50 protein-coding genes and 1 tRNA gene (1 of these 51 running past the window's edge) are annotated in these 57671 nt (G+C 71.1%); 37 read left to right on the top strand and 14 right to left on the bottom strand.

Translation table 11 applies throughout. From position 1 onward, the window contains the following. On the bottom strand, positions 1–62 hold the 5' end (the start) of the coding sequence (locus ACFYNL_RS11685) for an MFS transporter (RefSeq protein WP_388800392.1). Its footprint begins 1279 nt before the window's first position; 62 of the gene's 1341 nt are visible here — the first part of the coding sequence; the start codon lies at positions 60–62; the stop codon falls past the left edge of the window. A gap of 101 nt (positions 63–163) precedes the next feature. Here ACFYNL_RS11685 and ACFYNL_RS11680 point away from each other — a divergent pair, with 101 nt between their 5' ends. The 12 genes from ACFYNL_RS11680 (at position 164) to ACFYNL_RS11625 (ending at position 16152) form a co-directional block, all read left to right on the top strand. Further along, positions 164–1135, top strand: coding sequence for a LysR family transcriptional regulator (locus tag ACFYNL_RS11680; protein ID WP_388800388.1), 972 nt, complete (start codon positions 164–166; stop codon positions 1133–1135). A gap of 454 nt (positions 1136–1589) precedes the next feature. Further along, positions 1590–2396 carry a hypothetical protein gene (locus tag ACFYNL_RS11675; protein ID WP_388800649.1) on the top strand — a complete coding sequence of 269 codons (807 nt, stop codon included), beginning with the start codon at positions 1590–1592 and terminating at the stop codon, positions 2394–2396. Then, positions 2396–4600 carry a glycosyltransferase gene (locus ACFYNL_RS11670; RefSeq protein WP_388800385.1) on the top strand — a complete coding sequence of 735 codons (2205 nt, stop codon included), beginning with the start codon at positions 2396–2398 and terminating at the stop codon, positions 4598–4600. Before ACFYNL_RS11675 ends, ACFYNL_RS11670 begins: the two co-directional genes overlap by 1 nt. Beyond that, on the top strand, positions 4597–5898 hold the full coding sequence (locus ACFYNL_RS11665; protein ID WP_388800382.1) for an acyltransferase: 1302 nt from the start codon (positions 4597–4599) through the stop codon (positions 5896–5898). Before ACFYNL_RS11670 ends, ACFYNL_RS11665 begins: the two co-directional genes overlap by 4 nt. 160 nt (positions 5899–6058) lie before the next feature. Continuing rightward, the gene (locus ACFYNL_RS11660; protein WP_388800379.1) at positions 6059–7441 is read left to right on the top strand and encodes a nitrate/nitrite transporter; all 1383 of its coding nucleotides are present in this window, start codon (positions 6059–6061) and stop codon (positions 7439–7441) included. 152 nt (positions 7442–7593) lie between these two features. Further along, on the top strand, positions 7594–8745 hold the full coding sequence (locus tag ACFYNL_RS11655) for a uroporphyrinogen-III synthase (protein ID WP_388800376.1): 1152 nt from the start codon (positions 7594–7596) through the stop codon (positions 8743–8745). Between the two features lie 215 nt (positions 8746–8960). Further along, complete coding sequence (locus ACFYNL_RS11650) at positions 8961–9557, top strand: CGNR zinc finger domain-containing protein (RefSeq protein ID WP_388800373.1); 597 nt, start codon at positions 8961–8963, stop codon at positions 9555–9557. Positions 9558–9876: 319 nt separating this feature from the next. Continuing rightward, positions 9877–10398: a sigma-70 family RNA polymerase sigma factor gene (locus ACFYNL_RS11645; protein ID WP_010039908.1), complete on the top strand. Its 522-nt coding sequence runs from the start codon at positions 9877–9879 to the stop codon at positions 10396–10398. Then, entirely contained in the window at positions 10398–11234 is an 837-nt protein-coding gene (locus tag ACFYNL_RS11640) for an anti-sigma factor family protein (RefSeq protein ID WP_388800370.1), read from the top strand. The genes ACFYNL_RS11645 and ACFYNL_RS11640 overlap by 1 nt, the downstream gene beginning before the upstream one ends. 71 nt (positions 11235–11305) lie before the next feature. Further along, positions 11306–13720, top strand: coding sequence for a HelD family protein (locus ACFYNL_RS11635; protein WP_388800367.1), 2415 nt, complete (start codon positions 11306–11308; stop codon positions 13718–13720). Between the two features lie 336 nt (positions 13721–14056). Further along, positions 14057–15490 (top strand): NAD-dependent malic enzyme, encoded by a 1434-nt coding sequence (locus tag ACFYNL_RS11630; RefSeq protein ID WP_388800364.1) that lies wholly within the window; start codon positions 14057–14059, stop codon positions 15488–15490. A 380-nt stretch (positions 15491–15870) separates the two neighbouring features. Beyond that, on the top strand, positions 15871–16152 hold the full coding sequence (locus tag ACFYNL_RS11625) for an HU family DNA-binding protein (protein ID WP_007498188.1): 282 nt from the start codon (positions 15871–15873) through the stop codon (positions 16150–16152). Between the two features lie 128 nt (positions 16153–16280). Here the strand turns inward: ACFYNL_RS11625 and murA are convergent, their stop codons facing one another. Further along, complete coding sequence (gene murA / locus ACFYNL_RS11620) at positions 16281–17621, bottom strand: UDP-N-acetylglucosamine 1-carboxyvinyltransferase (protein WP_388800361.1); 1341 nt, start codon at positions 17619–17621, stop codon at positions 16281–16283. 252 nt (positions 17622–17873) lie between these two features. Here murA and ACFYNL_RS11615 point away from each other — a divergent pair, with 252 nt between their 5' ends. From ACFYNL_RS11615 to ACFYNL_RS11565, 11 genes are all read left to right on the top strand, one after another. Next, positions 17874–18446, top strand: a complete 573-nt coding sequence (locus ACFYNL_RS11615; protein WP_388800358.1) for a YqgE/AlgH family protein — start codon at positions 17874–17876, stop codon at positions 18444–18446. Positions 18447–18475: 29 nt separating this feature from the next. After that, complete coding sequence (locus tag ACFYNL_RS11610) at positions 18476–18763, top strand: DUF3039 domain-containing protein (protein ID WP_019754409.1); 288 nt, start codon at positions 18476–18478, stop codon at positions 18761–18763. Positions 18764–18987: 224 nt separating this feature from the next. Beyond that, complete coding sequence (locus ACFYNL_RS11605; RefSeq protein ID WP_388800355.1) at positions 18988–20283, top strand: extracellular solute-binding protein; 1296 nt, start codon at positions 18988–18990, stop codon at positions 20281–20283. Beyond that, complete coding sequence (locus tag ACFYNL_RS11600) at positions 20280–21239, top strand: carbohydrate ABC transporter permease (RefSeq protein WP_388800351.1); 960 nt, start codon at positions 20280–20282, stop codon at positions 21237–21239. Before ACFYNL_RS11605 ends, ACFYNL_RS11600 begins: the two co-directional genes overlap by 4 nt. Next, on the top strand, positions 21236–22078 hold the full coding sequence (locus ACFYNL_RS11595; RefSeq protein ID WP_388800348.1) for a carbohydrate ABC transporter permease: 843 nt from the start codon (positions 21236–21238) through the stop codon (positions 22076–22078). The genes ACFYNL_RS11600 and ACFYNL_RS11595 overlap by 4 nt, the downstream gene beginning before the upstream one ends. Position 22079: 1 nt before the next feature. Beyond that, the gene (locus ACFYNL_RS11590) at positions 22080–23711 is read left to right on the top strand and encodes a beta-N-acetylhexosaminidase (protein ID WP_388800345.1); all 1632 of its coding nucleotides are present in this window, start codon (positions 22080–22082) and stop codon (positions 23709–23711) included. 225 nt (positions 23712–23936) lie between these two features. Next, complete coding sequence (locus tag ACFYNL_RS11585) at positions 23937–24830, top strand: FAD binding domain-containing protein (protein WP_388800342.1); 894 nt, start codon at positions 23937–23939, stop codon at positions 24828–24830. Further along, a complete protein-coding gene (locus ACFYNL_RS11580; RefSeq protein ID WP_388800339.1) occupies positions 24827–26470 on the top strand; it encodes a 2Fe-2S iron-sulfur cluster-binding protein in 1644 nt (547 codons plus the stop codon). Before ACFYNL_RS11585 ends, ACFYNL_RS11580 begins: the two co-directional genes overlap by 4 nt. Then, positions 26467–28776 carry a xanthine dehydrogenase family protein molybdopterin-binding subunit gene (locus ACFYNL_RS11575; protein ID WP_388800336.1) on the top strand — a complete coding sequence of 770 codons (2310 nt, stop codon included), beginning with the start codon at positions 26467–26469 and terminating at the stop codon, positions 28774–28776. Before ACFYNL_RS11580 ends, ACFYNL_RS11575 begins: the two co-directional genes overlap by 4 nt. Before the next feature lie 110 nt (positions 28777–28886). Further along, entirely contained in the window at positions 28887–29273 is a 387-nt protein-coding gene (locus ACFYNL_RS11570) for a hypothetical protein (protein WP_388800333.1), read from the top strand. A 175-nt stretch (positions 29274–29448) separates the two neighbouring features. Then, complete coding sequence (locus ACFYNL_RS11565; protein WP_388800330.1) at positions 29449–30633, top strand: SUKH-4 family immunity protein; 1185 nt, start codon at positions 29449–29451, stop codon at positions 30631–30633. Between the two features lie 66 nt (positions 30634–30699). Here the strand turns inward: ACFYNL_RS11565 and ACFYNL_RS11560 are convergent, their stop codons facing one another. The 3 genes from ACFYNL_RS11560 to ACFYNL_RS11550 are packed head-to-tail and all read right to left on the bottom strand — an operon-like array spanning position 30700 to position 33527. Next, the gene (locus tag ACFYNL_RS11560; protein WP_388800646.1) at positions 30700–31884 is read right to left on the bottom strand and encodes a hypothetical protein; all 1185 of its coding nucleotides are present in this window, start codon (positions 31882–31884) and stop codon (positions 30700–30702) included. Beyond that, a complete protein-coding gene (coaD, locus tag ACFYNL_RS11555) occupies positions 31775–32494 on the bottom strand; it encodes a pantetheine-phosphate adenylyltransferase (protein WP_388800327.1) in 720 nt (239 codons plus the stop codon). Before coaD ends, ACFYNL_RS11560 begins: the two co-directional genes overlap by 110 nt. A gap of 58 nt (positions 32495–32552) precedes the next feature. Beyond that, positions 32553–33527 (bottom strand): GNAT family N-acetyltransferase, encoded by a 975-nt coding sequence (locus ACFYNL_RS11550; RefSeq protein WP_388800324.1) that lies wholly within the window; start codon positions 33525–33527, stop codon positions 32553–32555. Positions 33528–34183: 656 nt separating this feature from the next. Between ACFYNL_RS11550 and ACFYNL_RS11545 the strand changes: the two genes are divergently transcribed. Beyond that, positions 34184–34501: a hypothetical protein gene (locus tag ACFYNL_RS11545; RefSeq protein WP_388800321.1), complete on the top strand. Its 318-nt coding sequence runs from the start codon at positions 34184–34186 to the stop codon at positions 34499–34501. A 180-nt stretch (positions 34502–34681) separates the two neighbouring features. Here ACFYNL_RS11545 and ACFYNL_RS11540 read toward each other — a convergent pair. Beyond that, positions 34682–34753: transfer RNA gene (locus tag ACFYNL_RS11540), tRNA-Cys, on the bottom strand. Between the two features lie 413 nt (positions 34754–35166). On the opposite strand from ACFYNL_RS11540, the gene ACFYNL_RS11535 reads away from it, so the two are divergent. The 6 genes from ACFYNL_RS11535 (at position 35167) to ACFYNL_RS11510 (ending at position 41218) form a co-directional block, all read left to right on the top strand. Next, positions 35167–35520: a type II toxin-antitoxin system death-on-curing family toxin gene (locus tag ACFYNL_RS11535; RefSeq protein ID WP_388800318.1), complete on the top strand. Its 354-nt coding sequence runs from the start codon at positions 35167–35169 to the stop codon at positions 35518–35520. Between the two features lie 131 nt (positions 35521–35651). Next, complete coding sequence (locus ACFYNL_RS11530; protein ID WP_388800315.1) at positions 35652–37442, top strand: DEAD/DEAH box helicase; 1791 nt, start codon at positions 35652–35654, stop codon at positions 37440–37442. A gap of 301 nt (positions 37443–37743) precedes the next feature. Next, positions 37744–38385, top strand: a complete 642-nt coding sequence (locus ACFYNL_RS11525; RefSeq protein WP_388800312.1) for an IclR family transcriptional regulator — start codon at positions 37744–37746, stop codon at positions 38383–38385. 92 nt (positions 38386–38477) lie between these two features. Continuing rightward, the gene (locus ACFYNL_RS11520) at positions 38478–39254 is read left to right on the top strand and encodes a chorismate synthase (RefSeq protein WP_388800310.1); all 777 of its coding nucleotides are present in this window, start codon (positions 38478–38480) and stop codon (positions 39252–39254) included. Then, positions 39251–40360: an o-succinylbenzoate synthase gene (gene menC / locus ACFYNL_RS11515; protein WP_388800307.1), complete on the top strand. Its 1110-nt coding sequence runs from the start codon at positions 39251–39253 to the stop codon at positions 40358–40360. The genes ACFYNL_RS11520 and menC overlap by 4 nt, the downstream gene beginning before the upstream one ends. A gap of 66 nt (positions 40361–40426) precedes the next feature. Continuing rightward, complete coding sequence (locus tag ACFYNL_RS11510) at positions 40427–41218, top strand: PDZ domain-containing protein (RefSeq protein WP_388800304.1); 792 nt, start codon at positions 40427–40429, stop codon at positions 41216–41218. An 81-nt stretch (positions 41219–41299) separates the two neighbouring features. On the opposite strand, the gene ACFYNL_RS11505 is transcribed toward ACFYNL_RS11510, so the two are convergent. The 5 genes from ACFYNL_RS11505 to ACFYNL_RS11485 are packed head-to-tail and all read right to left on the bottom strand — an operon-like array spanning position 41300 to position 45493. Then, positions 41300–42262 carry a glycine betaine ABC transporter substrate-binding protein gene (locus tag ACFYNL_RS11505; protein WP_388800301.1) on the bottom strand — a complete coding sequence of 321 codons (963 nt, stop codon included), beginning with the start codon at positions 42260–42262 and terminating at the stop codon, positions 41300–41302. Beyond that, a complete protein-coding gene (locus tag ACFYNL_RS11500) occupies positions 42259–43089 on the bottom strand; it encodes an ABC transporter permease (RefSeq protein WP_388800298.1) in 831 nt (276 codons plus the stop codon). The genes ACFYNL_RS11505 and ACFYNL_RS11500 overlap by 4 nt, the downstream gene beginning before the upstream one ends. Beyond that, on the bottom strand, positions 43086–44348 hold the full coding sequence (locus ACFYNL_RS11495) for a betaine/proline/choline family ABC transporter ATP-binding protein (protein WP_388800295.1): 1263 nt from the start codon (positions 44346–44348) through the stop codon (positions 43086–43088). The genes ACFYNL_RS11500 and ACFYNL_RS11495 overlap by 4 nt, the downstream gene beginning before the upstream one ends. Beyond that, positions 44341–44988 (bottom strand): ABC transporter permease, encoded by a 648-nt coding sequence (locus tag ACFYNL_RS11490; RefSeq protein WP_388800292.1) that lies wholly within the window; start codon positions 44986–44988, stop codon positions 44341–44343. The genes ACFYNL_RS11495 and ACFYNL_RS11490 overlap by 8 nt, the downstream gene beginning before the upstream one ends. A 25-nt stretch (positions 44989–45013) precedes the next feature. Beyond that, on the bottom strand, positions 45014–45493 hold the full coding sequence (locus ACFYNL_RS11485; RefSeq protein WP_388800643.1) for an Lrp/AsnC family transcriptional regulator: 480 nt from the start codon (positions 45491–45493) through the stop codon (positions 45014–45016). Between the two features lie 138 nt (positions 45494–45631). On the opposite strand from ACFYNL_RS11485, the gene hppD reads away from it, so the two are divergent. Continuing rightward, the gene (gene hppD / locus ACFYNL_RS11480; RefSeq protein WP_388800289.1) at positions 45632–46777 is read left to right on the top strand and encodes a 4-hydroxyphenylpyruvate dioxygenase; all 1146 of its coding nucleotides are present in this window, start codon (positions 45632–45634) and stop codon (positions 46775–46777) included. Positions 46778–46929: 152 nt separating this feature from the next. Next, positions 46930–47787 (top strand): Teichoic acid biosynthesis protein C (Precursor), encoded by an 858-nt coding sequence (locus ACFYNL_RS11475; protein WP_388800286.1) that lies wholly within the window; start codon positions 46930–46932, stop codon positions 47785–47787. A gap of 138 nt (positions 47788–47925) precedes the next feature. On the opposite strand, the gene ACFYNL_RS11470 is transcribed toward ACFYNL_RS11475, so the two are convergent. After that, entirely contained in the window at positions 47926–49401 is a 1476-nt protein-coding gene (locus ACFYNL_RS11470; RefSeq protein WP_388800283.1) for a tetratricopeptide repeat protein, read from the bottom strand. 92 nt (positions 49402–49493) lie between these two features. Between ACFYNL_RS11470 and ACFYNL_RS11465 the strand changes: the two genes are divergently transcribed. Beyond that, positions 49494–50900, top strand: coding sequence for an FAD-binding oxidoreductase (locus ACFYNL_RS11465; RefSeq protein ID WP_388800280.1), 1407 nt, complete (start codon positions 49494–49496; stop codon positions 50898–50900). A gap of 19 nt (positions 50901–50919) precedes the next feature. Here ACFYNL_RS11465 and ACFYNL_RS11460 read toward each other — a convergent pair whose 3' ends face one another. Further along, entirely contained in the window at positions 50920–51333 is a 414-nt protein-coding gene (locus ACFYNL_RS11460; protein ID WP_388800277.1) for an SsgA family sporulation/cell division regulator, read from the bottom strand. Between the two features lie 260 nt (positions 51334–51593). Here ACFYNL_RS11460 and ACFYNL_RS11455 point away from each other — a divergent pair, with 260 nt between their 5' ends. Together ACFYNL_RS11455 and ACFYNL_RS11450 are read left to right on the top strand one after the other, a co-directional pair. After that, positions 51594–53147: an RDD family protein gene (locus tag ACFYNL_RS11455; RefSeq protein WP_388800274.1), complete on the top strand. Its 1554-nt coding sequence runs from the start codon at positions 51594–51596 to the stop codon at positions 53145–53147. Between the two features lie 89 nt (positions 53148–53236). Continuing rightward, positions 53237–53923 carry an RDD family protein gene (locus ACFYNL_RS11450; RefSeq protein ID WP_388800271.1) on the top strand — a complete coding sequence of 229 codons (687 nt, stop codon included), beginning with the start codon at positions 53237–53239 and terminating at the stop codon, positions 53921–53923. A gap of 9 nt (positions 53924–53932) precedes the next feature. Here the strand turns inward: ACFYNL_RS11450 and ACFYNL_RS11445 are convergent, their stop codons facing one another. Then, positions 53933–54196: a hypothetical protein gene (locus tag ACFYNL_RS11445; protein WP_388800268.1), complete on the bottom strand. Its 264-nt coding sequence runs from the start codon at positions 54194–54196 to the stop codon at positions 53933–53935. Between the two features lie 391 nt (positions 54197–54587). Between ACFYNL_RS11445 and ACFYNL_RS11440 the strand changes: the two genes are divergently transcribed. Together ACFYNL_RS11440 and ACFYNL_RS11435 are read left to right on the top strand one after the other, a co-directional pair. Next, positions 54588–56936 (top strand): immune inhibitor A domain-containing protein, encoded by a 2349-nt coding sequence (locus ACFYNL_RS11440; protein ID WP_388800265.1) that lies wholly within the window; start codon positions 54588–54590, stop codon positions 56934–56936. 158 nt (positions 56937–57094) lie between these two features. After that, a complete protein-coding gene (locus tag ACFYNL_RS11435; protein WP_388800262.1) occupies positions 57095–57445 on the top strand; it encodes a hypothetical protein in 351 nt (116 codons plus the stop codon). Positions 57446–57671: the final 226 nt, after the last annotated feature.

Below are 57671 nucleotides of genomic sequence, written 5' to 3'. Positions count from 1 at the left end.
GTGACGGTGACCAGGGGGGCGCTGCCGTCTCTCGGCGTGTTCATGGCGGGCGGTTGCGGCATGGCTCCACCCTCGCCCCGAGTGGATCACAGGGTCCAACACCTGCTCGGCGGGCATTCACCCACCTGTGTTGTGAACGCGCCCGGCGTTGTAGGTTCCCCGCATGCCCGCACCCGCTCACCTCGACCCCCGCCTCCTGCGCGCCTTCCTCGCCGTCGCGGAGGAACTGCACTTCACGCGGGCCGCGGCACGGCTGTACGTCGCCCAGCAGGCGCTCAGCCGGGACGTACGGCGGCTGGAGCGGGAGCTGGGCACCGAGCTGTTCGTGCGCACCACCCGGCAGGTCACACTGACGCCCGACGGGGAGCGGCTGGTGCCGTACGCCCGCGGCGCCCTGCAGGCCCAGGACGCCCTGCTCGCCGCCTTCGGCCAGGCCCGCCCCCTGCTGGTGGACGTGAACTCGCCGGGGTTGGTCACCGGCCACAGGGTCCTGCGGCGGGCCCGCGAACTCGCCCCCGAGCACGAACTCATGGCCCGCTACGAGAGCGGTCTGACGGGCGCGGCCGGCGAGATCGCCGCCGGGCGGCTCGACGCCTCGTTCGGGCGGTTCGCGGGACTGGACCCGGCCCTGCGCGCGGGCCTCGACCACCAGCCGGTCCGCTACGAGCCGATGGCGGTCCTGCTGCCCGAGGGCCATCCGCTGGCCGAGAAGGAGCGGGTACCGCTGGCCGCGCTGGCCGGCGAGACCGTGTACGCCGGAGCGGGCAACCCCCGTACGCCGGAGTGGACCGATCTCGCCCGCCGGCTGTTCGAGGGACGGGGGATAGCCCTCGCGCCGCCCGCGCCGCTCGCCGTCGGCCGCGAGGAGTTCCAGCGGATCATGGCCAAGACGCGCACCCCCGTCCTCGCCGTCATCGAATTTCCGGCCATGCCCGGGGCCGTACTGCGTCCCCTGGTCGATCCCGTGCCTGTGTCGCCCGTCTCACTGGTGTGGCGAAAGGGACTGGCGCATCCTGCCCTGGACGCCCTTCGGCGGGCAGCTGCCCAGGTGGCGGCCTCGGAGGAGTGGTTGACGCCACCCGTCGGAGGTTGGATTCCGGCCATCGATTCGACCGTTATGCGTGTCCGTGATTGACACGCGGCAACCATGAAACCTCCGCGTGCGCTACATTCTTCGCCTGAGCACATTGTGGTAAAGGGGGGCGCTCGGCCGGGTGGGGGCTCGGTTCGGCGACGGGTGCTCAGTGTCGTGTGCGCACCCAGAACGGTCCCGTGGGGGGATGTGCGTGCGCATGAAGAAGTGGCGAGAAGACGCCCAACCGGAGTGGCCGGAAGCCGTTCCGGGGTTCGGGGGCGGTTCCTCCCCGGCCGGTTCGAGGGGTGAGACCCAGGCGTTCCCGGTGACCGGGGAGACAGAGGTTTTCGGTCAGGGCCACCGGCCCCGTTCAGCGACGGGTGAGACGGAAGTGCTCCGCGTCGGCGGGAGCGGTCCGGGCGAGTACCCGCCGACTCCGGCGCAGGACGGGTGGTCGGCTTTCGACCGGCCCTCGGCGCGCAGGAGTGACGCGTTCCCGGAGCCCGGCGTGACGATGCCCGTCGCCTCCGTCCGCGACCCGTGGGCCGAGGCGGCCGAGGCCGAGGAGCCCGTGCGGTCGGCCGCACCCGGCGCCACCCACGATCCGCACGAGGTCACCATCCAGCTCGACGGTGTCGGTCTGCAGCTCGACAACATGCTCCGCGCCGCCAAGGACGGCCCGGGCGGCGGCGAGAGCTCCGACGGGCCCGTCTTCGTCGACGAGTCGGGCCGCCGCAGCCGCCGCTTCCGCCGGATAGGCATGGCCGTGGCCCTGGCCTGCGCGGTCTACGCCGTGGTCATCGTCGCCACGGTGCTGTCCGGCAACTCCGACGCGCCCTGGCTGCCCGTGGAGCGTCCCAAGGAGCAGCCCGCCGGGCAGGTCGACACCTCGCCGCTGCCCGCCGAGTCGGCCCCGCAGCCCTCCGGCACCGGTGACGTCTCCCCGGGCGTCGCCCCCACGGCCACCGCCGGCACCGCCCCGTCCGCGGGCGCCGACGGCCTCGCACCCGAGGCGTCGGCCGGCGCCGACCAGCCGGGCGCGTCCGTCGCCCCGGAGCCGAGCACGACCAGGAACACCCAGAACCCGGGCACGGACCCCACCCTGGACCCCGACCCGCCCACCGAGCCCGCCACGCCCGACCCCGACCCGACTCCGACGGACGGCGGCGGCCCCACCGAGGGCCCGACCGACCCCCCCACCATCGACGAGCCCGCCGGCGGGACGGTCGCGGGCGGCCCGAGCGACCCCACGCCCATCGCGCAGGAGCCGGGCGACGAATCCCCCGCGCCCGCCGCCCCGTCCCCGGAGTACACCCTCTGATGGCATCACGCACCCGCCGTCACGGGCCCGCCAAGGGAGCCCCTGACGGCTCCCGGCGCCGCCGCGTGCCCATGCGCCTGCTGCTCCCCTCGCTCGTCCTCGTCGCCCTGATGGCGATGCTGATGCTGCGCGGTTACGTCCACAACGAGATCCTGGCCGACCACCGCGTCCAGCCCTCCGCCGCCTCCGACAAGGTCCCGGAGAAGATCCTCAAGGGCGGCCCGGTCATCGACACCCGCAGCGGCCGCACCGAGAGTCTGAGGCTGCAGGACCACCGCCTGGTCCTCACCTTCGACGACGGCCCGGACCCGACCTGGACGCCCAAGGTCCTGGACGTGCTCAAGAAGCACGACGCGCACGCCGTCTTCTTCGTCACGGGCACCATGACCTCGCGCCACCCGGATCTCGTCCAGCGCATGGTCGAGGAGGGCCACGAGGTCGGCCTGCACACTTTCAACCACCCCGACCTGTCGTACCAGACGCAGAAGCGCATCGACTGGGAACTGTCCCAGAACCAGCTGGCGATCAGCGGCGCGGCCGGCATCCGCACCTCCCTCTTCCGCCCGCCGTACTCCTCCTTCGCCGACGCCATGGACAACAAGTCCTGGCCGGTGACGGAGTACATCGGCAGACGCGGTTACATCACCGTCGTCAACAACACCGACAGCGAGGACTGGCAGAAGCCGGGCGTCGACGAGATCATCCGCCGCGCCACCCCCAAGGGCGGCAAGGGCGCCATCGTCCTGATGCACGACTCCGGCGGCGACCGCCACCAGACCGTCGAGGCACTGGACCGGTTCCTGCCGGACATGAAGGCCGAGGGGTACCGATTCGCCAACCTCACCGAGGCCCTCGACGCGCCCAGCGCCCACACCCCGGTCACCGGCATCGAGAAGTGGAAGGGCAAGGCCTGGATCTTCCTGGTGCAGGCCTCGGACAACATCACCTCCGTGCTGGTGGTCGGCCTGGCGGTGATCGGCTTCCTGGTCATCAGCCGCTTCCTGCTGATGCTGCTGCTGTCGGGCATCCATGCCCGCCGGGTGCGCCGCCGCCGCTTCCGCTGGGGCCCGCCGGTCACCGAACCGGTGTCGGTGCTGGTCCCGGCGTACAACGAGGCCAAGTGCATCGAGAACACGGTCCGTTCGCTGATGGCCAGCGAGCACCCGATCGAGGTGCTCGTCGTCGATGACGGATCGAGCGACGGCACGGCACGGATCGTCGAGGCGATGGGCCTGCCCAACGTGCGGGTCGTCCGCCAGCTCAACGCGGGCAAGCCCGCGGCGCTCAACCGGGGTCTGGCGAACGCCCGGTACGACCTGATCGTGATGATGGACGGCGACACCGTCTTCGAACCGTCCACGGTCCGTGAGCTGGTCCAGCCCTTCGGTGACCCGAACGTGGGCGCGGTGGCCGGCAACGCGAAGGTGGGAAACCGGGACTCGCTGATCGGCGCCTGGCAGCACATCGAGTACGTGATGGGCTTCAACCTCGACCGCCGGATGTACGACATCCTGCGCTGCATGCCCACCATCCCGGGCGCGGTCGGCGCGTTCCGCAGGTCGGCTCTGGAACGGGTCGGCGGCATGAGCGACGACACGCTCGCCGAGGACACCGACATCACGATGGCGATGCACCGCGACGGCTGGCGGGTCGTGTACGCCGAGAAGGCCCGGGCCTGGACCGAGGCCCCGGAGACGGTTCAGCAGCTGTGGTCGCAGCGCTACCGCTGGTCGTACGGCACCATGCAGGCGATCTGGAAGCACCGCCGGGCGCTCGTGGAGAGCGGCCCGTCCGGCCGCTTCGGCCGGGTGGGCCTGCCGCTCGTGTCGCTGTTCATGGTGCTCGCGCCCCTGCTGGCCCCGCTGATCGACGTGTTCCTGCTGTACGGCCTGATCTTCGGCCCGACGCAGAAGACGATCGGCGCGTGGCTCGGCGTCCTGGCCATCCAGCTGGTCTGCGCGGCGTACGCCTTCCGTCTGGACAAGGAACGCATGACCCACCTGATCTCGCTCCCCCTGCAGCAGATCCTCTACCGCCAGCTCATGTACGTCGTGCTGCTCCAGTCCTGGATCACGGCCCTCACCGGCGGTCGCCTGCGCTGGCAGAAGCTGCGGCGCACGGGCGTCGTGGAGGCGCCCGGCGGCCCGGTGCCGCGGCAGCGAACGGCAGGTACCCGCGACGGTGATCGGAGGCCGGTGGGATGACGCACGGATATCAGCCGGCGGAGGCGGGCGCGGAGGCCCTCCGGGAGCCCGCGCGGTCGACGGCCGCGTACGGCGTCCCGCAGCAGCGCAACGCCGAGCCGGAGCCGACCGCCCCGGTGCCCGCCGCGGACCCGGCGCCGAAGAAGCCGGGCCGGGACCGCTATCTCGACCTGCTGCGCTCCATAGCCCTGGTCCGGGTCGTCGTCTACCACCTCTTCGGCTGGGCGTGGCTGACGGTGCTGTTCCCGTCCATGGGCGTGATGTTCGCGCTCGCGGGCTCGCTGATGGCCCGCTCGCTGAACCGCCCGGCGTGGGGCGTGATCCGGGGACGTGTCCGCCGGCTCCTGCCACCGCTGTGGGCGTTCAGCGCGCTGGTGCTGGCGCTGATGTTCGCGGGTGGCTGGAACCCGACGAAGGACCCGGACCACGGCGGCAGTTGGGCCCTGCTCGACCTGGTCAACTACGTCATCCCGATCGGCGCACCGCCGTTCCCGTGGCACATCGGCTCGCAGTCCGGCCTGCTGGAGGACACCTGGGCGGTGCAGGCTGCGGGGCCGCTGTGGTACCTGCGCGCGTACCTGTGGTTCGTGGTGGCCTCCCCCCTCCTGCTGTGGGCGTTCCGCCGGGCCCCCTGGCCGACGCTGCTCGCCCCGCTGGGCCTCACGGCGGTCGTGGGCACGGGCCTGGTGACGATCCCCGGTGAGACCGGCAACGCGGTCACGGACTTCGCGGTCTACGGCAGCTGTTGGGTCCTGGGCTTCGCCCACCACGAGGGCTTCCTGGCGAAGATCCCGCGCTATGTGGCCGTCTCCTGCTCGACTCTCCTCATGGCCTTCGGCCTGTGGTGGGCCTCGGGCCACCTGGGCCCGGACGGCTGGGACCTGAACGACATCCCGCTGGCCCAGGCCACGTGGTCCTTCGGTTTCGTGGTCATCCTGCTCCAGTACTCGCCGTCCTGGCAGGAACTGCCGGGCAGACTGGCGAAGTGGGACAAGCTGGTCACGTTGTCCAACAACCGGGCGGTCACGATCTACCTCTGGCACAACCTCCTGATCATGGCCACGGTTCCGATCCTCGACCAGCTGTACGAGCTGCCCTTCATGCAGAGCGAACGGGCCACGGCGGCGCTCGACTCGACGTACATGATCTGGATGTTCTTCCTGGTCTGGCCGTTGATCGGCCTGATGGTCATGGCCGTGGGCTGGGTCGAGGACCTCGCGGCGAAGCGGCGGCCCAGGCTGTGGCCGAACGGGACGAGGAAGCAGACGCGCCGCAGGGCCCGGGCCGCGCAGAGCTGAGCCATACCGGGACGATGAAGACAACCTCTCATCCGCCCGCCCCGGCGGGTGAGAGCAAAGTTCCCTTCCGGTCACCCGGTGCCACAGGGAGGAAACGCGCCCTGCCTACCTTCGGGATCAGCCACTCGTAGAGCCTGAGCCCGAAGACCGTGGAGGCGTCATGACAGCCCCTAGCACAGCCCCCGCTGCGAGCAGGGGAGGCCATTGGATCGATCACTGGGACCCCGAGGACGAGACGTTCTGGAACGAGACCGGGGAGAAGGTCGCCAAGCGCAACCTGTTCTTCTCGGTCCTCTCCGAGCACATCGGGTTCTCGATCTGGACCCTGTGGTCGGTGATGGTGCTCTTCATGGGACCGGAGTACGGGCTCACCCCCGCGGACAAGTTCACGATCGTCTCGATGGCCACGCTCGTCGGCGCCATCGTCCGCGTGCCCTACACCTTCGCCGTAGCCGTCTTCGGTGGCCGGATGTGGACGGTCATCTCGGCGAGCCTGCTGCTCCTGCCCACGGTCGCCGCGTTCCTCGTGATGGAGCCCGGGACGTCGTTCACCACGTTCCTGCTCTGCGCGATGCTGGCCGGTGTCGGCGGTGGGAACTTCGCCTCCAGCATGACCAACATCAACGCCTTCTTCCCTCTGCGCAAGAAGGGGTGGGCGCTCGGTCTGAACGCCGGCGGCGGCAACATCGGCGTGCCCGTGGTCCAGCTCGTGGGTCTCGCGGTGATCGGCGCCAGCGGCGGCCCGCGCCTGCTGCTCGGCATCTACATCCCGTTCATCGTGGTCGCCGCCGTCCTCGCCTGGCTGAAGATGAACAGCATCTCGTCCGTGAAGAACGACACCGGTGCCGCCAAGGACGCCGTGAAGGAGGCCCACACCTGGATCATGTCCTTCCTCTACATCGGCACCTTCGGTTCGTTCATCGGGTACAGCTTCGCCTTCGGGCTGGTCCTGCAGACCCAGTTCGGCCGTACGCCGCTCCAGGCCGCCTACGTCACCTTCATCGGCCCGCTGCTGGGCTCCCTGATCCGGCCCCTGGGCGGCGCGCTCGCCGACCGGTTCGGCGGCGCGAAGATCACGCTGTGGAACTACGTCGCCATGGCCGCCGCGACCGCGGTCATCGTCGTGGCCTCGATGCAGAAGTCGCTGCCGCTGTTCACCGTCGCCTTCATCGCCCTGTTCGTCCTGACCGGCATCGGCAACGGCTCGACCTTCAAGATGATCCCGGGCATCTTCCACAACAAGGCCCTGGCCAAGGGGCTCACCGGTGACGAGGCCGCCGCCTACGGCCGCCGGCTCTCGGGCGCCTCCATGGGCCTGATCGGCGCGGTGGGCGCGCTCGGCGGACTCGGCATCAACCTCGCCTTCCGCCAGTCCTTCCTCACCGTGGGCTCCGGCACCGGCGCCTTCATCGCCTTCCTCGCCTTCTACGGCGTCTGCTTCGCGGTCACCTGGGCCGTATACCTTCGCCGCCCGGCCGCCTCCGAGACCGACACCACACCGGCCGCCGACGCGAAACCGCAGCTCAGCTACGCCGAGGTGTGACGTAACACCGCCGACATCAAGCCGAACCGAGCCTGTCACGCAGCGTTGACAGGCTCGCTCGGCATGCAGGTGTGACCACCAGGGTGCGTTCAGGGCCCCCTCGGTGCGGCAACCTGGGGCAGGCACCACGACTCGAGTGCGGGACGAGAGTTATGTACGACGAACAGCAGCAACCCGAACACGGGCCCCTCGCGGGGTTCACGGTGGGCGTGACCGCCGCGCGCAGGGCCGACGAGCTCGGGGCGCTGCTCCAGCGCCGCGGCGCGGTCGTCCTGCACGCCCCCGCCCTGCGCATCGTGCCGCTCGCCGACGACAGCGAGCTGCTCGCCGCCACCAAGGAGATCATCCAGCGGACACCGGACGTCGTGGTCGCCACGACCGCGATCGGCTTCCGGGGCTGGATCGAGGCCGCCGACGGCTGGGGTCTGGGCGAGGACCTGTTGGCCCGGCTGCGCCAGGTCGAACTGCTCGCCCGCGGGCCCAAGGTGAAGGGGGCGGTCCGGGCCGCCGGGCTGACCGAGGAGTGGTCGCCGTCCAGCGAGTCCATGGCCGAGGTACTGGACCGGCTGCTGGAAGAGGGCGTCGAGGGACGCCGGGTCGCCGTGCAGCTGCACGGCGAGCCGCTGCCCGGGTTCGTGGAGGCGTTGCGGGCCGGGGGAGCGGAGGTGCTCGGAGTGCCGGTGTACCGGTGGCTGCCGCCGGAGGACCTCGGTCCGGTCGACCGCCTGCTGGACGCCACCGTCGCCCGGGGCGTGGACGCCCTCACCTTCACCAGCGCCCCGGCCGCGGTGTCCCTGCTGGACCGGGCCGAGGAGCGCGGGCTGCTGCCCGAACTGCTCGCCGCGCTCAGCCACGACGTCCTCCCGGCCTGCGTCGGACCGGTCACCGCGGTGCCCCTGCAGGCGCACGGCGTCGACACGGTCCAGCCCGAGCGCTTCCGCCTCGGCCCGCTGGTGCAGCTGCTGTGCCAGGAACTCCCGGGCCGGGCCCGGTCGCTGCCGATCGCCGGGCACCGGGTGGAGATCCGCGGGCACGCGGTCCTCGTCGACAACGTGCTGCGACCGGTCCCGCCCGCGGGCATGTCGCTGCTGCGGGCGCTGTCCCGTCGCCCGGGGTGGGTGGTCGCCCGCGCGGATCTGCTGCGGGCCCTGCCGGGGGCGGGCCGGGACGAGCACGCGGTGGAGACGGCGATGGCCAGGCTGCGTACGGCCCTGGGAGCACCGAAGTTGATCCAGACGGTGGTGAAGCGGGGCTATCGGCTGGCGCTGGATCCGGCGGCCGACGCGAAGTACGCGGACGTTTGAGCAGGTGACCGTGGGCCGCGGCCGGGCGGGGGCGTCGTAGGGCCGGCGCTCCCGCCCGGCCGCGTGCGCACGTGTTCCGTCGCCGACCGGCGGTACGGGGGGTTCCGGCTGTGCCGGTGGGCAGGCACTGTGGGAGGGAACGGTTCGCCCGGCTCTCCTCACGGCATCTCACCGACCCCTGTTGACCGGGGTGACCCCTAGGCGGTGACAGGCACATGGCACTGGGTACGGCCACCGGTACGTACGAGCCCCGGTTCGACGCCGGGCGGATCTGTCTGGATCTCCTCGCGACCACGCACCCCGACGAACGGCTCGACTCGGTGGAGGCCCTGCGCGGCTGGATCGCCCGCTCCGCACTCGTCCCACCCGGCACCCCGCTCGCCCACGCCGACGCCTCCTGGCTGGTCGCCTTCCGCGAACTGCGGGGACGGATCGGTCAGTTGGTGCGCGCAGGGATCGTCCCCGAGCCCTGGCCGTCGTACGACCTCGCGCTCGGCCATGTGAACGACGTCGCCCGCGCCGCACCCCCCGCCCCCCGGGCCAGACGGGGCGAGGACGGCACTCTCGTAAGGGAGTTGGACCGTCCGCCTCAGTGCGCGGCGCTGCTCGGCGCCATCGCGCGGGACGCCCTGGAACTGCTCACCGATCCCGTTGCGCGGGCCGGACTGAGGGAGTGCGAGGGGGACAACTGCCCGATCGTCTATCTCGATTCGTCCCGGGGGCGCAGGAGGCGCTGGTGTTCCAGCGAGGTCTGCGGGAACCGTGAAAGAGTGGCCCGGCATCGCCGTCGAGCGGCTCTCGCCCGCGCCTGACGGCCCGTTATGTCGCTTCTGTGAAACGGCCGTCGAAGTGATTTCGATTACATGTTGTTTACCTACGCACCCGTAGGGAAGCGCAGAAACGATCTTGCCGATGTGACGGATTTGTAAAGATCGCGCGGTGGGAATGTGCCGCCATGTCCCGCTCGTCACGTCACTTCGCAGAAAAGTGTCGTCCCGCTTTGAACACTCAACACACCCCTTCCGTAAGGGTGGACGAGCGACCGACTGGGGGAACCCCCGGACATCGGAGGTGGGCGTGCGCAAGGATTCCGTCGTGGCCAATGAACGTGGAACGAGGGCCCGACATCGCATGTCCCAGCCCTCGGAACCTGATGAGGAGCTGATGCGTGCGCTGTACAGAGAGCACGCCGGACCCCTCCTCGCGTATGTCCTTCGACTGGTCGCCGGTGATCGGCAACGAGCAGAGGACGTCGTGCAGGAGACGCTCATCCGTGCCTGGAAGAACGCCGGACAGCTCAATCGAGCGACCGGATCGGTACGCCCCTGGCTGGTGACGGTCGCCCGGCGCATCGTCATCGACGGCCACCGCAGCCGGCAGGCCCGGCCGCAGGAGGTCGACCCGTCGCCGCTGGAGGTCATCCCCGCGGAGGACGAGATCGACAAGGCGCTGTGGCTGATGACGCTGTCGGACGCGCTCGACGACCTGACCCCAGCACACCGGGAGGTACTGGTCGAGACGTACTTCAAGGGGCGTACCGTCAATGAGGCGGCCGAGACCCTGGGCATACCCAGCGGCACCGTCCGCTCCAGGGTGTTCTACGCCCTGCGGTCGATGAAGCTGGCTCTGGAGGAGCGGGGGGTGACGGCGTGATGAGTGTTTACGGGGGTAACCAGGGATTCGGGACGGGTGGCTCGGGTATGTCTGGACCCATGCAGGGACATCCGGTTCCGAGCGAGCACGAGACCGTCGGCGCCTACGCCCTCGGGATTCTCGACGACGCCGAGGCGACCGCATTCGAAGCCCACCTCGCGACCTGCGAATGGTGTGCCCAGCAACTGGACGAGCTCGCCGGGATGGAACCGATGCTGGCCGCGCTCGCGGACCTGCCCGGTGCCGGCACGCCCGCCATCGGGGACTCGCTGTCGGCGAAGCCCAGCCCGCGGCTGGTGAACAAGCTCGTCGACGAGGTCGCCGAGCGTCGCGCCCAGAAGCGCCGGCGCAGCTTCTACATGGTCGCGGCGGCGGCCGCCCTGATCGTCGGCGGCCCGTTCGTGGCCGTGGCGACGAACGGCGGCGACGGCGGCGGCGGTGGCACCGAGGGGAACCGGACCGTGCAGGCGGCCAACCCCGCCAAGGACCTGTTCACCGGCATCCAGGACAAGGTCTCGGGAACCGACTCCTCGACCGGCGTCAGCGCGACCGTCGCCATGTCGGAGAAGCTGTGGGGCACCGAGACGGCCATGGAGCTCAAGGGGGTCAAGGGTCCGCTCAAGTGCTCCCTGATCTTCGTCAGCAAGGACGGCGAGCGCGAGACGGCCGCGTCCTGGTCCGTCCCCAAGTGGGGCTACGGCATCCCGGACGCCAAGACCGAGCAGGCCAGGAACCCGCTCTACGTCAGCGGCGGTGTGTCCATGTCCCCGGACGACGTCGATCATGTCGAGGTGATGGACTTCGACGGGAACAAGCTCGTCGAGGTCGACGTGTAGTCGTGCCGTAGCTTTTCCGGGTCCCCTTCGCGTACGGTTGACGGCTGCCCAGCACGTCAGAAGGGGGCCCGGTGGCCGCTCAGGCTCAACAGGAAACCGCGCTCGAAGACTCTTTGAGAGACCGCGAGATCGGCGTCGAACAGGAACACCTGGACCGGGTGTACCGGCGCCTTGAGGAGAAGATCCACGAGGCGGAGTTCCTGATGAACGACGCGGCCAAGCGAGGCCAGGTCGGCACGCCCGGCGCGCTCGCCGAGCGGGACGCGCAGGTCTTCCGGGCCGGTGTCCACCTCAACCGGCTCAACAACGAGTTCGAGGACTTCCTCTTCGGCCGTATCGACCTGCTGCTCGGCAAGGACGGCAAGAAGGGACCCGACGGCGCGTACACCGCCGTCGAACCCGCCGAGGGCGCGGTCCGCGAGGACAACACCGCCGACATCGCCGAGACCCTGCACATCGGCCGCATCGGCGTGCTCGACCAGGACTACGCCCCGCTGGTCATCGACTGGCGGGCCCCGGCCGCGGCGCCCTTCTACCGCTCCACGCCGGTCGACCCCGGCCGGGTCGTGCGACGCCGGGTCATCCGCTCCAAGGGGCGCCGCGTGCTCGGCGTCGAGGACGACCTGATGCGCCCCGAGCTCAAGGCGTTCCTCGACGGCGACGAACTGCCCGCCATCGGTGACGGCGCCCTGATGGCCGCCCTCGGCCAGGCCCGCGGCCACACCATGCGGGACATCGTGGCGTCCATCCAGGCCGAGCAGGACCTGGTCATCCGCGCCCCCGCCGCCTCGGTGACCTATGTCGAGGGCGGTCCCGGCACCGGCAAGACCGCCGTGGCCCTGCACCGCGCCGCCTACCTGCTCTACCAGGACCGGCGCCGCTACGCGGGGGGCATCCTGATCGTCTCGCCGACCCCGCTGCTGGTGGCCTACACCGAGGGCGTGCTCCCGTCGCTGGGCGAGGAGGGCCAGGTCGCCATCCGCGCCATCGGCTCGCTGGTCGACGGCGCCGAGGCCACGCTCTACGACTCCCCGGCCACGGCCCGCGCCAAGGGCTCGTACCGCATGCTCAAGGTCCTGCGGAAGGCGGCGCGGGGCGCGCTGGAACTGGGGCCGCAAGGCGGCACCGCCCAGGGCCGCCGGCCCGCCTCGGGCCACACGGCGAACCGGGTGGGGCAACTCGCCTTCGGCGACGAACCGGGCGACGACGGCACCGGCGCGCCCGCGCAGGCACCGGCCGGACCGCCCACCCGGTTGCGCGTGGTCGCCTTCGGGCGCCGCCTGGAGCTGGAGGCGGACGCGCTGGAACGTATCCGCCGCAATACCCTCGGGGGCACGGCACCGGTCAACCTGCTGCGTCCGCGCGCCCGCAAGCTGCTGCTCGACGCCCTGTGGGAGACGTCCGGCGGCGCGAACCGCCACAGCGACCCCGAGCTCGCAGCCGAGCTGCGCTCCTCCTTCGACGAGGACGTGACCTCGGAGGACAGCTTCCTCGCCTTCCTGGACGCCTGGTGGCCGGAGCTCACCCCGAGGGCCGTCCTCGCGGCGATGGCCGACGAGCGGCGCCTCGGCCGCTGGGCGCGCCGGATCCTCAACCCCGGCGAGGTCCGCAAGGTGGCCCGCTCCCTCAAGCGGGACGGCCTGTCCGTGCACGACATCGCCATGCTCGACGAGCTCCAGGCGATCCTCGGCACCCCGGCCCGCCCGAAGAAGAAGCGCGAGCTCGACCCGCTCGACCAGCTCACCGGCCTGGAGGAGCTGATGCCGGTGCGCGAGGAGTCGCAGCGCGAGCGCGCCGAGCGGCTGGCCGCCGAGCGCACCGAGTACGCCCACGTCATCGTCGACGAGGCGCAGGACCTCACGCCGATGCAGTGGCGCATGGTCGGCCGCCGCGGCCGGCACGCCACCTGGACGGTCGTCGGCGACCCGGCGCAGTCCTCCTGGTCCGACGTCGACGAGGCGGCCGAAGCCCGCGACGAGGCCCTCGGCACCCGTCCGCGCCGCCGCTTCCAGCTCACCGTGAACTACCGCAACCCGGCCGAGATCGCCGAGCTGGCCGCGAAGGTGCTCGCCCTCGCCATGCCCGGCTCCACGGCCCCGTCGGCGGTCCGCTCCACCGGAGTGCGGCCCCGTTTCAGCGTCGTACGGGACTCCCTCGCGCAGACGGTCCGCGACGAGGCCGCCCGGCTGCTGGACCAGGTCGACGGGACGGTCGGCGTGGTGGTCGCCATGCAGCGGCGCGAGGAGGCGGCCAAGTGGCTCGCCGGGCTCGGCGACCGGGTCGTGGCGCTCGGCAGTCTGGAGGCGAAGGGACTGGAGTACGACGCCACGGTCGTCGTCTCCCCGGCGGAGATCGCGGACGAGTCGCCGGCCGGACTGCGCGTGCTGTACGTCGCGCTGACCCGGGCCACCCAGCAGCTGACCGTGGTGTCGGGGGAGCGGGACGAGCCGGACGCCTCCGGGGTGCCGGACCTGCTCAGAGACTGATCCGGTGCGCGGACCGCGAGGCGGACGGAGTAACCCGCGGTGTGGGAATGGCCTTACGGGATCTGTTTGTTAGCCTGGGTGTGGCACCGGCTCGATCCAAGCCCCCGGGCCCAACCTTCGTCGCTACGAGCGACCACTTGCCGCGAGGCGAGCATGGCGGGTCGGTGTCATGAACGTCGAAGAGGCCCACGTCACCAAGTGACGTGGGTCTCTTTCCGTGGGGGACGTGGCGAACAATACGTTCGCAATCCATGACCGGCTAACTCCTACTCGACGGTAGGTGCGACGATCGGACGGCACATCCCAGCTCCACGGTGAAAGCAGAGGAAGTCGGCCATGGCAACGGCGCCCAGCGTCTCCTACTCGATGACGGTCCGGCTGGAGGTGCCCGCGAGCGGAACCGCGGTCTCCCAGCTCACCACGGCCGTCGAGTCCCACGGAGGCTCGGTGACCGGCCTCGACGTGACCGCGTCCGGCCACGAGAAGCTCCGCATCGACGTCACCATCGCCGCCACCTCCACCTCGCACGCCGACGAGATCGTCGAGCAGCTGCGTCAGATCGAGGGCGTCACGCTCGGCAAGGTCTCCGACCGTACGTTCCTGATGCACCTCGGCGGCAAGATCGAGATGGCGTCGAAGCACCCCATCCGCAACCGTGACGACCTGTCCATGGTCTACACGCCCGGTGTGGCCAGGGTCTGCATGGCGATCGCCGAGAACCCCGAGGACGCCCGCCGCCTGACCATCAAGCGCAACAGCGTTGCGGTTGTGACGGACGGCTCCGCGGTGCTCGGCCTCGGCAACATCGGCCCCAAGGCCGCGCTGCCCGTCATGGAGGGCAAGGCGGCCCTCTTCAAGCGGTTCGCCGGCATCGACGCCTGGCCGATCTGCCTCGACACCCAGGACACCGACGCCATCGTCGAGATCGTCAAGGCGATCGCCCCCGGGTTCGCCGGCATCAACCTGGAGGACATCTCCGCGCCCCGCTGCTTCGAGATCGAGGCGCGGCTGCGCGAGGCCCTCGACATCCCCGTCTTCCACGACGACCAGCACGGCACCGCGATCGTCGTCCTGGCCGCCCTCACCAACGCACTTCGCGTGGCGGGCAAGGCGATCGAGAACATCCGTGTCGTCATGTCCGGCGCCGGCGCGGCCGGTACGGCGATCCTCAAGCTGCTGCTCGCGGCCGGCGTGAAGAACGCCGTCGTCGCCGACATCCACGGCGTCGTGCACGCCGGGCGCGAGGACCTGGTGGACGCCGCGGCCGACTCGCCGCTGCGCTGGATCGCCGACAACACCAACCCCGAGGGGCTGACGGGCACGCTGAAGGAAGCCGTGCGCGGCGCCGACGTCTTCATCGGCGTCTCGGCCCCGAACGTACTCGACGGCGACGACGTGGCCGCCATGGCCGAGGGTGCCATCGTGTTCGCGCTCGCGAACCCGGACCCCGAGGTCGACCCGGCAATCGCCCGTCAGACGGCCGCAGTTGTGGCCACCGGCCGCTCCGACTTCCCGAACCAGATCAACAACGTCCTGGTCTTCCCGGGCGTCTTCCGCGGTCTGCTGGACGCGCAGTCCCGCACGGTCAACACCGAGATGATGCTCGCCGCCGCGAAGGCGCTGGCGGACGTGGTGACCGAGGACGAGCTGAACCCGAACTACATCGTCCCGAGCGTGTTCAACGACAAGGTCGCCGGCGCGGTCGCCGGTGCGGTGCGGGAAGCCGCCAAGGCGGCCGGGGCGGCGACGACCGGCACGTCCGGCGTCTGAGGAGGAACCCCCGTCCAGGGTTTCGGCCGCCTTCCGGGGGCGGACAGCCCCCGGAGCGCCGGCTGTGAGGATCGCCACGGCAAGCCCTTGTAACGGCGCGTCGTGGAACCAAGGGCCTGTGGCAGCCGTTTATGGTGACGGCCAAGCTCGGGCCCTCTCTTCGTGTGACTCCCAAGGGTGTTCTCACGACTCCTCCGGGTGCCGGATTGGCTTTCCCGCCGCAGGTAGGGGCAGGATGCGTCTTCGGGCGCGAGGGTCTGACGACGGACCCGGGTCCGGGCAGTGTCCGAGGACCCTGGCAGCATCGACTTCGCTGTGCCCGATATGCGGCTCCGCCGCGTGGCACGCCTCAAAGGCAAAAAGAACACGGGAGTAACAACATGAACCGCAGTGAGCTGGTGGCCGCGCTGGCCGACCGCGCCGAGGTGACCCGCAAGGACGCCGACGCCGTGCTGGCCGCGTTCGCCGAGACCGTCGGCGAGGTCGTCGCCAAGGGCGACGAGAAGGTCACCATCCCTGGCTTCCTGACCTTCGAGCGCACCCACCGTGCCGCTCGCACCGCGCGCAACCCGCAGACCGGCGACCCGATCCAGATCCCGGCCGGCTACAGCGTGAAGGTCTCCGCGGGCTCCAAGCTCAAGGAAGCGGCCAAGGGCAAGTGACCTTGCCGTCCGCGCACCACGAGACGGTGTGCGGCTCGTAGAAACGCCAATGGGGCGGCGCCCGGTCTTCGGGTGCCGCCCCATCGTTGTGTGCCGGCCGACGCTCTCGAACGCCGACCGGGCCGGACCTATCCCAGCGCCTTACCGGGCAACTCCACCTTCGCGCCCAGCTCGACCAGCTTCTCCATGAAGTTCTCGTAGCCCCGGTTGATGAGGTCGATGCCGTGCACCCGGGACGTGCCCTGGGCCGCCAGAGCCGCGATGAGGTAGGAGAAACCCCCGCGCAGGTCGGGGATGACCAGATCGGCGCCCTGGAGCTTGGTGGGGCCGGAGACGACCGCGGAGTGCAGGAAGTTGCGCTGGCCGAAGCGGCAGTCGGAACCGCCGAGGCACTCGCGGTAGAGCTGGATGTGCGCCCCCATCTGGTTCAGCGCGGAGGTGAAGCCCAGACGGGACTCGTAGACCGTCTCGTGGATGATGGACAGCCCCGTCGCCTGCGTCAGCGCCACCACCAGCGGCTGCTGCCAGTCCGTCTGGAAGCCGGGGTGCACGTCCGTCTCCAGTGCGATGGACTTCAACTGGCCACCGGGGTGCCAGAAACGGATGCCCTCGTCGTCGATCTGGAAGGCACCGCCCACCTTCCGGTAGGTGTTGAGGAACGTCATCATCGAGCGCTGCTGGGCGCCACGGACGTAGATGTTGCCCTCGGTCGCCAGCGCCGCGGACGCCCAGGAGGCGGCCTCCAGGCGGTCCGGGAGGGCGCGGTGGGTGTAACCGCCGAGCTTGTCCACACCGGTGATGCGGATCGTGCGGTCGGTGTCCATCGCGATGATGGCGCCCATTTTCTGCAGGACGCAGATCAGGTCCTCGATCTCGGGCTCCACGGCCGCGTTGGAGAGCTCCGTGACGCCCTCCGCCAGCACGGCCGTCAGCAGGACCTGCTCGGTGGCGCCCACGGACGGGTAGGGCAGCCGGATCTTCGTGCCGCGCAGCCGCTGCGGAGCCTCCAGGTACTGCCCGTCCGCCCGCTTCTCGATCCGCGCCCCGAACTGCCGCAGCACCTCGAAGTGGAAGTCGATGGGCCGGCCGCCGATGTCGCAGCCGCCGAGGCCGGGGATGAAGGCGTGGCCGAGGCGGTGCAGCAGCGGGCCGCAGAACAGGATCGGGATACGGCTGGAACCCGCGTGGGCATCGATGTCAGCGACGTTCGCGCTCTCCACGTGCGAGGGGTCCATCACCAACTCACCCGGTTCCTCACCCGGACGGACCGTGACCCCGTGCAGCTGGAGCAGACCGCGTACGACGCGCACGTCACGGATGTCCGGTACGTTGCGCAGTCGACTTGGCTCGCCGCCCAGCAGAGCGGCGACCATGGCCTTCGGTACGAGGTTCTTCGCACCGCGGACACGGATCTCGCCCTCCAGCGGGGTTCCGCCGTGGACAAGCAGGACATCGTCGTTGACGGTCATGTATCTCGCGTTCCGATGAGTTGGGCAGGGGCCGGAGAGAAAGGGTAATCGCCGCCGACCCCCCTTGAGTAAGCCCGCGGACGGCTCAGGAAGGTCATAGCTCTGTCACAACACGAACCGTTCGCCGCCGGGCACAAGCGGTTACCGTTCCCTTCGTGCGCCGGGCGGCGCTCCTTTCCGCCCTGAGCTGCATTCACTCCCGTACCGGCATTGCCTCCCCACACGAAGGGAAGATGCGGGATCATGTCTGGCATGACCGAGGTGTCCTCGCTCACAGGGCGGCTGCTCGTGGCCACGCCCGCCCTGGCGGACCCGAACTTCGACCGCGCGGTGGTGCTCCTTCTCGACCACGACGAGGAGGGCTCCCTCGGTGTCGTCCTCAACCGTCCCACCCCCGTGGACGTGGGCGACATCCTGGAGGACTGGGCGGACCTCGCCGGTGAACCCGGTGTGGTCTTCCAGGGCGGCCCGGTCTCCCTGGACTCCGCGCTCGGCGTCGCCGTCATCCCGGGTGAGGCGACCGGCGAGAGCGCCCCGCTGGGCTGGCGCCGGGTGCACGGCGCGATCGGGCTGGTGGACCTGGAGGCGCCCCCGGAGCTGCTCGCCTCGGCCGTCGGCAGTCTGCGGATCTTCGCCGGGTACGCCGGCTGGGGGCCGGGCCAGCTGGAGGACGAGCTGGTGGAGGGCGCCTGGTACGTGGTCGAGTCCGAGCCGGGGGACGTCTCCTCGCCGTCGCCGGAGAGGCTCTGGCGCGAGGTGCTGCGCCGCCAGCGCAGCGAGCTCGCGATGGTGGCCACGTATCCGGACGACCCATCTCTCAACTGATGCGTGTGAGCTTCAGTACTCTTGGCGGTATGAGCACTCTTGAGCCCGAGCGCGGGACTGGTACGGGGACCCTCGTCGAGCCCACGCCGCAGACTTCCCACGGCGACGGCGACCACGAGCGCTTCGCCCATTACGTCCAGAAGGACAAGATCATGGCGAGCGCGCTGGACGGCACGCCCGTCGTGGCGCTCTGCGGCAAGGTGTGGGTGCCCGGCCGCGACCCCAAGAAGTACCCCGTGTGCCCCATGTGCAAGGAGATCTACGAGTCCATGGGTGCAGGCGGCGACGACAAGGGCAAGGGCAAGGGCGACAAGTGACTCGCCCGGCCGGTCGGTCGTAGGCAGGACAAGGCCCCCGAGGCGCGTTTCGCGCGCCTTGGGGGCCTTTGTGCTGCCCGCGCGTTGCACAGGGTGCGTCCGCCTGTCACAGAGTGGTTGAGACCTCTTGTGGTCGCGTTCATGCGGTCCCTAGCCTCCGTTGTGTTGTGCAGAGCGAAACATCCATTGCGTATGTTGCAACGCACGTTCGGAGGATCCACTCCATGAAGCTCTCCCCCCGGCTCCCCGCCCTGCTCCTCGCGACCCTCCTGGCGGCGGCCTGCGCCCCCCGGACCTCCACCGACTCCGCCTCCGGCGAGGACGAGCGGACCGGCACCCTGCGGGTCTGGCTCTTCCGGGAGGTCGGCAACCAGCCGAAGGAGAAGGTCGTCGACTCCGTCGTGGCCGCCTTCGAGAAGGCCCACGACGGCACGGAGGTCCACGTCGAGTACATCCCGGTCGAGACCCGCGCCCAACGCGTCAAGGCCGCCTTCAACGACCCCGGGTCGGCGCCCGACGTCATGGAGTACGGCAACACCGACACCGCCGGCCATGTGAAGGACGGCGGACTCCTCGACGTCACCGAGGAGTTCGGCGCCTGGAGCGAGGCGAAGGACACCGACCCCACCGCCGCGCAGTCGGTCACCGTGGCCGGCAAGGTCTACGGCGCGCCCTTCTACGTCGGTGTCCGCGCCCTGTACTACCGCACGGACGTCTTCGAGGAGCTCGGCCTCGAAGTGCCCGCGAACTTGGCCGAATTGGCCTCCACCGCCCGCGAGATCCGCGCCGGCAGGCCCGAGCTGTACGGGCTCGTGGTGGGCGGGGCGTACACGTACGGCGCGATGCCGTTCGTCTGGGCCCACGGCGGTGAGCTCGCCACCGGCGAGGGCGGCTCGTACACCTCGGCGATCGACGGCCCGGCCGCCCGCAAGGGCATCGAGGCGTACACCTCGCTCTTCGGCGACGACAACTGTCCCGCCGCCAAGTGCGCGGGCATGGGCGGCAACGACACCGTGACCGCGTTCGCGGCCGGCAAGGCGGGTATGGCGATCGGCGGCGACTTCAGCCACGCCGCGGTGGAGGCCGGGAAGGTGAAGGGCGCGTACGCGGTCGTACCGCTGCCGGGGGTGAGGACGGGGTCCGTCGCGCCGGCGTTCGCCGGGGGCAACAACATCGGCGTCCTGAAGAGCACGTCGCACCGGACGCTGGCGGTCGAGCTGATGGAGCGGCTCGCCTCGAAGAAGACGCAGGCGTCGATGTTCGAGGCGATGGGGTTCCTGCCGACCTTCACCGACGTGCGGCAGAAGGTCGCCGCGAAGGAGCCGTATGTGAAGCCGTTCGTGGAGACTCTCGCCGCGGGGACCCGGTTCGTGCCCGCCTCGCCCGCGTGGGCGCAGATCGACTCCTCGCTGGTGCTGCCGACGATGTTCCAGGAGATCATCAGCGGCAAGAAGGACGTGGCGGCGGCTTCGGGGGACGCGGCGAGGAAGATGGACGCCGCGTTCGGCTCCGCCGGGTGACGGCGCCCGACGGCCCGGGGGCTGCGGACCGTGCGCGACCGCCGGTGGTTCGTGGCTCGTCGCGCACTTCCCCGCGCCCCCTGCGGGGTTCCGGTGCACCTTGGCTGTACCTCGCCCCTGCTCTCGCCGTTCTCGGCGGGCTGCTCGTCCACCCCGTCTGCCAGCTCGGCCTGATCTCCTTCTTCCAGTACACCCAGGCCCAGGTCAGCGGCGGTGAACCGACCGCCTTCCGAGGGCTGGGGAACTACACGGAGCTCTTCAGAGACCCGCAGTTCCGGCAGGTGCTGCTCGACACGGTCGTGTTCGCGGCGGCCTGTGTCGTGTCGACCCTCGCCGTGGGCTGTGCGCTCGCCGTGCTGCTCACCCGCGTCCGTGCCGTGCCCCGGCTGGCGTTGATGCTGGCCGCGCTGGGGGCGTGGGCCACGCCGGCCATCACCGGGTCGACGGTGTGGCTGTTCCTCTTCGACCCGGACTTCGGGCCGGTGAACAGGGTGCTGGGGCTCGGTGACCACTCCTGGACGTACGGGCGGTTCAGCGCGTTCCTCCTCGTCCTGCTGGAAGTGGTCTGGTGCTCCTTCCCGTTCGTGATGGTGACGGTCTACGCCGGCATCCGCGCCGTCCCGGCCGAGGTGCTGGAGGCCGCCGCGCTCGACGGCGCCTCGCAGTGGCGGATCTGGCGGTCGGTGCTGGCGCCGATGCTCCGGCCGATCCTGGCGGTCGTCACCATCCAGTCGGTGATCTGGGACTTCAAGGTCTTCACTCAGATCTACGTCATGACGAACGGCGGCGGCATCGCGGGCCAGAACCTCGTGCTGAACGTGTACGCCTACCAGGAGGCGTTCGCGTCCTCGCAGTACGGCCTGGGATCGGCGATCGGCGTGGTGATGCTGCTGCTCCTGCTGGCGGTGACGCTGGTCCACCTGCGGCTGCTGCGCGGGCGGGGGAAGGAGCTGTGAGGCTTGTGCGTGCCGTACGGCGGCCGTGGCGGCTGCTCGCCGAGACGTCCGCGCTGCTGATCGCCGCGGCCGTGGCCTTTCCGCTGTACTGGATGGTGCTCAGCGCCTTCAAACCGGCCGGGGAGATCGAGTCGATCCGGCCGCGGCCCTGGACGCTCGCCCCTTCCCTGGATTCCTTCCGGCGGGTCTTCGGGCAGAACGAATTCGGCCGCTACTTCCTCAACAGCCTTGTCGTGGCGGGCACGGTCGTCATCGCCTCGGCGCTGATCGCGTTTCTCGCCGCGACCGCGGTGACACGATTCCGGTTCCGCTTCCGGACCACCTTGCTGATCATGTTTCTGGTGGCCCAGACGGTGCCGGTGGAGGCCCTGACGATCCCCCTGTTCTTCCTCATGCGCGACTTCGGTCAGCTGAACACCCTGGGCTCGCTGATCCTGCCGCACATCGCCTTCTCGCTGCCGTTCGCGATCTGGATGCTGCGGGGGTTTGTGAAGGCCGTTCCGGAAGCCCTGGAGGAGGCGGCGTACATGGACGGGGCGAGCCGGTCGAGATTTCTCTGGCAGATCCTTTTCCCGCTGGTCTTCCCGGGGCTCGTGGCCACGAGCGTGTTTTCCTTCATCTCGGCCTGGAACGACTTCCTGTTCGCCAAGTCCTTCATCATCAGCGACACATCGCAGTCCACCCTGCCGATGGCCCTGCTCGTCTTCTACAAGCCGGACGAGCCGGACTGGGGCGGGGTGATGGCGGCGTCGACGGTGATGACGATTCCGGTGCTGGTCTTCTTCGTGCTCGTGCAGCGGCGACTGGTGTCCGGGCTGGGCGGGGCGGTGAAGGACTGACATGACTTCACCGACGGACGTGATCCCGGCGCCGCGCGCGGTCGAGGGCCCGAGGCGCGGCCGTGTCCCGCTGGACGGGGACACCACGCTGTACGCCGACCCCGGCACGGAGACGACGCAACGCTGGCTGCGCTCCACTCTCGGCGCCGCCTTCGGCCTGCCGCTGCCGCCCGGCCCCGAGGACCGCACCGGCTCCGTACGGCTGCGCCTGGACGGCGCCCTGGAGCCGGAGGCGTACCGGCTCGCTGTCATCGCCGGCCGGGGTGTCGAGATCCGGGGCGGAAGCCCGGCCGGGGTGTTCTGGGGTGCTCAGACGCTGCGTCAGCTGCTCGGCTCCGACGCCTTCCGGCGCGCCCCCGTCCGGCCCGGCACCCCCCTCGGCATCGCGCACCAGGTCATCGAGGACGCTCCCCGATTCCGCTGGCGCGGCCTCATGCTCGACGTCGCCCGGCACTTCACGCCCAAGGACGGAGTCCTGCGCCATCTCGATCTGATGGCCGCCCACAAACTGAATGTCCTCCACTTCCATCTGACGGACGACCAGGGCTGGCGGATCGAGATCGAGAAGTACCCCCGGCTGACGGAGATCGGCGCCTGGCGGGCCCGCACCAAATTCGGCCATCGAGCGTCCCCGCTGTGGGAGGACAAGCCGCACGGTGGCTTCTACACCCAGGACGACATCCGCGAGATCGTCGCGTACGCCGCCGAGCGGCATATCACCGTCGTCCCCGAAATCGACGTACCCGGCCACTCGCAGGCCGCGATCGCCGCGTATCCGGAACTCGGCAACACCGACGTCATCGACACCACCGCCCTCTCCGTCTGGGACACCTGGGGGATCAATCCGAACGTACTCGCTCCCACTGACAACACCCTGCGCTTCTACGAGGGGGTCTTCGAGGAGGTCCTTGAGCTGTTCCCCGGCGAGTTCGTCCATGTCGGGGGTGACGAATGCCCCAAGGACCAGTGGCGGCGGTCGCGCGCCGCGCAGGAGCGCATCAGGGGACTCGGACTGCGGAACGAGGACGAGCTCCAGGCATGGTTCGTCCGACACTTCGACTCCTGGCTCGCGGCGCGCGGGCGCCGGCTGATCGGCTGGGACGAGATCCTGGAGGGCGGGCTCGCGAGGGGTGCGGCGGTGTCGTCCTGGCGCGGGTACGCGGGCGGGGTCGCGGCGGCCCGCGCGGGGCACGACGTCGTCATGTGCCCCGAGCAGCAGGTGTACCTGGACCACCGTCAGGACCCGGGCGCGGACGAGCCGGTCCCCATCGGCTACGTCCGCACCCTGGAGGACGTCTACCGGTTCGAGCCCGTGCCCGCGCAGTTGACGCCGGACGAGGCCCGGCACGTACTGGGCGCGCAGGCCAACGTGTGGACCGAGGTGATGGAGGACCAGGGGCGCGTGGACTACCAGATGTTCCCGCGCCTCGCCGCCTTCGCCGAGGTCGCCTGGAGCAGCCTGGCCGCCCCGAAGGAGCGGGACTTCGCGGACTTCGAGCGGCGGATGGCCACCCATTACGGGCGACTCGACGCCCTGGGCGTCGCCTACCGGCCGCCGTCCGGACCGCGTCCGTGGCAGCGGCGCCCGGGGGTGCTCGGCCGCCCGATCGAGGGGCCGCCCCCGAACAAGTAATGGAAAAAAACCGGCAAGGGTCACCGAAGAGTGTCAATCGGCACGCATCGGTGATGCCGTTCGAAAACGGACCATCTGCCCGATGAGGTGGGCGAATGCCTCCTAGCGGACCCGTGTCCTCGGGTCCTGCGAAGATGTGCCAGAGTTGCCACGTCCGCCCTGTCAGCACGTACCGTACGGCAGCACAGGTGGGACCAGGTGGGGCAGCGGGAAGGGGCAGCCGGTTTGACCACGAGCGCACCGCAGGCGGCGCAGGCCGTCACGCTGCCCACGACGCTGGACGAGGCGGTGGCGGCACTCGCCGCCATGCCGGCCGCCGTACCCGTCGCGGGTGGCACCGACCTGATGGCCGCCGTCAACTCCGGGCAGCTCAGGCCCGCCGCACTGGTCGGCCTCGGCCGGATCAGCGAGATCCGTGGCTGGCAGTACCAGGACGGCCACGCCCTGCTCGGCGCCGGCCTCACGCACGCGCGCATGGGCCGCCCCGACTTCGCCGCCCTGATCCCGGCGCTCGCCGCCGCCGCGCGCGCCGCGGGCCCGCCGCAGATCCGCAACGCGGGCACCCTGGGCGGCAACATCGCCTCGGCGTCCCCGACCGGTGACGCGCTGCCGGTCCTCGCCGCCCTCGAAGCCACCCTGATCATCGCGGGCCCGGGCGGAGCCCGCAGGGAGATCCCGGTCTCGCACCTGCTGGCCGGCATGGAGATGCTTCGCGCGGGCGAGCTCATCGGCTACGTGCGCGTGCCGCTGCTGCACGCCCCGCAGGTCTTCCTCAAGGCCACCGGCCGCACCGGCCCGGGGCGCGCGATGGCGTCCGTCGCCGTCGTCCTCGACCCCGCGCGGCGCGGAGTCAGGTGCGCCGTGGGCGCCATAGCGCCGATGCCGCTGAGGCCCCTGGAGGCCGAGCACTGGGTCGCCCAGCTGATCGACTGGGACAACAACCGGGCGATCGTCCCGGAGGCCCTGCACGCCTTCGGGGAGTACGTCGCCGCGGCCTGCATCCCCGACCCGGCCCCGGCCGAGGACGGGTCCATGGCCCAGCATCCGCCCGCCGTACTGCACCTGCGGCGCACCGTCGCCGCGCTGGCCCGACGAGCACTGGGGAGGGCGCTGTCGTGACCGACGACCAGCACGGAGAGGGCACACCCCAGGGCGCGGGCCGCTGGGACCCGCTGCCCCAGGGCGACTACGACGACGGCGCCACCGCCTTCGTCAAGCTCCCCGAAGGGGGCGTCGACGCCCTCCTGGCCTCCTCCGACAGTCCGCTCGCCGCGCCGGGCCACGGTTATGTGCCGCCGCAGATAACGGTCGCGTCGGGCTCGACCGCGGGAACCGACCCCGCGGCCCCCGGCGGCTGGCCGGTCGCGGGTGCGCCCGCCGAGGGTGCCTCGTGGCCCGACCCGAACGCCGCCGGGCAGGACGCGGGCGGTGACCGGTTCACGTACCACCCCGCCGCCACCCAGCAGTGGAACTTCTCGGAGACCGCCGCCGGCCAGGAGGTCCCCGGGGAGCCCCGCCAGGACGTCACCGGACAGTGGTCGATCCCGGTGGCCGAGGGTGACCTTCCGGACGAATCGGGCGAGTTCACCACGTCGTCGCTGGTCGAGCAGTGGGGCGGAAGCCCGCCGGCCACGCTGCCGGGCGGCGCGCCCGCCCCGTGGGCGACCCAGGCGACGGGACAGCCGTGGGGCGAGCAGGCGGAGGCCGCGCAGCCCCGGGAGCAGTCCGCGGCGCACGGCGCCGACCGGACCGCCGTACGGCCCGACGCGCCCGCCCCGGCCCATCCGCACGACCCGCACTCCCACCAGCAGCCCGCGCAGGGGCAGTCGGGCCCGGACGAGCACGCTCCCGCGGCGCCGCTCTCGGAGACCTCCGAGGTGTCCGCGCAGGCGTACACACGGCCGCGCGAGGAATCCGGCGCGGAGCCCGCGCAGCCGGTCTCCGAAGCCGCGGACGGCACCCAGGGCGCCCCGGGCGTCCAGGAGCCCGCAGAGGCCGCCGACGACCCCGCCGAGGCCCCCGCGGACGCCGCCCGGGACGGCGCGGCGGACCCGGAGCCCGAGACGGCGCAGGGCGCCGGGGCCCCGGAGGCCGCCTCCGACGACGTACCGCCGCCCACCGGCGAGGAACATCCCCTCGCCTCCTACGTCCTGCGCGTCAACGGCGCCGACCGGCCCGTCTCGGACGCCTGGATCGGCGAGTCGCTGCTGTACGTGCTGCGTGAGCGGCTGGGCCTCGCGGGCGCCAAGGACGGCTGCTCGCAGGGCGAGTGCGGGGCCTGCAACGTGCAGGTCGACGGACGGCTCGTCGCGTCCTGCCTGGTGCCCGCCGTGACCGCCGCCGGCAGCGAGGTGCGCACGGTCGAGGGACTGGCCGCCGACGGGCAGCCCTCGGACGTGCAGCGGGCACTCGCGCGCTGCGGTGCCGTCCAGTGCGGCTTCTGCGTGCCCGGCATGGCGATGACCGTGCACGACCTGCTGGAGGGCAACCCGGCACCGACCGAGCTGGAGACCCGGCAGGCGCTGTGCGGCAACCTGTGCCGCTGCTCCGGCTACCGGGGCGTCGTGGAGGCCGTCAGGGAAGTCGTCGCCGAGCGCGAGGCGCAAAGGGCCTCCGACGGCGAACGGGACGGCGACGAGCCGCGTATCCCTCACCAGGCGGGCCCGGGAGCCGGTGGGGTCAACCCCTCGGCGTTCGAGGCACCCGGTGCCATGGAACCGCGTGACCAGGCGTACGGACAGGACGGAGGCCAGGCGTGAGCAACGAAGCCGCCACCGCGACCACAGCCGCGGAGGCAGCACCCGCCCCCGAGCCGATCCCGCACGGCATCGGCGCCTCCCTGCCGGCCGCCGACGCCCGTGCCAAGACCGAGGGCACCTTCCCGTACGCCGCCGACCTGTGGGCCGAGGGCCTGCTGTGGGCGGCCGTGCTGCGCTCGCCGCACCCGCACGCGCGCATCACGTCCATCGACACCTCCCACGCGCGTGAGATGCCCGGCGTCAGGGCCGTCGTCACGCACGAGGACGTACCCGGCAGCCCGTTGTTCGGCCGGGGCCGGGCCGACCGGCCGGTCTTCGCCTCCGAGGTCGTACGCCACCACGGCGAGCCCATCGCCGCCGTCGCCGCCGACCACCCGGACACCGCTCGGCTGGCCGCCGCGGCCGTCATCGTCGAGTACGAGGTGCTCGACCCCGTGACCGACCCCGAGCAGGCGTTCGAGGCCGAGCCGCTGCACCCCGACGGCAACCTGATCCGCCACATCCCGCTGCGCCACGGCGACCCCGACGCGGCGGGCGACGTCGTCGTCGAGGGGCTGTACCGCATCGGGCGCCAGGACCCGGCCCCCATCGGCGCCGAGGCGGGCCTCGCCGTGCCGCGTCCCGACGGCGGCGTCGAGCTCTACCTGGCCTCGACCGACCCGCACACCGACCGCGACCGCGCCGCCGCCTGCTACGGCCTGGAGCCCGAACGCGTCAAGATCGTCGTCACCGGCGTCCCCGGCGCCACCGCCGACCGCGAGGACCAGGGCTTCCAGCTCCCGCTCGGTCTGCTCGCGCTGAAGACCGGCTGCCCGGTGAAGCTGACGGCCACGCGCGAGGAGTCCTTCCTCGGCCACACCCACCGGCACCCCACCCTCCTGCGCTACCGCCACCACGCGGACGCCGAGGGCCGGCTCGTGAAGGTCGAGGCGCAGATCCTGCTGGACGCGGGCGCCTACGCCGACACCTCCTCCGACGCGCTGGCCGCCGCGGTCGCCTTCGCCTGCGGCCCGTACGTCGTCCCGAACGCCTTCATCGAGGGCTGGGCCGTACGCACCAACAACCCGCCCTCCGGCCATGTGCGCGGCGAGGGCGCCATGCAGGTGTGCGCCGCCTACGAGGCGCAGATGGACAAGCTGGCCAAGAAGCTCGGTGTGGACCCGGCGGAGCTGCGCCTGCGCAACGCGATGGCGACGGGCGACGTGCTCCCGACGGGACAGACGGTGACCTGCCCGGCCCCGGTGGCCGAACTGCTCCAGGCGGTACGGGACCACCCGCTGCCGCCGCTGCCCAAGGACACGCCCGAGGACGAGTGGCTGCTGCCCGGCGGTCCCGAGGGCGCGGGCGAACCGGGTGCCGTTCGGCGGGGCGTCGGCTACGGCCTCGGCATGGTGCACATGCTCGGCGCCGAGGGCGCCGACGAGGTCTCCACGGCGACCGTGAAAGTCCACGACGGCGTGGCGACGGTGCTGTGCGCCGCCGTCGAGACCGGCCAGGGCTTCACCACCCTGGCCCGGCAGATCGTCCAGGAGACCCTGGGCATCGACGAGGTGCACGTGGCACCCGTCGACACCGACCAGCCCCCGGCGGGCGCGGGCTGCCGCGGCCGGCACACCTGGGTGTCGGGCGGCGCGGTGGAGCGGGCGGCCAAGATGGTCCGCACGCAACTGCTGCAGCCCCTGGCGCACAAGTTCGGGATGTCCACCGAACTGCTCCAGATCACCGACGGCAAGATCACCTCGTACGACGGCGTGCTGTCGACCACCGTCACCGAGGCGATGGAAGGCAAGGAACTGTGGGCGACGGCCCAGTGCCGCCCCCACCCCACCGAACCGCTGAACGAGGCGGGCCAGGGCGACGCCTTCGTGGGCATGGCCTTCTGCGCGATCCGCGCGGTCGTCGACGTCGACATCGAACTGGGCTCGGTCCGGGTCGTGGAGCTGGCGCTCGCCCAGGACGTCGGCCGGGTGCTGAACCCGGCCCAGCTGGAGGCGCGGCTGGAGGCGGGCGTGACGCAGGGCGTGGGCATCGCGCTCACGGAGAACCTGCGCTCGGCGCGCGGTCTGATCCGCCATCCGGACCTGACCGGCTACTCGCTGCCGACGGCCCTGGACGCCCCGGACATCCGGATCGTGAAGCTGGTGGAGGAGCGGGACGTGGTCGCGCCCTTCGGCGCCAAGTCGGTGAGCGCGGTGCCGGTCGTGACCTCGCCCGCGGCCATCGCGTCGGCCGTGCGGGCCGCGACGGGCCGCCCGGTGAACCGCCTGCCGATCCGCCCGCAGGCGGCGGTGGTGACGGGCCAGTGACCTGGCCGGCCGGGCACGCGGTGCCGTGGACCCGCCGCGCCGTGCGGCCCGCCGCGGGTGGCCCCGGGCGGGCGGGTCCGGTGCTGTGATGTCGTCGAGGGAGCGCACCCGTGCGTCTGGTCTCTGATCCTCGGTTCGGGGAAGTGGATCTCGCCGGTTCGGCCGACGAACTGGCCGGCCTGGCCGACGCGGTGGCCGAGGGCGAGGGGTTCCTCGCCTGCGAGCCGCTGCCGGAAGGCAACGGCCTGACGGGGATCTCGGTGCGGACCACCTCCGAGCCCGGGGTGCGCATCGAGCTCGACAGCGGGCTGCGGGCCCTCGTGATCAGCGGAGATGCCGAATCCAGGGGAGTGCTCGGCCGTAACCTGCGGACCATGGCCATGGCAGAGGACGGCGGCCACCTCCACGTCGACTACTTCCCCGAGCACCCCTATCTCCTCGAAGGATCACTGCCGTTGGTGGTGTCCGGCCCTCATGGGGGCATGCCGGCGCGATGAGTGGGAAGTCGTCGGTGGCGCGGCGTTCGGACGGGCCGGGACCGGCGCTGTTCCGGTGCGTTGTCAGTGGTGGCGCGTAGTGTTCCGAGCAGTGGGACGGCCGCCGGTTCGGAGGCCGGCCGGTCGGCCGTGTCCCGCTGCCCGGGGGCGGTGAGCAAGCGCAGGCGGGGGAGCCATGAGCACGACGATCACACATCACGCGGGTGAGACGGCGATCATCCTGACCGAGACCGAGCTCGATCCGTACGTCACGCACGCATCCACGCGACGCTGGCTGACGGGGCCCGGACTGCCCGCCGACAGCGGTGTGCTGGACTTCGCCGAGTTGTGCCGCGAGGGTCTGCGGACGGTGGCCGACTCGACGGGCCACGAGGACCGACTGGCCGCGGAGTTGCGGGACCAGCTCGTGATAGGCGGACTGCTGGGCCCCGGCGCTCTTCGGACGGAGTCGGTCCTGCTGGACGGCACGACGGGCGAGGTCTCGACGACGTACTTCCTGCACGACCGACCCGACCTGATGGACCGTCGCCCCCTGGCACCGTCCCTGCGGACGCTGGTCCGCTTCGCTCAGACGACGGACGAACTCGCGGGACTGCGCGGCCAGTTCGCCTCCTACGTCGGCCGGTACGGCCCCAAGGCGGTCGCCGAGGCGTCGCGGCAGCTGCTCGCGGTGTTCGCCGAGGGCACGGAGGGCGAGCCGGCCCCGTTCTGGAAGATGGCGGCTCTGATCCGCCCGCTGGCGCTCGTGGCGGGCCGCGCGGGGGAGTCGGGCCTGGCGCTGGACCTGCCGGCTCGGCTGCTGGACCAGGAGTTCGGCCGGCGCGAGGTGGTGCGTTTTGAGGAGGTCGACTTCCCCGCGACGCTCACCCACGAGCCGACCCGCCGCTTCCTGCGCGAGGTGGGGCTGCCTGAGGACGGTTTCCTGTTCTCCCTCGACACGGACATGCCCCTGGCGACCCTGGCCGAGTACTACGCGAACACCGACCCCTCGGCCGAGATCCCGGCCGGAGCCGACCACTTGATACGCCTCGGCCACCTCGTCGAGGACAACAGCCTGGTCGTCGACGGAGAGACCGGAGCGGTCCTCAACTGGAGCGAGACCGAGGCGAGGTTGTTCCCGCTCAACACGGACGTCTCGACCCTCGCCTTCACCCTCTGGCTGCTGCACCGCGAGCAGGCGATCGACGAGGAGTGGGACCACGAGCTGACGACCGGCACCTACGACCAACTGGCCATGACGATGCTCCAGGTCCTGTCCACGGTCGACCCGACGGGTACCGGAGCCGACCGGCACTACTGGACGGAGATGTTCCAGGACGAGGCGAGCGGCGTCCTGGAGTCGGTGGGCGTGGGGCGGTGAGACGGCGTCGGCGCCGAGCGAACCGCCCGCCCGGCCCACCGGACGGACGGGCGGTCGGTGATGCCCTCAGGAGGACGTGGCGCCCGAGCGGCGGCGGCGTACGGCCATGACCAGGACACCGCCGACGGCGGCCGCGGCGGCCGCGGCACCGGCGAGGAGCGGGGCGCCGTCGGAGCCGGTACTGGCGAGGCTCCCGCCGACGGAACCGGTGCCGCCGGTCGACGTACCCGCCGAAGTGCCCGCCGACGTGGCTCCCGTACCGCCCGTTCCGCCGGTGGACTGGCCCTCGGGGTCGTTGCCGTCGCCGCCCGAGGTAGAACCGCCGTCCGACGAACCGCCGGTGGAGGAACCGCCGGAGGTGGCGGGGCCGGGCTCGTAGTCGTCGGGGATGTCGATGCGGATGTACGCCTTGTCGTTGGCGGGGTTCTTGTCGAAGGCGGGGTGGATGTCGTAGACGGACGTGACCTTCACCTCGCCCTTGGTGTCCTGGGCGCTTTCCTCGATGTCCAGCGAGAAGGTGAAGGAGAGCGACTGGCCGACCTCGATGGTGTGGTCGGCGGGCGTGCAGACGTACCTGGACCTGCCCGGCGTCCCTCCGGGCCCGGACGGGCCGTCGATCCCGAACGGCGCGCAGGTCTCGGGTACTTCGGCGGCGACCGTGCCCGGCGGGATCTGCACCATGAGCGCCGTCTGGTCGTCGCTCTCCTGGTTCCGGATCCAGCCGGGGCCGTCGTTGCGCAGCTGCACCGTGACCGACTGACCGTCCCCGGCGAGCGCCTCGGTGTCCTCGCCGACCGCGACGAGGTCGGCCGAGCTGTCCGCGGTCAGGGTCAGGCGGCGGTAGCTGTCACCGAACCCCTCGCCGGGCGCCTCCCCGGTGGCTCCGGTCCCGTACTCGACGGCCTCCATCAGCGCCTTGGGCAGCGCCTTGAACCGCACGGGCGTCTCGACGGAGGCGCCGGGTTCGATGACGGTGTCGAGCTCGCAGACCGCCTGCCTGACCTGGTCCTCGATCGTCGAGTAGGTGCAGCCCGCCACGGGCTCGGGGAAGTCGAGCCCCCGGGTCAGCCGGATCCGGAAGGTGACGCCGTCCGCGACCGCGGTGCCCTTGTTGGTGATGACGACGGACTCGTCGTACACGTCACCGGGCTTGGGAGACGTACGCGGCAGGTTGGACACCACCAAGGAGGGCCCGGCACTCTCCTCGGCGGACGCCGCGGGAGCGGCGACCACCGGGACGGCCGCGGCGATGGCGGCAGCTGCCACGAGGGCTGCCGAGGGGCGGAGGTGCGGGCGGCAGTGCTGGCGCACGATGGGTCTCCTCGTCGGGACAGGAAGCACGGCGACCGGAGCTTTGCCGTCCAGTCATGTCCTGGACATTCGGAGGGGGGTCAGGGTTGTGCTGCGGTTCGGGGAGACGGGCCGGAGCACCCTGTTCATCCGCATGACGGTCCTGTTGGCTCACCGCGGTGACCAGGGTGGACGAGATGTGGCCCAGGGCGGGGTCGGCAGCGATGAGGAACGTCTCGACTCCGGCCACTTCCTTGTTCGTGCGGGCCATCGACATCTCGTAGTCCACGTCGTGAACGTTTCGGACTCCGCGCACGACGACGTCGATCCCGGCTCGGCGGCAGTAGTCGACCAGCAGGCCGCCGGTGTGGGAATCGACCGTGACGTTGCTCAGATCGGTCGCCGCCGCGCGCAGCCGGTCCAGCCGTTCGGCGATGGGGAAGCGGCCGCTCTTGTTCGCGTGGGACATCACGCAGACGACGACCTCGTCGAACAGGAGGGCGGCGCGGCGGAGAACATCCTGGTGCCCTCGGGTGACCGGGTCGAAGGACCCTGGGAAGAGCGCTCGCACGGTCAGAAGAGTAACCAGCGGTCGGCGCCGGTGGTGAAGTGCCGGAACGGCGGTGGACTCAGCGCCAGTCGTCGATCACGTAGGCGTCCGGGTGGCTGTAGCCCGGCTCGTTGGGCTTGTGCATGGTCACGCCTTGCAGCCAGGTACGGAAACCGCGGTCGACCATGCGCCGGTAGGCGTCCTGGCGGGCCAGGTTCATTCCGGCGTCCAGTTGGCCGAGTCCCTTCTCGGCGGCCAGCTGCTCGCACGCGCTCAGCAGCCGTTCGAACCGGTCCGCGGCGTCCGGGCCGGGGCGTACGGCGCCGAACTTGACGAAGCACACGTCCTCACCGGCCTCCGACCCCGCCCCGCAGTGGCAGACGGCCAGACCGTCGAGGTCGGAGCCGGTGCCCTCCAGGAGGATGGTGTCACCGATCCCCTGTGCCTGCGTGGCCGTGATCTCGCGCTCCAGGCTCAGGCCCTCGTACACGGCTCCCGTCAGCGCGCGGCAGAGGCTCAGTGCGGCGGGCCGCTCAGCGGCGGTCAGCTCGCCGTACAGCACTCGGCCGGGGACCGCGGCACTGACGGCGACCTGTTTCCTCATGATGGCGGTGAGGAAGCGGGGCCAGAAACCGTACCGGCGGTAGAGCTCCAGGTGCTTGGGACTGTGCGAGAAGGTGAACAGGCCGAGGTGGCGGTTCTCCCAGGTGTCGAAGCAGGCCAGGACCGGTTCCATGAGGCGCCTGCCGATGCCCTGGTCCCACAGGTCCGGGCGTACGGTCAGCGGGCCGAAGAACCCGACGCTGCCCCAGTGGGCGGCGAAGTTCGTTCCGACGACCTCGCCTCCGACGGTCGCCGCGAAGGCCGCGTCCGGGTCGGCCGCCCAGCGGGTGCGGACATAGTCGGCGGTCCCGAAGAACGTCTCCGGCTCCGGGGCCCCGAGAAAGGTTCCGAAGGCGACCCTGAAGATCTCGTCGGCCCGGTCCAGGTCCGGCTCGACCAGCGGGCGGACCGACACCGAGGCGGCGACACTCGTTCGCTTCGCTGCGGGCATGATCGCTCTCCTTTCCGCCCCCGTTCCATCGCACCACGGGCGTGCGCCGGGGGCGAAGCGACAGGTCCGGCGGTGCCGCGGGGGAGCGAGGGACCGCCTTTCCGCCGATGACCGGGCCGCCGCTCATCCGCCGACCCACGACCGGGCGGCCGTGCTCCCGCCGATCGATGACCCGCTGGGCGGGGCTTGGAGACCGAGCTACGACGGCTGACCTGGACGACACCCTTCGGCGACGGGTCCGCAGCCGCACGCCGGGATGATGGTGCAGCCTCGCTCAGCGATCACATCACGACTACCAGGTTGGCTGAAAACCTCGTCAATCGACTGGGTGTACTTTTCTCTGATTGCGCTGGAAGGGCTCTTGGGTTTCTTGAGCGTGAAGTCAAGAGTTCCGTAACGAACACTGATAACAGTAGGCTCGTTCGCATCGCTCGACTCTAGTGAAGCCGCTCTCGGTGTATTTGATGATGCATTTCCGGTCGCCGCTGAGAAATTGAAGTAATCGTTCCGGGGGGCTGAGGTTGTTTCCTCTCGGTGTACGCGTTTTTTCGTATTGCCCGGCCTCGTGATTCCTGCAAGCATGACCGCGTCGATGGTTCATGGCGCCAATGAGTCAATGGGCCAATGGGTCGAGAACTTCCGCGGAGGTAAATTTCATGGCAACGGCGACGCTTCTATGTGACGTTGGCCCGTGTGATGACGACGCCTATCTGTTCATCAACGGCCGTCTGGTAGTCAGCACCCGACTGGGGGAGACCCGGCAATTCAGGCGTGATCTGGTAGACGGGGACTACAATTTCCGATTCAAGGTCGTCAATAGTGGAGGCTGGGCTTGGCGGGCCAAGCTCGGGATCCTGATTAACGGCGAGGCGGTCGCCGCCGTTGACGAGGTCGGCGGCAGCGGATTCTACACCGGTCAAGTCTATGAACAGGAGTGGCAAGTCCTCATCGTCGACGGGAAGCAGAAGTTCTGAAATTGGCAGCGTAAAGACGGGCGGGCGTCTGTCAGGGTTTTCCGGTCGTGACCGATGCGCTCGCCGAGTCCGGCTTGGCGGTTACTTGTTGTCGCATTGAGACGGGGACCGAGACGGACGGACCGAAACGGTGGCACCGCTCTGGGGTGCCACCGTTTCGTTTCCCTGGTCAGGCAGGAGAGGCCGTGGCGGGAATCGAACCCGCGTAACTTGCTTTGCAGGCGAGTCCCTGAACCACTCGGGCACACGGCCGCGTTCGGTGACTCGACCGTAGGCGGGGCGCGAGAGGCGCTTCAAGGGAACGCCCCGCCTTGCAACAGGACTGCCATGCCCCGTTCATGAACCCGGTGGTCGTACGGCCAGGACCTGGTTCGGGCGCGTTCGTCGACGTTCGCGGCGGTGTCCCCGCCGAGACGGGAGTGGTCGTACGGCTGTCGTCGGTGGGTGAGCGCGCGCCGTGCCCTCCCGTCATGCCCGAGCCGACCCTCCCTCTCGACCCGCCACCCGGCAGTCCCGCGACTGCCTCGCCGTCGCCTGCGGCAGCCGGCCCAAAGACATCGCCGGGGACGCCGTGCGCAGGTATCTGGAGGGGGAGGCCCGGCGGGTACGTGCCGTCGACGAGCGGCTCGCCGCGGCGCACGCCGATCTGCTGCGGAGGCTGGGCGATGTCCCGCCGCCTCACCGTCGCCGAGGTGGCCTTCGGGGGCGGGCGCCCGAGGCCGGGGAGCCGGGGCCGCTCGCGTCGGCGGCGTACCGGCACCGCCCGCATGTTCGGCATGGCGGCCTACGAGGGCCTGTACGAACGGGCGGCCGTCCTGCTGCGCTACCGCGCGACCGACCATCCCCTCGTCGACGGCGACAAGCGCACCGACCGGCTCGCCGCCGCGACCCTTCTCGGCGTCAGCGGCGTCGGCCTCGCGAGCCGCGGACAGGACGCCGCGTACGACCTGGTCATCGATGCGGCCTCGGGAGACGAGAGCGACATCCGCGCGATCGCGGGGCGACCGCGGCCGCTGTGACGTGGGTCCCACCCGCGGGTGCGGCGGCCTCGTCCGCGCATGGACGGCGCCGGGCCGCCGGTAGGGTGGCCCGGTTGTCATACGCAGCCGACCCGCTGATCCACCGAGCCGCCCGACCCTCAACGGAGACCGTGACTACCACCGCCGCCTCCTCCCACCACCTTTCCCCCGCCTTCCCCGGACGCGCCCCCTGGGGCACCGCCAGCAAGTTGCGTGCCTGGCAGCAGGGGGCGATGGAGAAGTACATCCAGGAGCAGCCGCGTGACTTCCTCGCGGTCGCCACGCCCGGCGCCGGAAAGACGACCTTCGCCCTCACCCTCGCCTCCTGGCTGCTGCACCATCACGTCGTGCAGCAGGTCACCGTGGTCGCGCCGACCGAGCACCTGAAGAAGCAGTGGGCGGAGGCGGCGGCGCGCATAGGCATCAAGCTCGACCCCGAGTACAGCGCCGGGCCGCTCGGCAAGGACTACCAGGGTGTCGCCGTGACCTACGCCGGTGTCGGCGTGCGGCCCATGCTGCACCGCAACCGGGTCGAGCAGCGCAAGACGCTCGTCATCCTCGACGAGATCCACCACGCCGGTGACTCCAAGTCCTGGGGCGAGGCCTGTCTGGAGGCGTTCGAGCCCGCGACGCGACGGCTCGCGCTGACCGGTACGCCGTTCCGCTCCGACACCAACCCCATCCCGTTCGTGACGTACGAGGAGGACAACGCCGGCATCCGGCGGTCGGCCGCCGACTACACCTACGGCTACGGCTCCGCACTCACCGACGGCGTCGTGCGGCCCGTCATCTTCCTCTCCTACAGCGGCAACATGCGCTGGCGGACCAAGGCCGGCGACGAGATCGCGGCCCGCCTCGGCGAGCCGATGACCAAGGACGCCGTGAGCCAGGCCTGGCGCACCGCCCTCGATCCGCGCGGTGAGTGGATGCCCAGCGTGCTGCGCGCCGCCGACCAGCGCCTCACCGAGGTCAGGAAGGCCATCCCGGACGCCGGCGCGCTCGTCATCGCCTCCGACCAGGACTCCGCGCGCGCCTACGCCAAGCTCATCCGTGAGATCACCGGGAACAAGGCGACCCTCGTGCTGTCCGACGACGCCGGGGCCTCGAACCGCATCGACGAGTTCAGCAACAGCAACGACCGGTGGATGGTCGCCGTGCGCATGGTGTCCGAGGGCGTCGACGTCCCCCGGCTCGCGGTCGGCGTGTACGCCACCACCATCTCCACCCCCCTCTTCTTCGCACAGGCCGTCGGCCGCTTCGTACGGTCCCGGCGGCGCGGCGAGACCGCGTCGGTCTTCCTGCCGACCGTCCCGGACCTGCTCACCTTCGCCAACGAGATGGAGGTCGAGCGCGACCACGCCCTCGACAAGCCGAAGAAGGAGGGCGAGGAGGACCCGTACGCCGAATCCGAGAAGGAGATGGAGGAGGCGAACAAGGAGCAGGACGAGGACACCGGCGAGCAGGAGCAGTTCTCCTTCGAGGCGCTGGAGTCCGAGGCCGTCTTCGACCGGGTCCTCTACGACGGTGCCGAGTTCGGCATGCAGGCCCACCCCGGCAGCGAGGAGGAGCAGGACTACCTCGGCATCCCCGGGCTCCTCGAACCCGACCAGGTGCAGCTCCTGCTCCAGAAGCGGCAGGCCCGGCAGATCGCGCACAGCCGCAAGAAGCCGGCCGAGGAGGCCGATCTGCTGGAGCTGCCCGCGGAGCGGCGGCCCGTCGTCTCGCACAAGGAGATGATGGAGCTGCGCAAGAAGCTCAACACCATGGTCAGCGCCTACGTCCACCAGAGCGGCAAGCCGCACGGGGTCATCCACACCGAGCTGCGGCGGGTGTGCGGCGGACCGCCCAGCGCCGAGGCCACCGCCGGACAGCTCAAGCAGCGCATCGCCAAGGTGCAGGAGTGGGCCACCCGGATGCGGTGACGGCGGGGGGCGGAGGCGGGGTCCCGCACGCCGTACGTATCCGGGCAAACGGGAGCCGTTCGTATCGGCCATTGCCCGGATTCTGGACGGAGCCTTCCGCTCAGCGAACCGGCTTCGCTAATGTCCGCCTACGCATACGCCCCGTGGCAGCGCCGCCGCGGAGCGCAGCCGTGAAGCGACGCGGTCCGGACTCACCGGGCCGCCGGCCGATCGGCGGCCTCTGACGCGCGTCGCTGAACGGGACTCGGTGACGCACCCGCCGCGATGAGGCCGTCGACCTCACCACTAAGGAGTGGGCGTCGTGACCGCGGAGACCTCTCAGACGCTCGACCGAGGACTGCGCGTCCTCAAGCTGCTGGCCGATACGGACCACGGGCTGACCGTCACCGAGCTATCCAACAAACTGGGCGTGAACCGGACCGTGGTGTACCGGCTGCTCGCCACGCTCGAACAACACGCGCTCGTACGCCGTGACCTCGGCGGCCGCGCCCGGGTCGGGCTCGGCGTGCTGCGCCTGGGCCGACAGGTGCATCCACTGGTACGGGAGGCGGCGCTGCCGGCGTTGCGCTCGCTGGCCGAGGACATAGGCGCGACCGCCCATCTGACGCTGGTGGACGGCACGGAGGCGTTGGCCGTCGCCGTCGTCGAGCCGACCTGGACGGACTACCACGTGGCCTACCGGGCGGGCTTCCGGCACCCGCTGGACCGCGGCGCGGCCGGCCGGGCGATCCTGGCCGCGCGCCGGCAGCCGATGGAGGAGCCCGGATACACCCTGACCCACGGCGAGTTGGAGGCCGGCGCGAGCGGGGCCGCCGCGCCGTTGCTCGGGGTGACCGGGGTCGAGGGCAGCGTGGGTGTGGTGATGCTGGCCGACGCGGTGCCGGAGCGGGTGGGTCCGCGGGTCATGGACGCGGCCCGGGAGGTGGCGGAGGCGTTGCGCTGAGGTGTCCGGCCGGAGGTGGCGTGGCCGCGTGCGCTCCAGGTGGTGTCTGACACCACCTAGGCAGGGCCGCCGCCGCCTCCGACACTCGACTCATGACCTCACTCAGCATCCGCACCGTCCATGACGTCGCCGGGTTCGGGGCCGTCGCCGACTTCTTCAGCGACGTATGGAACACGCCGCGGAGCGCGCCGCCGTTACTGTCCGAGACACTGAACAGCCTCGCCCACGCGGGCGGCGCCGTGCACGCCGCCCACGACGGTCCGAAGCTGGTCGGCGCGTCCGTCGCGGTGTTCGGGCCACCCGCGTCGAGACAGACGTACTCCCTGCTGACCGCGGCCGAGCGGGGCCTCGGCCACCAGGTGAAGCAGGCCCAGCGGGCGTGGGCCCTGGAGCACGGGGCCCGGACCATGCGCTGGACCTTCGATCCGCTGGTGGGCCGCAACGCCCGCTTCAACCTGGTCAAGCTGGGTGCCCAGGGGACCGAGTACCTCGTCGACTTCTACGGTCCCATGGCCGACGGCGTCAACGACGGCGACGAGAGCGACCGGCTGGCGGTGACCTGGGAACTCGCACCGTCCCTGCGGCTGCCCGACCAGCCGGACGCCCCGGCCGATCGCCAGGCCGCCCCCACCACGCACACCGCCCCCGACGGCGGCCCGCTCGCCCGCCGTGACCTCGGCGACCGGCACATATGGTGCCGCGTGCCCGACGACATCGTGGCGCTGCGGGCGGCCGACCCGGACCTGGCGCTGCGCTGGCGGCGGGCCGTGCGTGAGGTGTTCACCAAGGCCTTCGCGGACGGCTTCACCGCGACCGGGATGTCCCGGGACGGCTGGTACACGCTCACCCGCCCGGAGGCCGCCGCGTGAAACTGGAGCGCGTCGAGATCGTCCACGTGGCGATCCCGCTGGTCACCCCCTTCCGTACCTCCTTCGGCACGATGACCACGAAGGACACCTTCTTGCTGCACGTCGTCACGGACACGGCCGAGGGCTGGTCGGAGTTCGCGGGCGACCCGGAGCCGCTGTACTGCCCGGAGTTCGTGGCCGGCGCGGAGATCGTGCTGCGCGACTTCCTGCTGCCGCGGGTGGCGGCCCTGCCCGCGCTCGGCGCGGCCCACCTCGGGTCGGTGACGGCGAGGATCAAGGGGCACGAGCTGGCGAAGGCGGCACTGGAGACGGCGGTTCTCGACGCGGAGCTGCGGTCGTACGGGATGCCGCTCGCGACCTACCTGGGGTCGGTGCGGGAACGGGTGCCGGCCGGGGTGTCCGTCGGGATCAGGCGAAGCGTCGGCGAACTGCTGGACGACGTCGAGGGGTACCTCGCCGAGGGCTACGTCCGGATCAAGCTGAAGATCGAGCCCGGCTGGGACGTGGAGCCGGTACGGGCGGTGCGCGAGCGCTTCGGGGACGGGCTGCCGCTCCAGGTGGACGCCAACACGGCGTACGGCCTCGCGGACACCGAGCATCTGCGGCGGTTGGACGACTTTGGGCTGCTGCTGATCGAGGAGCCGCTCGCGGAGAACGACCTGTACGCCCACGCCCGTCTGCAGCAGCGCCTCGTCACCCCGGTCTGCCTCGACGAGTCCCTGCACAACGCCCGCGACACCGCGTCCGCGATCGCGATGGACGCCTGCCGGGCCGTGAACGTCAAGCCCGCCCGGGTCGGGGGGTACCTGGAGGCGCGGCGGGTGCATGACGTGGCGCACGCGCACGGGGTGCCGGCGTGGTGCGGCGGCATGCTGGAGACGGGTGTCGGGCGCGCACCGAACCTGGCGCTGGCCGCCCTGCCCGGCTGCACGCTCCCTGGGGACACCTCGGCGTCCAGCCGCTACTTCGCCGAGGACATCACGGAGCCGTTCGTGCTGGTCGACGGCCACCTGCCGGTTCCGCGGTCACCGGGCATCGGGGTGCGACCGCTGCCGGAAGCGCTGCGGCGCTTCACCAGGGCACGGCGAGACCTGTACGTGACCTGAATGGGGCACCCTGGGCAGCTCCGACCTGCACCGGGCCGGAACTCGCCGTCACGTTAGATTGATCCCGTGCTCTCTCGCCTCACGCGCCCCAGGGCCGCCGCCGTCTGTGCCCTGCCGGTCGTGGCCCTGCTCGCCACGGCGGCCTTCGCGCCGCTGCCGTTCTCGCTGACGCAGCCCGGCCAGACGACGAACGTGCTCGGCGAGGACAAGGGCGAGCCGGTGATCACGATCTCCGGCGCGCCGACCCGCGACACCAGCGGCCAGCTGCGCATGACGACCATCACGGCCACGTCGCCGGACACGGATGTCACGCTCGGCGACGTGATCGACGCCTGGTTCCGCACGGACCAGGCGGTCATGCCGCGCGACTCGGTCTATCCGAGCGGCCGCAGCACGCAGGAGATCGAGCAGTACAACACCGAGCAGATGAAGGAGTCCCAGGACGCCGCGACCGAGGCCGCACTGAACCACCTGGATCTGAACGACAAGGACATCAAGGTCACCCTGAAGCTCGCGGACGTGGGCGGTCCCAGCGCCGGTCTGCTGTTCTCCCTGGGCATCATCGACAAGCTCCAGGGCGACGGCTCCGGCGGCGACCTCACCGGCGGCCGCACGATCGCCGGTACGGGCACGATCGACGCGGCCGGGAAGGTCGGTGCGGTCGGCGGCGTGGCCCTGAAGACGCAGGCGGCCAGGCGGGACGGGGCGACGGTCTTCCTGGTGCCGAAGGCGGAGTGCTCCGAGGCGAAGGCAGAACTGCCGAAGGGGCTCCGGCTGATCCCGGTGACCACGCTGGAGGGCGCGGTGGGCGCGCTGAAGGCGCTGGAGTCGGGGAAGGGCCCGGTTCCCGGCTGCTGAAGCAACTCGTGCGGCTCGTGCAAATCGTGCGGCTCGGGTAACTCGTGCGGCCCGTTCGTCTCGGCGATGAGCTCGCGCGCGTCACCGCACGAACCCCTCCGCCTTCATCCACTCCAGCGCCACCTGATGCGGGTCCTCCCCCTCCACGTCCACCTTCGCGTTCAGGTCACGGGCCACGGAGTTGTTCAGTCTCCTGCTGATCGGATCGAGGATCCGGGGGATGGCCGGCCACTTTCGCAGGGTCTCGGTGTTGACCATCGGGGCGGCGTTGTAGTTGGGGAAGAACTTCTTGTCGTCGTCCATCACGACCAGGTTCATCGACTTGATGCGCCCGTCCGTGGTGAAGACCTCGCCGTAGACACAGGCGCCCTTCGCGGTCTGGGTGTAGATGATCCCGGTGTCCATCTGCGTGACGTTCCCGGGCGGGACGCTCATCCCGTAGTCCTTCTCCATGCCCCGCAGACCGTCCGCCCGGTTGGCGAACTCGACCTCCACGCACAGCGACACGGAGCCGGGGCCGGACTTCGACAGCGCGGCCACCTCGGACAGCGTGTTCGTGCGGTACTCGCGGTGGTTCTCCTGGTTCATCGCCAGGGCGTAGGTGTTGTTCAGCGCGGACGGCTCCAGCCAGGTCACCCCGTTACCGGCGTCCGCCTCGCGCACCGCCTCCCACTGCGCGTGCGGGTCCGCGACGGGTTCGCTGTGACCGAGGTACGTGATCCAGGCCGTGCCCGTGTACTCGTACCCGGCGTCCGCCTCGCCCTTGACCACCGCCTCACGGCTGCCGATGGAGCCCTGGATGCCGGTCCGGTCGAGCACCTCCGCACCGGCCGCCTGGAAGGCGATGCCCATGATCGCGCCCAGGATGAGCTGCTCGGTGAAGGACTTCGACGTCACCGTCAGACTCGCGCCCTTGAGCGGCTCGCCCCGCCCGATGGTCCCGGGACGCACGTCGTCGGCCATCGGGGAGCCGCTGGTCAGGCCGCAGCCGGGAGCCAGCGCCAGCAGTCCCGCCGCGAGCAGGGCCCCGCGCCGCCGCCTCATGTCTCCAGCCCCCGTGGCCGCAGCAGCACCTCGGCCAGCGACGCCAGCCAGTCCACCAGCAGGGCGAGCGCGACGGTCAGGACCGAGCCCAGCACCAGCACCGGCATGCGCTGGTTGGTGATGCCGGCCGTGATCAGCACGCCCAGGCCGCCACCCCCGCCGAACACCGCCAGGGTCGCCGTGCCGACGTTGAGGACCAGCGCCGTCCGTACGCCGGCCAGGATCAGCGGCACGGCCAGCGGCAGCTCCACCCGCGTCAGCACCCCCGTCGGTGACATGCCGATGCCGCGTGCCGCCTCCAGCAGGGTCGGGTCGTTCGCCCTGAGCCCGGCGATCGTGTTGGACAGCACGGGCAGCACCGCGTAGACGATCATGCCGATCAGGGCGGCCCTGCGGCCGATGCCCAGCCAGATCACCAGCAGGGCCAGCAGTCCGATCGCCGGCGTCGCCTGGCCCATGTTGGCGAACGCCATGGCCACCGGGGTCGCCTTCCGAAAGGCCCGCCGGGTGAGCAGGATGCCCAGCGGGATCGCGATGACCAGCACGAAGAAGGTGGAGATCGCCGTGAGTTCGATGTGCTCCCACAGGGCCTGGGAGACCTGGCCGTCGGACAGCGCGTTCTCGGACACCGGGTCCAGGTCGGCCTGCCGGAACCACAGCCAGGTCACCAGCAGCAGGACGACGACGAACGCGGGCACGAACGTCAGCTTCCGCCGACCCACCCGGCGCGCGGGGGGCCGCACCGCGACGGCGGCCCCGGAGGTCTCGGCCTCCGCCCGCTCCTCCGGCTCCTCCAGCGGCAGGTCGGGGGCCTCGGGAGCACTCACGTACTCTTCTCCCCTCCGTCGTCCTCCTGCTCGGCGTGCGTGCGGTCGCTGCGGGCGGCCTGAAGTTCGTGCTGCGCCTCCCGTGCCTCCAACCGGTCCGCCTCCAGCAGTTCATGGACGGAGTTCATCAGCGTGTCCATGTCGACGACGCCGGTGTACTCGCCGCGCCGTCCGGTCACCGCCACGCGGCCCGCGCTGTCCGTCAGCACCGCCTCCAGGGCGTCCCGCAGGGTCGCGTCCCTGGTCACCGTGTCGTGCACCGGCGTACCCGCCCGTGCCAGCGACCCCTTGGCCCGCATCATGTCGCCGCGTCGCAGCCACTTGTGGGGCCGGCCGCGTCGGTCGAGCAGCAGGACCTCGTTCGTGCCGCTCGCCCGCAGCCGGTCGAAGATCTGCTGGAGCGGGTCGTCGACGGTCGCCGTCGGGTAGTCGGTGATCGCCACGTCCCGCACCCGCGTCAGGTTCAACCGCTTCAGCGCGGCGCCCGCGCCCACGAAACCCGACACGAACTCGTCCGCCGGGTTGGTGAGGATGGCCTCCGGGGTGTCGAACTGGGCGATGTGCGAGCGTTCGCGCAGCACGGCGATACGGTCACCGAGCTTGATCGCCTCGTCGAAGTCGTGCGTGACGAAGACGATCGTCTTGTGCAGTTCGTGCTGCAACCTGATCAGCTCGTCCTGGAGGTGCTCACGGGTGATCGGGTCGACCGCCCCGAACGGCTCGTCCATCAGCAGCACCGGGGGATCCGCCGCCAACGCCCGCGCCACGCCGACGCGTTGCTGCTGACCACCGGAGAGCTGACGGGGGTAGCGGCCGTGGAACTCGCCGGGGTCGAGTCCGACGAGGTCGAGCAGTTCCTCGGTCCGCGCGCTGATTCGGGCCTTCGGCCAGCCGACCATCCTCGGTACGAGGGCGATGTTCTGCGCGACCGTCATGTGCGGGAAGAGACCGGCGGACTGGATGGCGTAGCCGACCTTGCGGCGCAGCTTCACCGGGTCGATCTCGGTGACGTCCTCGCCGCCGATGCGGATGCGGCCGGCGCTCGGCTCGATCAGCCGGTTGATCATCTTGAGCGTGGTGGACTTGCCGCAGCCCGAGGGGCCGACGAAGACGACGACCTCGCCCGCCTTGATCTCCATGCTCACGTCGTCCACGGCCGGCTGCGGACCGCCGGGGTAGCGCTTGGTCAGGTTCTCCAACTCGATGGCGGCGCCGTGGTGGCCGTCGGGGCGGGCGCCTCGTGTGCCGGTCTCAGACACGGATCCCCCTCGGCACGGTCAACCGTCCGAGCAGCACGTACGCGGCGTCGAAGAGCAGCGCCAGGACGATGATCCCGAGCGTGCCCGCGAGGACCTGGTTGAGCGCGTTCGCGCTGCCCAGCGAGGCGAGGCCACGGAAGATCACATTGCCGAGGCCGGGGCCGGAGGCGTACGCCGCGATCGCCGCGATGCCCATCAGCATCTGCGTCGCCACCCGGATCCCGGTCAGGATCGGCGGCCAGGCCAACGGCAGCTCCACCCGCAGCAGCCGCGCGGCGCGTGACATGCCGATGCCGCGGGCGGCGTCCACCAGCGACGGGTCGACCCCGCGCAGCCCCACGATCGCGTTGCGCACGACCGGCAGCAGCCCGTACAGCGTCAACGTGATCACGGTGGGCGCCACGCCCAGCCCCACGATCGGTACGAGCAGACCGATCATGGCGAGTGACGGAACGGTCAGAACGGTCGAGGTGGCCAGCGTGGCGAGGTTGCCCGCCCACTCGCTCCGATACGTGGCGACGCCGATCAGCACGCCCAGCACGGTCGCCACGACCATGCACTGGAAGACGGCGCTCGCGTGCTGGTAGGCGTCGGTGAGCAACTGCTGGTGCCGGCCTCCCAGGTACTCCCAGAAGCTCACCCGCTCACCCCGCTCACCAGGTCGGCTAAGTCCTCTCCCGGTCCTCGGCCGCCTGCTCCACCAACGGGATGATCCGCAGCGGAACGGGGTTCTCCATCACGATCGCGGTGGAGGCCCGGACGATCCCATCGAAACCGACGACCCGGTCGATCACACGCTGGAGATCGGCGTTGGAGCGGGCCACGAGCCGGCACAGCATGTCCCCGGTCCCGGTGGTGGTGAGCAGCTCCAGAACCTCCGGCACGGTCGCCAAGTGGGCCCGCACGTCGGCCCCTTGACCCTGCCTGATCTGGAGCGTGGCGAAGGCGGTGACCGGATAGCCGAGGGCCGCCGGATCCACCTCGGGACCGAATCCGCGGATGACTCCGTTCGACTGAAGCCGGTCCAGCCGCGCCTGTACCGTCCCGCGGGCCACGCCCAGCCGCCGGGACATCTCCAGCACTCCGATCCGCGGCTCCCGCGCCAGCAGCACGATGATCCGCCCGTCCAGATGATCGATCGCCACAGCAGCCTGCCCTGTCTCTTCGCTCGGAGTGGTCATCCTGTACAGAAGGCCCGCAGAAACGAGAACTGCACTGGTCATGTTGCCCAATGAATGAGCGAACTATTGCGCACCTTGCCCCACCGGAGTGAGGCTGCGCCTATGACGCAGACCACACACCACACTCCCGACACCGCCCGGCAGGCCGACCCCTTCCCGGTCAAGGGAATGGACGCGGTCGTCTTCGCCGTGGGCAACGCCAAGCAGGCGGCGCACTACTACTCGACCGCCTTCGGCATGCGTCTCGTGGCCTACTCCGGACCGGAGAACGGCAGCCGCGAGACCGCGAGCTATGTGCTGGAGAACGGCTCCGCCCGCTTCGTCCTCACCTCGGTCATCAAGCCCGCCACCCCCTGGGGCCACTTCCTCGCCCAGCACGTGGCCGAGCACGGCGACGGCGTCATCGACCTCGCCATCGAGGTCCCGGACGCGCGCGCCGCGTACGCCTACGCCCTCGAACACGGCGCCCGCTCGGTGGCCGAGCCCTACGAGCTGAAGGACGAGCACGGCACCGTCGTCCTGGCCGCCATCGCCACCTACGGCGAGACCCGCCACACCCTCGTCGAGCGCACCGGCTACGACGGCCCCTACCTGCCCGGCTACACCGCCGCCGCGCCGATGGTCGAACCCCCCGCCCAGCGCACCTTCCAGGCCATCGACCACTGCGTCGGCAACGTCGAGCTCGGCCGTATGAACGAATGGGTCGGCTTCTACAACAAGGTCATGGGCTTCACGAACATGAAGGAGTTCGTGGGCGACGACATCGCGACCGAGTACAGCGCGCTGATGTCGAAGGTGGTGGCCGACGGCACGCTCAAGGTCAAGTTCCCGATCAACGAGCCCGCCATCGCCAAGAAGAAGTCCCAGATCGACGAGTACCTGGAGTTCTACGGCGGCGCAGGCGTCCAGCACATCGCGCTGAACACCAACGACATCGTGGCGACGGTCCGCACCATGCGCGCGGCCGGCGTGCAGTTCCTCGACACCCCGGACTCGTACTACGACACCCTCGGTGAGTGGGTCGGCGACACCCGCGTCCCCGTCGAGACCCTGCGCGAGCTGAAGATCCTCGCCGACCGCGACGAGGACGGCTACCTGCTGCAGATCTTCACCAAGCCGGTCCAGGACCGTCCGACCGTCTTCTTCGAACTCATCGAGCGGCACGGCTCGATGGGCTTCGGCAAGGGCAACTTCAAGGCGCTCTTCGAGGCGATCGAGCGCGAGCAGGCCAAGCGCGGCAACCTCTGAGTGGCCCGGGGGCACGGCGAGGCCCCTGCGACTCCTGAGGCCACTGCGCATCCTGTGAATTCGTAGAAAGCGCAACCAACACGCGTCGGCCGGGTATCTCCTGTCGTGCGGGGCGCCACGGGGGCGCCCCGCACGAGCGGGGGAGGGCAGGAGTGACCTACCGCTTCGACCTGACCGCACCGGCCGAGCGCTGGCTGTGGAAGAAGGGCACGCTGAAGGAGCCCACGCTGCTTCAGTCGTTCGCCTTCGACGAGGTCCACAAGCACCTGTACGTCCTTCAGCTCCGCCCCGGCGGCGGCCCGTCCGGCGACCTGTGCCTCAACCGGCTCGACTACCGGGGCAAGCGGCTGGGCCACATGTACCTGCGGGGCTTCGGACACGGCGTCAGCATGGGCGTGCAGCACGCGTCCGACGGCACCGTGTGGATCTGGACCGAGGCCGACGCCGAGGACGGCTACGGCAGGGGCGTCACCCGCTTCCGCTTCTCCGCCGGCGCCGTCCGCACCCGCGACGACGTCAAGGTCCGCCACCCGGTCCCGGGCTCCACCTCCAACCAGCCGTCGGTCTGCACGGCCTCGCGCCGCATCGCCGTGCGCCACCGCGTCGCCGGCGAACCCCGCTACCGGGTCTGGGACCTGGACGCGTTCGTCGCCCGCGACTACTCCGCCCCGATCGCCGACTTCCCGCAGACCGGCGCGCATCCCGACCCGACGGTCCCGTTCCAGGGGTACGCCCTGCACGGCGACCACGTCTACCAGCTGGCCGGCACCGCGTACGACGCCAGGACCAACCCGCCCGCCCGCCGCGGCAACGTCCACCTCTCCTGCCTCGACATCCGCACCGGCGAACTCCTCGACCGGCAGCGCACCGAGGCCGGCTACTCCCTCGACCACCGCGAACCGGAGGGCCTCGCCGTCCGTCACGGCTCCGGCGGCCGACTGTGCCTGGGGCTCGGGTCGGGGAAGGTGGGGGAGCGCAGGTTCTCGATCTACTGCAAGCCCCGCGCCTAGCTCGCGTCCGCAAGCCCCGCGCCTAGCTCGCGTCCGCAAGTCCCGCCTGCCCTGCGGGCGGACGACGGGACTTTGCGGACACGACCCGGGGCGGGCCGGGCACTTCCCGCTCGCCACACGCCCCCGGCGGCCCCCCGACTACCGCCGCCCCCGCTTCGCGTCCCCCGCGTCCCAGTCCGGCACGTCCCGCACCGACGGCTCCCCCAGCTCCCGCAACGCCGCCTCGGCCGCCGGCGCCCGCGTGGGCGAGAAGCCCGGATTGATCCGCAGTGCTTCCTGCAGATGCCGTCGCGCGGCCCCCGCCAGCTTCAGCTCCCGCTCGATCATCCCCCGGTGATACGCGTACAGCGCGCTGCGGACCGTGCCACCACGGGCCCGGTCGGTCGCCACCCTGGCGAACCTCAGCGCCTCCTTGTGCTCCCCGGCCCGGTGCAGCGCCCAGCCCAGCGCGTCGGCCACCGCGATCCCCGGCTGACGCCGCCACTCGGCCCGCAGCCGCCGTACCGCGGACCCCGCGTCGCCGTGGTCCGCCTCGAAGCGGCCCAGCAACAGCTCCTCGTCCACCCCGCCGGCGGTAGCCCGCGCCGCCCGCTCGCGCAGCAGGTCGTACTGCACCCGCGCCGCCTGCCCCAGCCCCAGCGACTCGTACAACTCGCCCAGCTCCATGGCGTACTCGGGGCACGGCTGCTTGGCCAGAGCCACCCGGTAGGCGTTCAGCGCCTCCGTCGTACGGCCCATCGCCGCCAGCGTCCGCCCCTGCCCGGCGAGCGCGGCCCTCTGGTCGGGGTCGAGCCGCACCGCCTCCTGGAAGTGCCGCAGGGCCACGTCGAAGTCGCCGCGTTCGAAGGCGAGTCGACCGGCCCCTTCCAGGTACGCCGCCCGCTGCGCCGGGGCGTCGGCCGCCGCCGCCGCGTCGGACAGCGCCGCCGCCGCGTCCTCCCGCCGGCCCCGGTCCCAGTAGACGGCCGCCGCCCGTGCCCGCACCTCCGGGCCGGAGCGCAGCTTCAGCAGCCGGTCCAGGGCCCGCTCGGCCGCCTTGTACCGGCCCAGCCCCGTGTACGCGTCGATCAGCAGCGGATACGTCGTCCACCGCTTGCGGTCCGTCTTCAGCGCCGCCTCGGCCCAGGTCCGCGCCGCCCCGAAGTCCCGCCGGGCGTTGGCCAGGGCCGCCATGCCGTCCAGCGCCTCGGCGTTCCTCGCGCGCGCCTTCAGCGAGGTCCGCAGCGCCTTCTCGGCCTTCGGGAAGTACCCCGGCTCCGCGGTCCGCCGCCCCTGCTCCACATACGCCGCCCCCAGCACCGCCCACGATCCCGCGTCCCCGGGGCGCCTGCGCACCCGGGCCTCACGCTCCTCGATCAGCACCGCCAGGTCGGGCAGCGCGGCCGGCACCCCCGTCGTCACCGCGGCCAGCGCCTGCGCCCCCGGTGCCGGCGCGGGCGCCGGCGACACGTCCGGCCCCCACGGCAGTAGCGCCGACAGCCCGCCCAGCACGGCACACCCCGCCGCCGAGGCGATCAGCACCCGCCGCCGGACGAGTCGGCGGCGGCCCGCTGGGCCCTGCGCGTTGTCCGGGGCGTCGCTCCCCACGGCGTCGTCGATGGCGCTCTTCTCCATGGCGCTCACTGTGCGTCAATACGACGACCACACCCCGCCGCCCGGCGTCCGGCGTACACGGGGTTCACACCGATGGCCCCGGGTGCCACGCTGTGATCATGAGCCGTACCGAAGCCGCACCCCACCAGGCCCACGGTGACCTCACCGAGCGGCTGCTCGCCGGTCTGCCCGCCGAGGCTGTCCTCACCGACCCCGACGTCACGGCCTCGTACGCCAACGACATGGCGAGCTTCTGCCCGGCCGGCGCCCCGGCCGCCGTCGTGCTGCCGCGCACCGTCGAACAGGTCCAGCACGTCATGCGCACCGCCACCGAACTGCGCGTCCCGGTCGTCCCGCAGGGCGCCCGCACGGGCCTGTCGGGCGCCGCCAACGCCACCGACGGATGCATCGTGCTGTCCCTGACCAGGATGGACCGCATCCTGGAGATCAACCCGGTCGACCGTATCGCCGTCGTCGAGCCCGGCGTCATCAACGCCGCCCTCTCGCGGGCGGTGGGCGAACACGGCCTGTACTACCCGCCGGACCCCTCCAGCTGGGAGATGTGCACCATCGGCGGCAACATCGGCACCGCCTCCGGGGGCCTGTGCTGCGTGAAGTACGGGGTTACGGCCGAGTACGTCCTCGGCCTGGACGTCGTCCTCGCCGACGGACGCCTGATGTCCACCGGCCGCCGTACGGCCAAGGGTGTCGCGGGATACGACATGACCCGTCTCTTCGTCGGCTCCGAGGGCTCGCTCGGCATCGTCGTACGGGCGGTCCTGGCGCTGAAGCCGCAGCCGCCCCAGCAGCTGGTGCTGGCCGCCGAGTTCGCCTCCGCGGCCGCCGCCTGCGACGCCGTGTGCCGGATCATGGCCGGCGGCCACGTCCCGTCACTGCTCGAACTCATGGACCGTACGACGGTCAAGGCGGTCAACGCCATGGCGCACATGGGGCTGCCGGAGACCACCGAGGCCCTCCTGCTGGCCGCCTTCGACACCCCCGACCCCGCCGCCGACCTCGCCGCCGTGGGCGCCCTGTGCGAGGCGGCCGGCGCCACCCAGGTGGTCCCCGCGGACGACGCGGCCGAGTCCGAACTCCTCCTCCAGGCACGCCGGTTGTCCCTCACGGCGCTCGAAGCGGTGCGGGGCGTGACGATGATCGACGACGTGTGCGTGCCGCGCTCCAGGCTCGGCGACCTGATCGAGGGTGTCGAGCGGATCGCCGAGAAGCACCAGCTCACCATCGGGGTCGTCGCACACGCGGGTGACGGCAACACCCATCCGACCGTGTGCTTCGACGCGGGCGACACGGACGAGTCCCGGCGCGCCCGCGAGTCCTTCGACGAGATCATGGCCCTGGGCCTGGAACTCGGCGGCACGATCACCGGCGAGCACGGCGTGGGCGTGCTGAAGAAGGAGTGGCTGGCGCGCGAGATCGGCCCGGTCGGCATCGAGATGCAGCGGGGCATCAAGCAGGTCTTCGACCCGCTGGGCATCCTGAACCCGGGCAAGCTGTTCTGACCCGTGCGCCGGGTACGGCTCACCGGGCGAGCAACTGGTCGAGCGCGTCGTCCATCCCCAACTGCTCGCCCTCCGCTCCCGGCGGCACCATCCGCAGCGTCCGCTCCAACCAGGCCGACACCTGGGCCGCCGGCGCCTCCAGCAGGGCGTCCCCGTCCGGCGAACTCAGCGCCATCAGCACGACGCTGCGGCCCCCGGTCCTCGTCGGCCACACCCGTACGTCCCCGTGCCCGCACGGCCGGAACACCCCCTCGACGAGCAGGTCACGGGAGAACGTCCAGTCCACGGGGTGCTCGGAGGTGATGTGGAAGGTGACGTGGACGGCGTACGGGTCGTCGCTGCGGTAGCTCAGCCGGGCCGGTACGGCGACGCTGCGCTCCGGCGACAGGATGAGCTTCAGCTCCAGTTCGCGCTCGATGACGGTGCGATGCATGGCGTGGGTGTCCTCTCCCGTGATGTGTGCCGGCCCTCGGAGCGGGCTCGTACGAGTGGAGAGGAAGCGGGGGGCGGATCATTACGCGGGTTCGCCGGACTTTTTCGGAGCCTTCCGCCGGGCTCTTTTCGTGTTGTGAAGTACGTGTACGAGGTTGCCCGGAAAGGGGTGGGTCCCGCGGGACTGGCGGTGGATGTTGCGCCGGTCTGATAGATGTGGAGGCCCTCAACCGACCCTCGAGCAGATACCGGACGACGGACATGAGCGCCCCAACCCCGGCCCCCGGTGACGACAGGCCCCGCGAAGGGTATTACCCGGACCCGTCCATTCCTGGATATGTCCGGTACTGGAACGGCGCCTCCTGGGTGCCGGGCACCAGCCGTCCGGCACCGACCGACGGCGAGACGCTCAGCCCGCCGCCGGGCGCCCACCCCGACGGCCCCGCGTCCACGGCCGCCCCGGCAGCCTCGGTCGAGGAGACGGGCCCGCACTTCTTCGACGAGGACCCGGCCGCGGAGCCCGCACCGGACGGGGCGCAGCACGGCAACCGCCCGGAGCCCGCGTCCGCGTGGGGCGCCGACCCGTCCCGCCAGGCCGGTTTCGGCGGCGACCAGGACCACCGCGTCTCCTGGGGCGCCCAGCAGGGCGGTGACCCGAGGGACCCGCGCGCGGCGGCCGGCCGTGCCCAGCAGGGCGCCGCCCCGTCCGCCCGGACGGAGGCGGACTCCGGCGACGTCGACTCCGCAAACACGTTCATGATGCGCAGACCCACGGCCGGGTCCGGTGAGGCACCCGCCGCCGGCACCCCGGGCCGGGCCGCCGCGAACATCCCCGGCCCCGGCGGCCCCGCGCCCGCCGAAGGCACCATGGCCATCCGCGCGCTGTCCCCGCGCACCGGGCAGCAGGGCGGGGCGGCCGGGGCGCAGGCCGGGAGCACGGGCGCGTCCGCCGGTTCGGGCGCCGCACATACGGACGCGCACCGCTCGTCGGCGACCGGTGCCCCGCAGGGCCCCGGCTTCGGCGCCGGCAAGGCCGCCGCCGAGCGCGCCGCGGGGGCCCAGGCACAGGCCCAGGCGGGCGCTCAGGCCGCCGCCGCTCCGACGGCCCCGGCCGCTCCGCAACAGCCCTCCCCGAGCGTCCCCCAGCAGGCCGGCCCCCAGTCGGCGGCCGCCGGGTCCGCCGCGCCCATGGCTTCCGGTGCCGGCGGTGGCCAGTCCTCCTGGGCGCAGCAGGTCCACCGGCTCGCGGACCCGTCCGGCGACGGCCAGCCGGTCGCCCCGTGGAAGCCCGTGCGCGAGGACCCCTTCGCGGCGGCCGCCCTGCGCCAGGCCGCCGCCCGCCCCGCGAACCTCGGCAAGCGGCTGGCCGCGCGGCTGGTGGACACCGTGGTGCTGGCCGCCGTCACCGCGGTGGCCGCCGTGCCGCTCGGCACCAGGGCGATCGACCACGTCAACGGCAAGATCGACGAGGCCAGGCTCTCCGGCCGGACGGTCACCGTCTGGCTGCTGGACGGGACCACGTCGGTGTACCTGGGGATCGTCCTCGCCGTCCTGCTGCTGTTCGGACTCCTCTACGAGGCGCTGCCCACCGCCAAGTGGGGCCGCACGCTGGGCAAGAAGCTGCTCGGCCTGGAGGTCCGGGACATCGAGGCCCACGAGCCCCCGCAGTTCGGCGCCGCCCTGCGCCGCTGGCTCGTCTACAGCGTCCCCGGCCTGCTGGTGGTCGGGGTCGTCGGTGTGCTGTGGTGCCTGTTCGACCGGCCGTGGCACCAGTGTTGGCACGACAAGGCGGCGCGTACGTTCGTCGCGGGATGACCGCGTACGGCGTACGGCCCGGTTGATCTCGTACCTCGGACGGCCCCGCGCCGGATGCGAAGCCGCGGGGTTCGCGGTCGACTCGGGCCATGAGCAGCGAACCGCCTCCCGGCCCCGGCGGGCAGCCCCCGGAGGACGACCCGTTCAGGAAGCAGCCGCCGCAGCCGGGCGGCTCGGACACGCCGTACGGCGACCAACCGCCGTACGGCGGCCAGTCCCCGCCTCCGCCCGGCGGCGGACCGTACGGCGGCGGTCCCTACGGTGGTGGCGGCCCCTACGGGGGCGGTGACCCGTACGGCGGCGGTGGCGGGCCCGCCGACCCGCTCGCCGGGATGCCGCCCCTGGCCGACAGCGGCAAGCGCACGCTGGCGCGCATCATCGACATGATTCTGGTGGGCGTCGTCGTCTGGCTGCTCACCTGGGGCTTCGGCGTCACCGAGTACGACGTGGACACCGGCGACGTGGAATACGGCAAGTCCTTCGTGCAGTCACTCGTCGCCGCCGTGCTCTTCATCGGCTACGACACCGCCATGACCGTCCGGTCGGGACAGACGCTCGGCAAGAGGCTGCTCAACATGCGGGTGGCCAACCTCGACAACGGCGCCACGCCGTCCGTGCAGACCGCGCTGATCCGGGCGGCGGTGCTGTGGATCCCGTTCGCCTTCTGCTGCGCCTGTATCTGGACCGCCATCGCGGGCGGCTGGAGCTTCTTCGACCGGCCCTACAAGCAGGGCCTGCACGACAAGGCGGCGAAGACGGTGGTGGTCAGCGTCTGACGCGGGCCGTCAGGACTGCGTCAGCACGGGCTCCTCGGTCTGTTCGGACCGGTCCGCGCCGGCGGCGGACCTGCGCACCGCCACCACACGGGACCTTTGGGGCATGGGCACCGTGATGGCGACCAGCAGTCCCAGCAGGAGCGCCGCGGCGGCGATGACCGCGATCCCCGCGCCCGAACTCGTCTGGGAGAGCAGCAGCATGGCGAGCGTCGAGAAGATCACGGTGCACGAGCCGTAGGCGAGCTGTGCGGCAGTCGGACGAGGCATGATCATCGTGTCCTCGGAATCAGGGGTGCACGGGGGTCTCGGCCTGGCTTTCCGCCGACGTCCGGGCGTTCCGCCATCCGACTCTAACCGCGTGCATGCCCGAGGGGAACATTCAGTAAGCGTGACCTGACCAACAGTGCCGGTGCACGGGGGGCGCACGGAGTCATGGCGTCCACCAAGTGGACGGCGCCGCGCGCCCGTTGGTGGAAGATCGTTGTTCGCTAAATGAATCGCCGACTCCGCATAGTGCAATTGACCTGTCCAAGTCAAGGTCTGTCTTTTCTCGTTAACCTCTAGTCAAATGTCGTCACTTGACTACACGCGTTGATCGGCGCGCGCGGACCCTCCATGACCAGGATCCTTCATTCCGCGCGCCCGCACGCGGGGGAGGAAGCAAGTGACCAGCAGACCCTGGACGTTCAGAGCGGCGGCTACCACCGTCGCGCTCGCGACGGCCGCGGCGACCTTCTCGACCTATGCGGTGGCGCAGGCCGACGAGGGAACGTCGAAGGCTCCCGTGGAGCGGCACGACCCGGCGGAACACAATCACGTCGACCACGACCTGGAAGGGCCCCTGAGCAAGACTCAGGAGGCGCAGCGCGAAGAAGCCCTGAACCAGGTCATATCCGGCGAAGCGAAGGTGACCAAGCGCGAAGGCTCGCAGGTCGTCAAGCTCAAGAGCAAGAAGGGCGACAGCAAGTACGTCGAGCTGGGCCGCGAGAAGACCGACAAGATCTTCACGATCCTGGTCGAGTTCGGCGACAAGATCAGCGAGTTCGGCGGCACGCCCGGCCCGCTGCACAACCAGATAGCCAAGCCGGACCGCAAGAAGGACAACTCCACGGCCTGGAAGGCCGACTACAACCAGAAGCACTTCGAGGACCTGTACTTCGGCACCGGCAAGAAGACCGAGTCGGTCAAGAAGTACTACGAGAAGCAGTCCTCCGGCCGCTACTCGGTCGAGGGCGAGGTCTCCGACTGGGTCAAGGTCCCCTACAACGAGGCCCGCTACGGCAACAACGCCTGCGGCCAGACCAACTGCTCCAGCGTCTGGAACGTCGTCAGCGACGGACTGAACGCGTGGGTCTCCCAGCAGAAGGCGGCTGGGAAGACCGACGCCGAGATCAAGGCGGACGTCAAGCAGTTCGACCAGTGGGACCGCTACGACTTCGACGGCGACGGCGACTTCAACGAGTCCGACGGCTACATCGACCACTTCCAGATCGTGCACGCCGGTGAGGACGAGTCCGCGGGCGGCGGTGCGCAGGGCGAGGACGCGATCTGGGCCCACCGCTGGTACGCGTTCGGCACCGACGCGGGTGCCACCGGCCCCGAGGGCAACAAGCTGGGCGGCGCGAAGATCGGCGACACCGGCGTGTGGGTCGGCGACTACACGGTCCAGCCGGAGAACGGCGGACTCGGTGTCTACGCCCACGAGTACGGCCACGACCTCGGTCTGCCGGACCACTACGACACCGCGGGCGGCGAGAACTCCACGGGGTTCTGGACGCTGATGTCCTCCGGTTCCTGGCTCGGCAGGGGCAAGAACGAGATCGGTGACCTGCCCGGCGACATGACCGGCTGGGACAAGATGCAGCTGGGCTGGCTGAAGTACGACACGGCCAAGGCCGGCACGCACTCGTGGCACAAGCTCGGCGTCGCCGAGTACAACACGAAGCACAAGCAGGCCCTCGTGGTCGAGCTGCCCAAGAAGAAGGTCACCACGCCGATCGTGGAGCCGGCTCAGGGCGCGAACCAGTGGTGGAGCGGCAGCGGCGACAACCTGTCCAACACCCTGACCCGTTCCGTCGACCTCACGGGCAAGTCCGCCGCCTCGCTCACCCTCGACGGCTGGTGGGACATCGAGGCGGGCTACGACTACCTCTACACCGAGGCTTCCACCGACGGCGGCGCCAACTGGACGGCCCTCGACGGTACGGCGGACGGTGTGGCCCTCGGCAAGGACGCCAGCGGCAAGCCGGCGCTCGACGGCTCCTCGCAGACGCACAAGAAGCTGGTCTTCCCGCTCGACGCCTACGCCGGCAAGAAGATCGACCTGCGCTTCCGCTACCAGACGGACGGCGGCGTGGCCCAGAAGGGCTTCGCGGCCGACGAGATCACCGTGACCGCCGACGGCACGGCCCTGTTCTCCGACAACGCCGAGACCGCGGACGCCGCTTGGACGAAGAAGGGCTTCGCCCGCATCGGCGCGTCCATCACGGACGACTACGCGCAGTACTACATCGCCGAGAACCGTCAGTACGTGTCGTACGACAAGACCCTGAAGACGGGCCCGTACAACTTCGGCTTCTCGAAGTCCCTTCCGGACTGGGTGGAGCACTACGCGTACCAGAACGGCCTGTTGATCTGGAAGTGGGACACCTCCCAGCAGGACAACAACACCAGCCAGCACCCCGGTACCGGCCTGGTCCTGCCGATCGACTCCCACCCGACCGCGATGAAGTGGTCCGACGGGACCCTGATGCGCAACCGCATCCAGTCCTACGACTCGCCGTTCAGCAAGTTCCGCACGGACGGCATGTGGCTGCACAACGCGGACGTCGCGACCAAGATCCCGTCGAGTCCCGGGGTGCCGGTCTTCAACGACCACACCAGCACGTACTACGACGCGACGAACCCGGCCGCGGGCGTCAAGATCACTGACACCAACACCAAGATCAAGATCCTCAAGGAGGCGAAGGACGGCTCGACGATCGAGCTCGAAGTCGCCCCTGCGGTGAAGTAAACAGCGTTTTCGCAGGTCAAAGCATGATCGGCGGTGACCCCCTGGCGGGGTCGCCGCCGATCGTGTTTAGGTGCACCCTGTGCTTCCGTTATTGACACCGGCTCCGACGCCGGCCCCGACCCTGACCTCGACACCGAATCGCACGGGGGTGTGACCGCATGGCCGCAGGAGGTTTCTGCAAGCTGCCGACCGGCAGCGTGGTGGTGGCGCTGAACCTGCCCAGACCCACCGCCCACGGCACGGGCTGCGTCCGTGTCCTCGTCCACGCCCAGAACCGCGCCCGAGCCCTGACCAGGCTCCGCAACCTGGGTATGCGCGCCGTCTACCTGCGCGGCAACGCCGCCCCGCCGACCCCGGACGAGATCACGGCGGTCCTGCATCACCCCGACGGCCTGATATGGCGCACGGCCCCCGACAACGGTGTCGGCACGGTCCCCGGCCCGGAGCTGGCCCAGGAACTCTGGCACCCGATCAGGGCCCTCCTGAGGCGCCCGGCGGCAACGCCCTAGGTGGGCTGTCCCGGGACGTCGGTGACACGCGTGCTGGGTGCTTGCCCAGGCGAGGGCCCGCTCACGCCCCCAGGGGCGCGGGGAACTGCGCGACCAGCCACGACGCACCGGCACCCACCCACGGCGCTGCGCGCCGGCGTCGCGCGGCGCCGAGCTCCGCCTGCGCGGCGAGGGCACGATCACGCCCTGAGGGGCGCGGGGAACTGCGCGACGAGCCACGACGCAC

The organism is Streptomyces sp. NPDC007808, assembly GCF_042868655.1.
Taxonomy (GTDB): Bacteria; Actinomycetota; Actinomycetes; order Streptomycetales; family Streptomycetaceae; genus Streptomyces.
This window is presented reverse-complemented; position numbering and strand designations above follow the sequence as displayed.

What these genes read in the sequence shown, in the direction of transcription:
- ACFYNL_RS11680 (WP_388800388.1), top strand. Translation starts at nt 164, where the DNA reads ATGCCCGCACCCGCTCACCTCGACCCCCGCCTCCTGCGCGCCTTCCTC.
- ACFYNL_RS11675 (WP_388800649.1), top strand. Translation starts at nt 1,590, where the DNA reads ATGCCCGTCGCCTCCGTCCGCGACCCGTGGGCCGAGGCGGCCGAGGCC.
- ACFYNL_RS11670 (WP_388800385.1), top strand. Translation starts at nt 2,396, where the DNA reads ATGGCATCACGCACCCGCCGTCACGGGCCCGCCAAGGGAGCCCCTGAC.
- ACFYNL_RS11665 (WP_388800382.1), top strand. Translation starts at nt 4,597, where the DNA reads ATGACGCACGGATATCAGCCGGCGGAGGCGGGCGCGGAGGCCCTCCGG.
- ACFYNL_RS11660 (WP_388800379.1), top strand. Translation starts at nt 6,059, where the DNA reads ATGACAGCCCCTAGCACAGCCCCCGCTGCGAGCAGGGGAGGCCATTGG.
- ACFYNL_RS11655 (WP_388800376.1), top strand. Translation starts at nt 7,594, where the DNA reads ATGTACGACGAACAGCAGCAACCCGAACACGGGCCCCTCGCGGGGTTC.
- ACFYNL_RS11650 (WP_388800373.1), top strand. Translation starts at nt 8,961, where the DNA reads ATGGCACTGGGTACGGCCACCGGTACGTACGAGCCCCGGTTCGACGCC.
- ACFYNL_RS11645 (WP_010039908.1), top strand. Translation starts at nt 9,877, where the DNA reads ATGTCCCAGCCCTCGGAACCTGATGAGGAGCTGATGCGTGCGCTGTAC.
- ACFYNL_RS11640 (WP_388800370.1), top strand. Translation starts at nt 10,398, where the DNA reads ATGAGTGTTTACGGGGGTAACCAGGGATTCGGGACGGGTGGCTCGGGT.
- ACFYNL_RS11630 (WP_388800364.1), top strand. Translation starts at nt 14,057, where the DNA reads ATGGCAACGGCGCCCAGCGTCTCCTACTCGATGACGGTCCGGCTGGAG.
- ACFYNL_RS11625 (WP_007498188.1), top strand. Translation starts at nt 15,871, where the DNA reads ATGAACCGCAGTGAGCTGGTGGCCGCGCTGGCCGACCGCGCCGAGGTG.
- murA (WP_388800361.1), bottom strand. Translation starts at nt 17,621, where the DNA reads ATGACCGTCAACGACGATGTCCTGCTTGTCCACGGCGGAACCCCGCTG.
- ACFYNL_RS11615 (WP_388800358.1), top strand. Translation starts at nt 17,874, where the DNA reads ATGACCGAGGTGTCCTCGCTCACAGGGCGGCTGCTCGTGGCCACGCCC.
- ACFYNL_RS11610 (WP_019754409.1), top strand. Translation starts at nt 18,476, where the DNA reads ATGAGCACTCTTGAGCCCGAGCGCGGGACTGGTACGGGGACCCTCGTC.
- ACFYNL_RS11605 (WP_388800355.1), top strand. Translation starts at nt 18,988, where the DNA reads ATGAAGCTCTCCCCCCGGCTCCCCGCCCTGCTCCTCGCGACCCTCCTG.
- ACFYNL_RS11590 (WP_388800345.1), top strand. Translation starts at nt 22,080, where the DNA reads ATGACTTCACCGACGGACGTGATCCCGGCGCCGCGCGCGGTCGAGGGC.
- ACFYNL_RS11565 (WP_388800330.1), top strand. Translation starts at nt 29,449, where the DNA reads ATGAGCACGACGATCACACATCACGCGGGTGAGACGGCGATCATCCTG.
- ACFYNL_RS11550 (WP_388800324.1), bottom strand. Translation starts at nt 33,527, where the DNA reads ATGCCCGCAGCGAAGCGAACGAGTGTCGCCGCCTCGGTGTCGGTCCGC.
- ACFYNL_RS11545 (WP_388800321.1), top strand. Translation starts at nt 34,184, where the DNA reads ATGGCAACGGCGACGCTTCTATGTGACGTTGGCCCGTGTGATGACGAC.
- ACFYNL_RS11535 (WP_388800318.1), top strand. Translation starts at nt 35,167, where the DNA reads ATGTCCCGCCGCCTCACCGTCGCCGAGGTGGCCTTCGGGGGCGGGCGC.
- ACFYNL_RS11520 (WP_388800310.1), top strand. Translation starts at nt 38,478, where the DNA reads ATGACCTCACTCAGCATCCGCACCGTCCATGACGTCGCCGGGTTCGGG.
- ACFYNL_RS11505 (WP_388800301.1), bottom strand. Translation starts at nt 42,262, where the DNA reads ATGAGGCGGCGGCGCGGGGCCCTGCTCGCGGCGGGACTGCTGGCGCTG.
- hppD (WP_388800289.1), top strand. Translation starts at nt 45,632, where the DNA reads ATGACGCAGACCACACACCACACTCCCGACACCGCCCGGCAGGCCGAC.
- ACFYNL_RS11470 (WP_388800283.1), bottom strand. Translation starts at nt 49,401, where the DNA reads ATGGAGAAGAGCGCCATCGACGACGCCGTGGGGAGCGACGCCCCGGAC.
- ACFYNL_RS11460 (WP_388800277.1), bottom strand. Translation starts at nt 51,333, where the DNA reads ATGCATCGCACCGTCATCGAGCGCGAACTGGAGCTGAAGCTCATCCTG.
- ACFYNL_RS11455 (WP_388800274.1), top strand. Translation starts at nt 51,594, where the DNA reads ATGAGCGCCCCAACCCCGGCCCCCGGTGACGACAGGCCCCGCGAAGGG.
- ACFYNL_RS11450 (WP_388800271.1), top strand. Translation starts at nt 53,237, where the DNA reads ATGAGCAGCGAACCGCCTCCCGGCCCCGGCGGGCAGCCCCCGGAGGAC.
- ACFYNL_RS11445 (WP_388800268.1), bottom strand. Translation starts at nt 54,196, where the DNA reads ATGATCATGCCTCGTCCGACTGCCGCACAGCTCGCCTACGGCTCGTGC.
- ACFYNL_RS11435 (WP_388800262.1), top strand. Translation starts at nt 57,095, where the DNA reads ATGGCCGCAGGAGGTTTCTGCAAGCTGCCGACCGGCAGCGTGGTGGTG.